General features: G+C 55.7%; 43 protein-coding genes, 1 tRNA gene and 2 pseudogenes. 29 read left to right on the top strand and 17 right to left on the bottom strand.

Annotated features, from left to right (window positions below):
- Positions 1-7 precede the first annotated feature (7 nt).
- Entirely contained in the window at positions 8-574 is a 567-nt protein-coding gene (locus ACLL9E_RS09225; RefSeq protein ID WP_411291441.1) for a F0F1 ATP synthase subunit delta, read from the bottom strand.
- Positions 575-796: 222 nt separating this feature from the next.
- Between ACLL9E_RS09225 and ACLL9E_RS09220 the strand changes: the two genes are divergently transcribed.
- From ACLL9E_RS09220 to ACLL9E_RS09210, 3 genes and pseudogenes are all read left to right on the top strand, one after another.
- A complete protein-coding gene (locus ACLL9E_RS09220) occupies positions 797-1,474 on the top strand; it encodes a dienelactone hydrolase family protein (RefSeq protein WP_411291440.1) in 678 nt (225 codons plus the stop codon).
- Between the two features lie 56 nt (positions 1,475-1,530).
- A pseudogene (locus ACLL9E_RS09215) lies at positions 1,531-2,061 on the top strand (methylated-DNA--[protein]-cysteine S-methyltransferase); the annotation flags it as partial.
- A gap of 354 nt (positions 2,062-2,415) precedes the next feature.
- Positions 2,416-3,609: an XrtA/PEP-CTERM system-associated ATPase gene (locus ACLL9E_RS09210; protein WP_411291439.1), complete on the top strand. Its 1,194-nt coding sequence runs from the start codon at positions 2,416-2,418 to the stop codon at positions 3,607-3,609.
- Between the two features lie 22 nt (positions 3,610-3,631).
- Here the strand turns inward: ACLL9E_RS09210 and truA are convergent, their stop codons facing one another.
- The gene (gene truA, locus ACLL9E_RS09205) at positions 3,632-4,372 is read right to left on the bottom strand and encodes a tRNA pseudouridine(38-40) synthase TruA (protein WP_411291438.1); all 741 of its coding nucleotides are present in this window, start codon (positions 4,370-4,372) and stop codon (positions 3,632-3,634) included.
- Entirely contained in the window at positions 4,369-5,274 is a 906-nt protein-coding gene (gene fmt, locus ACLL9E_RS09200) for a methionyl-tRNA formyltransferase (RefSeq protein WP_411291437.1), read from the bottom strand. The genes truA and fmt overlap by 4 nt, the downstream gene beginning before the upstream one ends.
- Before the next feature lie 155 nt (positions 5,275-5,429).
- Here fmt and recR point away from each other — a divergent pair, with 155 nt between their 5' ends.
- Both recR and def read left to right on the top strand, forming a co-directional pair.
- On the top strand, positions 5,430-6,026 hold the full coding sequence (recR, locus tag ACLL9E_RS09195) for a recombination mediator RecR (protein ID WP_411291436.1): 597 nt from the start codon (positions 5,430-5,432) through the stop codon (positions 6,024-6,026).
- A 31-nt stretch (positions 6,027-6,057) separates the two neighbouring features.
- Positions 6,058-6,615 carry a peptide deformylase gene (gene def, locus ACLL9E_RS09190; RefSeq protein WP_411291444.1) on the top strand — a complete coding sequence of 186 codons (558 nt, stop codon included), beginning with the start codon at positions 6,058-6,060 and terminating at the stop codon, positions 6,613-6,615.
- 53 nt (positions 6,616-6,668) lie between these two features.
- On the opposite strand, the gene ACLL9E_RS09185 is transcribed toward def, so the two are convergent.
- Entirely contained in the window at positions 6,669-7,835 is a 1,167-nt protein-coding gene (locus ACLL9E_RS09185; protein ID WP_411291435.1) for a penicillin-binding protein activator, read from the bottom strand.
- A gap of 33 nt (positions 7,836-7,868) precedes the next feature.
- On the opposite strand from ACLL9E_RS09185, the gene rsmI reads away from it, so the two are divergent.
- Genes rsmI through ACLL9E_RS09165 form a run of 4 tightly spaced genes read left to right on the top strand, consistent with a single transcriptional unit; the run spans position 7,869 to position 10,678 of the window.
- The gene (gene rsmI / locus ACLL9E_RS09180) at positions 7,869-8,699 is read left to right on the top strand and encodes a 16S rRNA (cytidine(1402)-2'-O)-methyltransferase (RefSeq protein WP_411291434.1); all 831 of its coding nucleotides are present in this window, start codon (positions 7,869-7,871) and stop codon (positions 8,697-8,699) included.
- Positions 8,696-9,046: a YraN family protein gene (locus tag ACLL9E_RS09175; RefSeq protein ID WP_411291433.1), complete on the top strand. Its 351-nt coding sequence runs from the start codon at positions 8,696-8,698 to the stop codon at positions 9,044-9,046. Before rsmI ends, ACLL9E_RS09175 begins: the two co-directional genes overlap by 4 nt.
- Positions 9,047-9,056: 10 nt before the next feature.
- The gene (gshB, locus tag ACLL9E_RS09170) at positions 9,057-10,013 is read left to right on the top strand and encodes a glutathione synthase (RefSeq protein ID WP_411291432.1); all 957 of its coding nucleotides are present in this window, start codon (positions 9,057-9,059) and stop codon (positions 10,011-10,013) included.
- Positions 10,014-10,018: 5 nt separating this feature from the next.
- Entirely contained in the window at positions 10,019-10,678 is a 660-nt protein-coding gene (locus tag ACLL9E_RS09165; protein WP_411291431.1) for a DedA family protein, read from the top strand.
- On the opposite strand, the gene ACLL9E_RS09160 is transcribed toward ACLL9E_RS09165, so the two are convergent.
- From ACLL9E_RS09160 to rph, 4 genes are read right to left on the bottom strand one after another with little or no spacing between them, the layout of a single operon-like run.
- Positions 10,635-11,522, bottom strand: coding sequence for a tyrosine recombinase XerC (locus ACLL9E_RS09160; RefSeq protein ID WP_411291430.1), 888 nt, complete (start codon positions 11,520-11,522; stop codon positions 10,635-10,637). The genes ACLL9E_RS09165 and ACLL9E_RS09160 overlap by 44 nt on opposite strands.
- 12 nt (positions 11,523-11,534) lie before the next feature.
- Complete coding sequence (gene hemW / locus ACLL9E_RS09155) at positions 11,535-12,695, bottom strand: radical SAM family heme chaperone HemW (RefSeq protein ID WP_411291429.1); 1,161 nt, start codon at positions 12,693-12,695, stop codon at positions 11,535-11,537.
- A gap of 30 nt (positions 12,696-12,725) precedes the next feature.
- Positions 12,726-13,352, bottom strand: coding sequence for an RdgB/HAM1 family non-canonical purine NTP pyrophosphatase (gene rdgB / locus ACLL9E_RS09150; RefSeq protein WP_411291428.1), 627 nt, complete (start codon positions 13,350-13,352; stop codon positions 12,726-12,728).
- A gap of 22 nt (positions 13,353-13,374) precedes the next feature.
- Entirely contained in the window at positions 13,375-14,088 is a 714-nt protein-coding gene (gene rph, locus ACLL9E_RS09145; RefSeq protein ID WP_411291427.1) for a ribonuclease PH, read from the bottom strand.
- 83 nt (positions 14,089-14,171) lie between these two features.
- Between rph and hrcA the strand changes: the two genes are divergently transcribed.
- The 3 genes from hrcA to ACLL9E_RS09130 all read left to right on the top strand — a co-directional run bounded on the left by hrcA (position 14,172) and on the right by ACLL9E_RS09130 (position 17,415).
- Entirely contained in the window at positions 14,172-15,215 is a 1,044-nt protein-coding gene (hrcA, locus tag ACLL9E_RS09140) for a heat-inducible transcriptional repressor HrcA (protein ID WP_411291426.1), read from the top strand.
- Between the two features lie 88 nt (positions 15,216-15,303).
- Positions 15,304-15,879 carry a nucleotide exchange factor GrpE gene (gene grpE, locus ACLL9E_RS09135; protein ID WP_411291425.1) on the top strand — a complete coding sequence of 192 codons (576 nt, stop codon included), beginning with the start codon at positions 15,304-15,306 and terminating at the stop codon, positions 15,877-15,879.
- A gap of 138 nt (positions 15,880-16,017) precedes the next feature.
- Entirely contained in the window at positions 16,018-17,415 is a 1,398-nt protein-coding gene (locus tag ACLL9E_RS09130) for an MATE family efflux transporter (protein WP_411291424.1), read from the top strand.
- On the opposite strand, the gene ACLL9E_RS09125 is transcribed toward ACLL9E_RS09130, so the two are convergent.
- Positions 17,404-17,868 (bottom strand): vgr related protein, encoded by a 465-nt coding sequence (locus tag ACLL9E_RS09125; protein ID WP_411291423.1) that lies wholly within the window; start codon positions 17,866-17,868, stop codon positions 17,404-17,406. The two genes, ACLL9E_RS09130 and ACLL9E_RS09125, sit on opposite strands and share 12 nt — an antisense overlap.
- 180 nt (positions 17,869-18,048) lie before the next feature.
- A complete protein-coding gene (locus ACLL9E_RS09120; protein ID WP_411291422.1) occupies positions 18,049-18,522 on the bottom strand; it encodes a copper chaperone PCu(A)C in 474 nt (157 codons plus the stop codon).
- A 223-nt stretch (positions 18,523-18,745) separates the two neighbouring features.
- Here ACLL9E_RS09120 and dnaK point away from each other — a divergent pair, with 223 nt between their 5' ends.
- The 3 genes from dnaK (at position 18,746) to ACLL9E_RS09105 (ending at position 22,767) form a co-directional block, all read left to right on the top strand.
- Positions 18,746-20,653 (top strand): molecular chaperone DnaK, encoded by a 1,908-nt coding sequence (gene dnaK / locus ACLL9E_RS09115; protein WP_411291421.1) that lies wholly within the window; start codon positions 18,746-18,748, stop codon positions 20,651-20,653.
- Between the two features lie 66 nt (positions 20,654-20,719).
- Complete coding sequence (gene dnaJ, locus ACLL9E_RS09110) at positions 20,720-21,844, top strand: molecular chaperone DnaJ (protein ID WP_411291420.1); 1,125 nt, start codon at positions 20,720-20,722, stop codon at positions 21,842-21,844.
- A gap of 59 nt (positions 21,845-21,903) precedes the next feature.
- Positions 21,904-22,767: an MBL fold metallo-hydrolase gene (locus ACLL9E_RS09105; protein WP_411291419.1), complete on the top strand. Its 864-nt coding sequence runs from the start codon at positions 21,904-21,906 to the stop codon at positions 22,765-22,767.
- A gap of 3 nt (positions 22,768-22,770) precedes the next feature.
- On the opposite strand, the gene ACLL9E_RS09100 is transcribed toward ACLL9E_RS09105, so the two are convergent.
- A complete protein-coding gene (locus ACLL9E_RS09100) occupies positions 22,771-25,107 on the bottom strand; it encodes a patatin-like protein (RefSeq protein ID WP_411291443.1) in 2,337 nt (778 codons plus the stop codon).
- A 93-nt stretch (positions 25,108-25,200) separates the two neighbouring features.
- On the opposite strand from ACLL9E_RS09100, the gene radA reads away from it, so the two are divergent.
- The 4 genes from radA to ACLL9E_RS09080 all read left to right on the top strand — a co-directional run bounded on the left by radA (position 25,201) and on the right by ACLL9E_RS09080 (position 29,444).
- Positions 25,201-26,565 carry a DNA repair protein RadA gene (gene radA / locus ACLL9E_RS09095; protein ID WP_411291418.1) on the top strand — a complete coding sequence of 455 codons (1,365 nt, stop codon included), beginning with the start codon at positions 25,201-25,203 and terminating at the stop codon, positions 26,563-26,565.
- A 136-nt stretch (positions 26,566-26,701) separates the two neighbouring features.
- Entirely contained in the window at positions 26,702-27,226 is a 525-nt protein-coding gene (locus ACLL9E_RS09090) for a CvpA family protein (protein WP_411291417.1), read from the top strand.
- Complete coding sequence (locus ACLL9E_RS09085) at positions 27,226-27,657, top strand: iron-sulfur cluster assembly scaffold protein (RefSeq protein ID WP_411291416.1); 432 nt, start codon at positions 27,226-27,228, stop codon at positions 27,655-27,657. The genes ACLL9E_RS09090 and ACLL9E_RS09085 overlap by 1 nt, the downstream gene beginning before the upstream one ends.
- Complete coding sequence (locus tag ACLL9E_RS09080; RefSeq protein WP_411291415.1) at positions 27,657-29,444, top strand: monovalent cation:proton antiporter-2 (CPA2) family protein; 1,788 nt, start codon at positions 27,657-27,659, stop codon at positions 29,442-29,444. Before ACLL9E_RS09085 ends, ACLL9E_RS09080 begins: the two co-directional genes overlap by 1 nt.
- On the opposite strand, the gene aroB is transcribed toward ACLL9E_RS09080, so the two are convergent.
- Positions 29,435-30,541: a 3-dehydroquinate synthase gene (aroB, locus tag ACLL9E_RS09075; RefSeq protein WP_411291414.1), complete on the bottom strand. Its 1,107-nt coding sequence runs from the start codon at positions 30,539-30,541 to the stop codon at positions 29,435-29,437. The genes ACLL9E_RS09080 and aroB overlap by 10 nt on opposite strands.
- Positions 30,538-31,101: a shikimate kinase gene (locus tag ACLL9E_RS09070; RefSeq protein WP_411291413.1), complete on the bottom strand. Its 564-nt coding sequence runs from the start codon at positions 31,099-31,101 to the stop codon at positions 30,538-30,540. Before ACLL9E_RS09070 ends, aroB begins: the two co-directional genes overlap by 4 nt.
- 253 nt (positions 31,102-31,354) lie before the next feature.
- On the opposite strand from ACLL9E_RS09070, the gene ACLL9E_RS09065 reads away from it, so the two are divergent.
- The 4 genes from ACLL9E_RS09065 (at position 31,355) to ACLL9E_RS09050 (ending at position 36,658) form a co-directional block, all read left to right on the top strand.
- Positions 31,355-33,160 (top strand): hypothetical protein, encoded by a 1,806-nt coding sequence (locus ACLL9E_RS09065; RefSeq protein ID WP_411291412.1) that lies wholly within the window; start codon positions 31,355-31,357, stop codon positions 33,158-33,160.
- A gap of 33 nt (positions 33,161-33,193) precedes the next feature.
- Positions 33,194-34,117, top strand: a complete 924-nt coding sequence (locus tag ACLL9E_RS09060; protein WP_411291442.1) for a tyrosine recombinase — start codon at positions 33,194-33,196, stop codon at positions 34,115-34,117.
- The gene (locus ACLL9E_RS09055) at positions 34,114-35,058 is read left to right on the top strand and encodes an acetyl-CoA carboxylase carboxyltransferase subunit alpha (RefSeq protein WP_411291411.1); all 945 of its coding nucleotides are present in this window, start codon (positions 34,114-34,116) and stop codon (positions 35,056-35,058) included. The genes ACLL9E_RS09060 and ACLL9E_RS09055 overlap by 4 nt, the downstream gene beginning before the upstream one ends.
- 100 nt (positions 35,059-35,158) lie before the next feature.
- A complete protein-coding gene (locus ACLL9E_RS09050; RefSeq protein WP_411291410.1) occupies positions 35,159-36,658 on the top strand; it encodes a M48 family metalloprotease in 1,500 nt (499 codons plus the stop codon).
- A gap of 90 nt (positions 36,659-36,748) precedes the next feature.
- Here ACLL9E_RS09050 and ACLL9E_RS09045 read toward each other — a convergent pair whose 3' ends face one another.
- The 3 genes from ACLL9E_RS09045 to ACLL9E_RS09035 all read right to left on the bottom strand — a co-directional run bounded on the left by ACLL9E_RS09045 (position 36,749) and on the right by ACLL9E_RS09035 (position 37,650).
- The gene (locus ACLL9E_RS09045; RefSeq protein WP_411291409.1) at positions 36,749-36,916 is read right to left on the bottom strand and encodes a Flp family type IVb pilin; all 168 of its coding nucleotides are present in this window, start codon (positions 36,914-36,916) and stop codon (positions 36,749-36,751) included.
- 285 nt (positions 36,917-37,201) lie between these two features.
- On the bottom strand, positions 37,202-37,369 hold the full coding sequence (locus ACLL9E_RS09040) for a Flp family type IVb pilin (protein ID WP_411291408.1): 168 nt from the start codon (positions 37,367-37,369) through the stop codon (positions 37,202-37,204).
- Positions 37,370-37,473: 104 nt separating this feature from the next.
- On the bottom strand, positions 37,474-37,650 hold the full coding sequence (locus ACLL9E_RS09035) for a Flp family type IVb pilin (protein ID WP_411291407.1): 177 nt from the start codon (positions 37,648-37,650) through the stop codon (positions 37,474-37,476).
- A gap of 84 nt (positions 37,651-37,734) precedes the next feature.
- On the opposite strand from ACLL9E_RS09035, the gene ACLL9E_RS09030 reads away from it, so the two are divergent.
- Positions 37,735-38,142, top strand: a complete 408-nt coding sequence (locus tag ACLL9E_RS09030) for a (deoxy)nucleoside triphosphate pyrophosphohydrolase (protein WP_411291406.1) — start codon at positions 37,735-37,737, stop codon at positions 38,140-38,142.
- Here ACLL9E_RS09030 and ACLL9E_RS09025 read toward each other — a convergent pair.
- Positions 38,139-39,071 carry a class I SAM-dependent methyltransferase gene (locus tag ACLL9E_RS09025; RefSeq protein ID WP_411291405.1) on the bottom strand — a complete coding sequence of 311 codons (933 nt, stop codon included), beginning with the start codon at positions 39,069-39,071 and terminating at the stop codon, positions 38,139-38,141. The two genes, ACLL9E_RS09030 and ACLL9E_RS09025, sit on opposite strands and share 4 nt — an antisense overlap.
- Between ACLL9E_RS09025 and ACLL9E_RS09020 the strand changes: the two are divergent.
- The 5 genes and pseudogenes from ACLL9E_RS09020 to ACLL9E_RS09000 form a co-directional block, all read left to right on the top strand.
- Positions 39,042-39,239, top strand: a pseudogene (locus ACLL9E_RS09020) (double zinc ribbon domain-containing protein); the annotation flags it as partial. The gene ACLL9E_RS09025 and the pseudogene ACLL9E_RS09020 overlap by 30 nt on opposite strands.
- A 63-nt stretch (positions 39,240-39,302) precedes the next feature.
- Positions 39,303-39,806, top strand: coding sequence for a ComF family protein (locus ACLL9E_RS09015; RefSeq protein WP_411291445.1), 504 nt, complete (start codon positions 39,303-39,305; stop codon positions 39,804-39,806).
- Positions 39,807-39,838: 32 nt separating this feature from the next.
- Complete coding sequence (grxC, locus tag ACLL9E_RS09010) at positions 39,839-40,108, top strand: glutaredoxin 3 (RefSeq protein WP_411291404.1); 270 nt, start codon at positions 39,839-39,841, stop codon at positions 40,106-40,108.
- The gene (locus ACLL9E_RS09005; RefSeq protein WP_411291403.1) at positions 40,108-40,596 is read left to right on the top strand and encodes a DUF1178 family protein; all 489 of its coding nucleotides are present in this window, start codon (positions 40,108-40,110) and stop codon (positions 40,594-40,596) included. The genes grxC and ACLL9E_RS09005 overlap by 1 nt, the downstream gene beginning before the upstream one ends.
- Positions 40,597-40,631: 35 nt before the next feature.
- A tRNA-Arg gene (locus tag ACLL9E_RS09000) sits at positions 40,632-40,708 on the top strand.
- The last annotated feature ends 107 nt before the right edge of the window (positions 40,709-40,815 follow it).

The raw sequence follows: 40,815 nt of genomic DNA, 5'->3' as shown, positions 1-40,815 counted from the left end.
TTGCTACTTAGCCTTTCATCGCGTTAGCGAGGGTGTTCAAACGGGTTTTGATTGAGTTGTCGATCATCTGGCTTCCGATTTTAACGGTAAGCCCGCCAAGAAGTGACGGATCAACTTTGGTCTGGATGGCGACGGCGCTGCCGACGCGCGTTTTAAGTGTGGCCAACAATGCTTTGGTCTGCGCTGCGCTCAAGGCGTGGGCGGAGGTAACTTCTGCTGTCACTTCGCCACGATGCGACGCGGCAAGCGTTGCAAAAGCGCGCGCTACTGCTCTTATCTCGTTCAGGCGACGGTTGTGCGCAAGTACGCCCAATGTTTTTGCCGTCAGGGGATCAAGCTTCATTGCCTTTGCAACAGCGGCGATCGCCTTTTTTGCGTCGTCACGGCTGAGGACAGGATTGGTCGTCAGGGACTTAAGGTCAGCCGATTCGAAAACCGCCTGCGCGATGCTGCCCATGCTGTTTTCGACGGCGTCGATTGCTTTCGCGTCGCGCGCCAGCTCGAACAATGCCGTCGCGTAACGGCCAGCAAGACTGGCTTGTATATTAGCGCTTGTGCCGCCGGAAATATCCACGCGTTTTCGTCCTTAAGATGTACGACTGATGTTTTTGCTGACATGCCCGAAAGGTTGCCCTTTCTCAAGCGTCGCCGCGCGCCTAGCAGGGGTTTTGCTGCGATGCAAGATAGGGATTGGCGCTTGGATAAACGTAATCGTCATCCTGAACTTGTTTCAGGATAACAAGCTGCCATACGTGGTATCCTGGAACAAGTTCAGGATGACGGCATGGAGAATCTTATGGGCGAAATGATTCGCATGAAAATGGCGGATGGCGCTGAAATCGGCGTTTATCACGCTGAAGCTGTCGGGACGCGTCGCGGCGGGCTGGTACTTGTGCAGGAAATTTTTGGGGTGACTGACCACATTCGGGAATTATGTGACGAATATGCCGCAGATGGATATGAAGTTCTTTCTCCCGCCATATTTGACAGGGAGCATCCGGGCTTTGAAGCTGATTATACAGGCCCCGATTACACGCGCGCCGTTGAACTTGCACGGGAACTCCATCCGTTTGTGCAATCATTGGATGATGCGCACGTATGCATCGATGCATTAAAGGACAGGGGGCCGGTTTTCATCACGGGTTATTGCTATGGCGGGTCGGTTGCGTGGGCCGTGGCCGGCATCAGCGACGATCTTGCTGCCGCGAGCTGCTATTATGGAAGTCTTGTCCCCACCTTATATGCGGATAAGCCGCCCAAATGCGCTACGATCGCGCATTTCGGGCGCTACGATGCTGGTATTCCCATGGAAGGCGTCGAAGCACTCATCGAAAAGGCACATCCGACAGCGCAGATATTTATCTATGACGCAAATCACGGCTTTAACTCAGATCGGCGAAAGGATTATCACGAACCTAGCGCTGAACTGGCTCGGGAGCGGACAATTGCACTTTTTCGCGCTTGCGGCGGATAGCCATTTTGACGCCGCTGTTAGAACAGCAAATGACCAGTGGGGAATTTCGCCGGCCCAGCGTCTGGAATGACGGCGGCGACGGGGTAACAGTTGAATGGACCGTGACCGAAACCGTACTTGGCCACATGCTGCTGGCTGTGACCGACATAGGGGTGTGCCGACTTTCATTCGATGAAAATGAGACTGCGTTAAGGTACCTGTTTCCCAAGGCCCATATTGTTGTCGGCGGCGCGTCGACAGTTGCGTTGGCGAACGCAGCGGCTCTGACCATTCGTAATCCTGTAAACATCGCGGACATACCGTTGGATGTTCGTGGCACCGCGTTTCAAATGGCCGTCTGGCAAGCGTTACTTGAGATTCCCGTTGGAGAAACGCGAAATTATGCGGAAATTGCTGCTGCGGTTGGAAAGCCAGACGCGGTCCGTGCAGCAGGCGCAGCTAATGGCGCAAATCCGGTTGCGGTGCTGATCCCATGCCACCGGGTCATTCGTTCTAATGGCGGGCTCGGAGGCTATGCTTATGGGCTTGAACGCAAGCGGAGTCTGCTTGAGCGGGAAGCCGGCAGACGTGATTTATTTTCTGTATAAGCAGATAGTTACCAAGATACACAGTTCCCTACGATTGCAAATTTTGGTCAAATACTTGCGGCCAATCATAACATTCTGTTCACCCTTTTTGGGCATATGCGAGGTCGGGGAGCGACCATCGCAAGTGTGCGTGGCGCCCAAAAGGGCCGATAATGCAGTTTTCGTTAGATATCAGTAGTATAAGATTTTTATCGTGTTCGCTTTGAACCCGACGAGATTCCTCTTCGTGGAAAACAGTCCGCGACTGATTTCGAGGTAGAAAATTCTACGTCCGTTCCCAGCCGCGCAAACGGCGAACGGACGGCATTTGCGCTGAGGCGTTTGAACAGGGAATGTTGAAGGGGTTAGATTGACATGTATGATGAATATTATGGGTTAACGGGACGTCCCTTCCAGCTTACGCCTGATCCTTTGTTTTATTTTGAAAGTGCGACACACCGCAAAGCGTTGTCCTATTTGGGCTATGGACTTGCTCAAGGCGAAGGCTTCATTATCATTACCGGCGACGTTGGAGCGGGCAAATCAACGCTTGTCAGTCACCTGATGCAAAGCATCGACCGGGCGAGGATGACGGCGGCAACGATTGTTACCAGTCGGCTTGACGCACATGATATCGTTCAAATGACCGCCGTATCATTTGGCATTGATACAAGAGGCCTCGATAAAGCAGCGTCGTTACGAAGCATCGAAAATTTCCTGCACGCCGAGGCGCGGACTGGACGTCGATGTTTGTTGGTGGTCGACGAGGCGCAAAATCTTTCCATCGATGCATTGGAAGAACTGCGGATGCTCTCCAACTATCAATTGGGTTCGTCGGCGCTGTTGCAGATATTCTTGCTTGGACAGCCCGAGTTTCGCGATCTTGTGCGCGATGCGCCTGAACTCGAACAGTTGCAGCAACGCGTCATTGCGACGCATCACCTCGACCCCATGGATGCAAATGAGGTTGAGCCCTATGTGCTACACCGTTTGGCCCGCGCCGGATGGACCGGAAACCCCAGCTTTTCGCCAGACGCTTTCCCGATGCTATTTGCAGAAACAAGCGGCGTTCCTCGCAAGTTGAACACTATCATGAACCGGGTCATGTTGATGGGTGCGGTGGAACAGGTCAATTTTATTGATGCTGCAGTTGTCTGCGCTGTGGTGGTGGATATGGCAGGGACCCCATTTGCCTATGACGCGCAATTATCCACTGGCATTGTCGAAATTGCCGAACCGCAAAAAGCCCTGGGTGGCGAAGAAACCCCCAAGGAAGACATTCCCGAAGACGTCATCGTTGCGCACACTGAAGAGCAGAGCGAAGTGCCTGATTCGGTGCTTGTGCAGATCGTTGAACCGGATACCAGTTTGCTAACGGCTCTCGAATCCCCGCCTGGTCAAGATGTTCCTGTCGAAGAAATCGATTTGGGCACACGATTGGCTGCGCTGGAGCAACGGGTGGCCGACCAAGATGACGCCCTTCGCCGCGTGCTTGCCACGATGATTGACTGGATGGACAAGGAGGGCAGCGTCGAGGCGCGTTTTCGGCAAAGCAACCGCGCAGCGTGAAACGCGCGTCTGACCGGGATATTTAAGGGTAAAGGGCCCGTACGAAATATAGTCCATCGGGCGGCGCGTTCTCCGCCAAGGCGGACCGGTCAGCGGCGGCCAGCGCGGCTTGCAAGTCCGCTGCTGTCCAACGACCAATCCCTACCGCTACGAGGCAACCGACCATCGACCGGACTTGGTGATGCAGGAAGGACAAGGCCGCCGCTTCAATAATGAGATGCTGTCCCTCCCGCCGCACATTAAGCCGGTCGAGCGTCTTGACGGGGCTGGCTGATTGGCACGCGGTTGAACGGAAAGTCGTGAAATCATGCGAGCCGACGAGGATTTGTGCTGCTGAATGCATGGCGTCGGCGTCAAGATCGGGGCCGACACGCCACACGCGGCCCCTCTCGAGCGTCAACGAGGCGCGCCGGTTTAGGATGCGATATTCATATGCGCGGCCAATGCAGCTGAAACGCGCATGCCAGTCACCGGCGACTTGTTCACATGCCAATATGGCAATCGGGTGCGGCCGCAGATGCGCGTTGATTGCCTCCATCAGGCGAAAGGGTGACAAGTCTTTTTGCACGTCGACATGCGCGCGCATACCAAGCGCATGCACGCCCGCGTCGGTGCGTCCAGCGCTGTAGACCAGTGTCTTCTCGCCGGTTGTCTTGAATATGGCTTCTTCGATTGCGCCCTGAACGGATGGACCGTGGTCTTGCCATTGCCAACCCATGTAAGGACCGCCATCAAATTCGATGGTGAGCGCAAAACGGGTCATATCAGGATCGTACCAACCGGGATTGCTTTGCCGCGCAGGAGGTCTGCTAACGGCATTGCGGGTTTGCCAGAGCGTTGGATAAGCATCGGGCGAATGGCCGTGTCCTGACATGCAATGCTCAGAGCATCGTCGATGACTTCACCTGGCGTACCATTGCCAGCAACGACCGCAGCAGACAGCACGCGATATCGTTCGCCTCCAAATTCAAACCAGGCACCTGGCGCAGGGTTAAAGGCGCGGATTTGGCGTTCGACTGCCACGGCCGACATCGCAAAATCCAGTTTCGTTTCCGCCTTGTCGACCTTCGCTGCATAAGTGACGCCCGCCTCAGGTTGCGGCACGCACGGATATGCATCGATATCAGCAAGAACCCGGACCATCAGTTCAGCGCCAAGCTCTGCCAACTCGGCAGTTAGCGTACCTGTGGTTTTGTTCGCTATTTCGGTTTCAGTGGTAGCGCGGACAGGTCCGGTATCCAACCCTGCCTCCATCTGCATGACCATGACGCCCGTGGTAATATCACCCGCCAGAATGGCTCGTTGCACTGGCGCGGCACCACGCCAGCGGGGCAGCAACGATCCGTGCACATTCAGGCAGCCATATTTAGGCGCGCTCAGAACCGCTTGGGGCAGGATTAGGCCATATGCCGCGACGATGGCGGCATCGAGACCAAGTGCGGCAAAATCGGCCTGTGCGTCCTCCTGACGCAGCGAGAGAGGCGATCGCACGTAGAGGCCAAGTTCCTCCGCACGCTGTTGCACCGCCGAGGGGGTGAGCTTCTTGCCGCGATTGGCAGGGCGGGGTGGCTGCGTGTAGACCGCGATCACTTCATGCCCGGCGGCGACCAGCGCATCGAGCGTAGGCACGGCAAATTCCGGTGTTCCCATGAAGGCAAGACGCATCAATCAATTCCCAAACCTTGTCCCCACGCCAGAAACCGTTCGTGTCGAGCCCAGTCGAGACACCAATAGTCCATGTGCGCATTCGCGGTGTCTCGACGATGCTCGACACGAACGGAACTGTTTACTTGTCGGCGTGCAGCCTTAAAGCGAGGGACATGGCATCGCAAGAAATAGACGCACTGGCACAAGCATTGTCAAAATTACCCGGCCTTGGTCCGCGATCTGCGCGTCGCGTCGTTCTGCATCTGATGAAAAAGCGCGAAAGCGTTCTCCAGCCGCTCTTGCGGGCGTTGGAGCACGTGGAGCAAAGGTTGGTGGTTTGCAGCACCTGCGGCAATATCGACACGGGAAACCCGTGCGGCATTTGCGTTGACCCAAGGCGCGACATCCGCTCCATCTGCGTCGTCGAAGATGTATCAGACCTGTGGGCGCTTGATCGGTCGCGGCTTTTTCCCGGAAAATATCACGTGCTTGGTGGCCGCCTGTCCGCACTTGACGGCGTTCGGCCTGAGGATTTGAACATCGACGGCTTGGTCGCCCGCATCGCGGTTGGCGGCATCGATGAAGTGGTACTTGCCATGAACGCCACGCTTGAGGGGCAGACAACTGCACATTATCTTGCCGAACGGCTTGAACAATTCCCAATTCGCCTCACGCAATTGGCGCACGGCGTGCCTGTGGGTGGCGAACTCGACTATCTCGATGATGGCACGCTGGCGCAAGCTTTGCGGGCGCGGCGTCCTGTCGGTTGATTTATCGCAAGACCGTCCCTATCTGCGACCCATGGCGATATTACCTATTCTTGAAGTGCCCGACCCACGGCTGAAAACCATCTCGAAACCGGTCGAGAGCTTTGGCGATGATTTGAAAGCCTTGGTCGATGATATGATCGAGACCATGTACGCAGCGCCCGGAATTGGCCTTGCCGCCATTCAAGTTGGCATCCCCAAGCGTCTGCTCGTTATTGATTTGCAAGAAGAGGAAACGGAAGGCGAGGAGCCTGTCCGCAACCCGCGCGTTTTTGTGAACCCTGAAATATTGGACCCTTCAGACGACCACAGCGTGTATAACGAGGGGTGCTTGTCGGTTCCTGACCAATATGCAGAGGTCGAACGCCCGGCTCAAATCCGCGCGCGCTGGCAGGATCTTGAAGGTAAAGTCCATGAAGAGACCATGACTGGCATGATGGCAACATGCCTTCAGCACGAGATGGATCATCTTGAGGGCATATTGTTTATCGACCATTTGTCCCGGTTGAAGCGTCAGATGGTGCTTAAGAAAATTGAGAAAGCCCGCAAATTGGGTGGCGGCCATGTTCATGGCGAGCATTGCCACCACTGATCATGGTGCGGTGTCACTCCGGCACGGGCCTGAAGGAGCGAAGGTTCGCTCTGCTACTTTGCAAACTGCGATGGTGCTGGGCTGACGGTGACAAACTTCCCAGCCTGAATCTCCTGCACCTCAAGCATGCGGTCTGACTGCCCGTTGGAGTTGAAGCGGAATGCCCCATCGACGCCGATGAACCCCTGCGGATCCATCAATTGCGATACGGGAAAACGTGTGCCGGGACGCCAGTCGCGGGCAACGCGTGCGACGAGCAACACTGAGTCATAACCAAGGCTCGACAGGCGCAACGGCGGCTTGCCAAAACGTGCGCGGTATTTTGTTGCATATTGGGTATACAGGGTGTCGGATACGCTTGCGAACCACGCCCCATACATATTCGAGCTGCCCGCCAGAGTGCCGTCAATATTCCACAAATCGGTGCCGAGTATTTTCGCGTTACGCAATCCGCTGCGGCGCAGCGCAGGAACGGTTGCAATGGCAGCGCGACCACTGTCAGCGATTAAGACAGCGTCAACGCCACCCATTTGCGCCAAGCGGCGTGCCGCTGCATCGGCCGAAGCTGTCGTCCCGTTGGATTCCTGAATGCTAACAAGCACGCCGCCGGCATTGCGCACCGCAGCCGTCAGGTTCGATTGCGCCCGTTGCCCGTAAACATTGGACGAGACGATGCCGGCAAAGCGGTTATGCCCTTGCGACTTGGCGTAACGCACCACCCGGTCGATGGACTGGTTTGGCAAGTGTCCAAGCAGAAACACATTTTGCCCGGCAACACCGACATCGTTCGAGAAGCTGATGATTGGCACACCCGCTGGCCTTGCGAACGCTGCCGCTTCGACAACATGGTCGCCGCGCAGTGGCCCAAGGATGACCTTGTTACCGTCGGCAATCGCCCGTTTGGTTGCTGCTGCCACACCAAGGCCAGTGTCGTACGTAATCATCCGGATGTTGGTGACTTTGGTATCTGCCAATGCCAATACAGTTGCATTGGCAATTGACTGCCCGACATCGGCGTCTGGTCCCGTGACGGGCAACAACAACGCGACCCGATGCATGCTGTCCATCGGGTCAGCCGTTACAACAGGAGGCGGTCCTTTGCCGCGCGGGATCGCGGCACATGCCGATAGCAGGATGACGGTTGCCAATATCAGCAGCTTTTTGATCTGGCCTGCTAAAGCTTGCGGCCGTGCGCTCGTTGCGGCAATGGTTGCGCTCATTTCGGGTTCCTTGGGAAGAAGCATATACATCGGATGGCTTTCGAATCGGGCTTATATGTCGTCGCGACCCCAATCGGCAACCTTGCAGATATGTCACAACGGGCAATCGATCTGCTGAAAGCCGCAGAAATAGTTGCTGTTGAGGACAGCCGCGTGACTGGCAAATTGTTGCATCATCTTGGCCTGAAGAAAAAAATGCGGCGCTATAACGACCATAGCGGAGAGGTGGAGCGCGAGTCCCTTGTGGCCGCAGCGCGCGGGTCCATTGTGGCTTTGGTATCGGACGCCGGAACACCGCTTATCTCTGACCCCGGATATAAGCTTGTCCGGTCAGCGCGGGAAGCCGGCGTGCCGGTGTTCACGATACCAGGTGCCAGCGCCGTCACGGCGGCGTTGTCGATCTGCGGCCTGCCTACCGACCGTTTCTTGTTTGCAGGTTTTTTGCCAAACAAGGCCAAGGCGCGCGTCGAGACGCTGGTGGAGCTTGGCCAAGTCAGGGCAACTCTGGTTTTCTACGAGGCCGGACCGCGCCTCGCCGCCACTTTGACCGCGATCGCTGAAACTTATGGCAACCGTGAAGTCGCTGTGGCGCGCGAATTGACCAAGAAGTTTGAAGAGGTTGTCACAGGAACCGCGGCTGAACTTGCCGCGCGATATGCAGAGCATGAGCCGAAAGGGGAAATTGTTCTCATTGTGGGCCCGCCCGATGATGATATGGTAACCGAGACCGGCGATGTGGATGCTGCCTTAAAGGATGCCCTCCAAACCATGTCCGCGGCCAAGGCAGCAGGGGCAATTGCCAAGCGTTTCGGCTTGGAACGCAGCGACGTTTATGCACGCGCTACCGAGTTGAAGGCCATATGAACCGCCTTGCGGCAGAAAAGCGCGGCCGTCGCGGCGAAACACTTGCCGCATGGTTCCTGCGCCTTAAGGGCTGGCGTATCGTTGGCACGCGCGTAAAAACGCCGCGCGGCGAAGTGGACCTCATCGCACGGCGGGGCAAAAGCATTGCCTTTGTCGAGGTAAAGGCCCGAACGCACACGCGCGACCTTGCCACCGCGATTGATGCCACAAGATTGCGCCGTGTGGCAGCTGCAGCCGAAATTCTGCTCCCCAAATATGGCAAAAAGTGTGAAAATATGCAGATTGACGTGATTATGGTTGCGCCATGGCGCTGGCCGAACCATTTGCCCAATGTTTGGCACGGATAAGGACAAGCGCATGGCAATAAAAATGGCAGTCCAGATGGACGCGATGGACGGAATCAACATCCACGGCGACTCAAGCTTCGCGCTGATGCTTGCCGGCCAATCGCGCGGCTATGATGTCTGGCATTATGACGTGACGACCTTGACACTGGACGCCAATGACCGACTGACGGCGTGGGCGCATCCGGTGCATGACGTGCAACGTGTTGACGGCGCGCATTACCGCTTTGGTACGCCCCGAAGGATCGATTTGGGGGCGGACATTGACGTCGTGCTGATGCGCCAGGATCCGCCTTTTCACGTCGGCTATATCACCGCTACACATTTGCTTGAGCGCATCGAACATGAGACACTCGTCGTCAACAACCCCGCCAGCGTCCGCAACGCACCCGAAAAGGTGATGGTGTTGGACTATCGGCAATATATGCCGCCGACTTTGATCACCCGCTCGGCCGACGAAGTGCGCGATTTCCAAAAGGAACACGGCGCTGTCGTGGTGAAGCCGCTGCATGGCAATGGCGGCAAGGCTATCTTCCGCATCGATGCCGATGGCACCAACCTTGGCGCCTTGTTCGAAGTGTTCAACAACACCTGGCCTGAGCCACATATGGTGCAGCCATTTCTGCCTGATGTGGCCAAGGGCGACAAGCGCATTGTCATGATTGATGGTGAGATTACTGGCGCAATCAACCGTCGTCCCGGCGAAGGAGAGTTCCGGTCAAATCTTGCGATGGGTGGTAGCGCTGAAGCAACTGAATTGACGCCACGCGAACTGGAAATCTGCGCAAAAATGGGACCCCGGTTGAAAGAACTCGGGCTGGTCTATGTCGGTATTGATGTTATTGGCGGTCAGTGGCTTACCGAAATCAACGTCACATCGCCCACCGGGATCGTCGCGATTGATCGCTTCAATGGCACGGACACACCATCGCGCATTCTCGACGCCATCGAGCGCCGGATTAAGGGTTAAGCTTCATGGAAGACTGGATTATCCGCTTGGTCGAATGGGGCCATTATTGGGGTGTTGCTTTGCTGATGCTTCTGGAAACCATATTTCCGCCGATACCGTCCGAAGTCATCATGACCGTAGCTGGCGTATCATCCGCGCGCGGTAACATGAACCTTGCGGGCACGATTGCGGCGGGAACTGCAGGCGCAATGCTCGGCAACTGGATTTGGTACTGGGTAGCTGTCAAATTTGGCGAAGCGCGAATGCAAATCTTCATTGACCGTTTTAGCCGCTGGTTGACGCTTGATTGGGAAGAAGTGGAGCGGGGCCACAGGTTGTTTCGCAAACATGGTTCAATCATTGTGCTGATCGCGCGCATGTTACCGACGTTGCGGTCACTCATTTCGATACCTGCCGGCCTGTTTGGCATGACTCTTCGGCGCTTTTTGATTTTCTCGACGATTGGAACCGCTGGTTGGACTGCTGCGCTGGCCTGCGCAGGCTATTTCTTGGGGTCTCAGTTCGAAGACGTCGAAAAATGGCTTGGGCCGTTATCGACCTTAGTGATTGCTGGTATCGTCTTGACCTATGTCTGGCGTCTTGCCCGCTGGAACGTCACGCATCCAAAAAAGGCAGCGCCTGCTATGCCCTTGGATGCGAATTCTGATACTCATCCAGAAGCATAGCGGTATCAACGGCTGTATACACCTGCGTAGACGACAGGCTGGCATGGCCCAATAATTCCTGAAGGCTGCGCAAGTCTGCACCGCCTGCCAGTAAATGCGTAGCAAAACTATGGCGCAGGGCATGCGGTGTTGTGCGGTCGGACAGGCCAAGCCGCGTGCGCGCGCCCTGAACCGCGCGGCGCACTAATGCGGGCGACAATGGTCCACCCCGCGCGCCGCGAAACAAAGGCTGGTCGGCACTGGCAGCGTAAGGGCACAATGCGAGATAGTCCTGAATGGCGGTCCTGACTTGCTCCAGCAGAGGAACAATACGCGTTTTATTCCGCTTGCCGGTTACCCGCAACGTCGCGCCAAGCGGCAGGATATCACCATGAAGGCCTGTCGCTTCGCTGACCCGCAACCCGCTGCCATATAGCAGCAAGAGCAAGGCCCAATCGCGTGCCCCGACCCAACCGTCTTTTGCATTTTCGGCGATGTCGTCGGCCAGCGCCAAAACATCGTCCGGATTAACCGGCCGGGGCAGGCTGCGTTGCACGCGCGGTCCTTTCATGGCGGGCAAGGTGGCACTTTCGCCCAAAGCAAAGCGCAAGAAATGTCGCGCGGCAGAGAGTTCGCGCGCTGTTGAACGGTTGGTGAGGCCATCGCCGCGCCGGTCCGCCAGAAATGCCCTGATATCTGCAGTTGAAATTTTATGCAGCGCTTCGCGGTCGACTTCATTGCCCCAGTGCAACTGCAAAAAGCCCGCGAGCCGCTCTGCTGTTGCCTGATAGGCGCGAACACTGTGCGGCGACATCCGACGATTGTCGGTCAGGAACGCATGATATTCGGTGAGCAAAGACGGCATGCGTCTGTGCTATCAGGCGGCGGTCTCCACCTCAACATTTACTATCTGCGGCAGGATAGCGTCGAGCAAGGGCATGCCTTGCGATGTGACGGTTACGTGGTCGCCTGTACGCTGGATAAGACCAAGCTGCGCAATCTTGTCCACCGCAGCGAGATCCAGAAGCTTGTCCGCAGCAACGCCTGTTCGCGCCGATAGCCGATCAAGGCTAATCCCCTCGTTCAAGCGCAGGCCCATCAGCAAGCTCTCCGTCGCGCGGCTCTCGGCATCAAGATGCTCTTCGCTGCTTATGCCGTGCATATTCCGCGCAACGGCAGACAGAAAATTTTCAGGTTTCTTGTGGCGTTGCGTCGCAGAGTTCAACCGACGTCCATGCGCGCCTGGTCCAATGCCGATATAATCATCATATCGCCAATAGCTGAGGTTATGCCGGCTTTCGCTTGCCGTTCGCGCATGGTTGCTGATTTCATAGGCCGGAATGGCCGCGGCTGACGTGATCTGCTGGGTAATTTCATATAATGTGGCTGCGTCGTCGGCGGCGGCGGGGATGAAGTGCCCGGTTCGCACAAGTGTTTCAAACCGCGTGCCCGGCTCAATGGTCAGCTGGTACAGCGACATATGGTCAGTGCCAAAGGACAGAGCGCGCTGAAGCTCTTGTTCCCATTGTCCTGCCGTCTGGTCGGGTCGCGCATAGATCAAATCAATGTTGATCCGGTCAAAATGGCGCTGTGCAATTTCCAGCGCATTAAGGCTTTCCGCGACCGAATGGGCGCGCCCCAGAAAGGCCAAAGCTGCGTCGTCCAGCGATTGGAGGCCAAGCGACACTCGGTTTACACCTGCGGTTGCGAGATCTGCGAACCGGGCAGCCTCCACAGAAGACGGATTTGCTTCAAGCGTTATTTCGATATCATCGGCAAATCCCCAAAGCTGCGCCGCTGTATCGATAAGCGCCGCGACCGTTGAAGGCGGCATTAGCGAAGGCGTACCGCCGCCAAAGAAGATGGATGTGAGCTTTCGATCGGGCGTCAGCTTTGCCTCATAGGCCATGTCCGCTAACAGCGCAGTGCGCCATGCAGCGTCGTCCACGCTTTCGCGCACATGGCTGTTGAAATCACAATAAGGGCATTTCGAAACGCAAAACGGCCAGTGAATGTAGAGGGCGAGGGGGTTTGGCATTTGCTGAGGTGTGTAAGCGTGCAGGCGTGCTCAAAAAACCGCAGCAACGAGCTTGCGAAACGCATCTGCCCGGTGGCTCATCGCATGCTTTTCCTCTGGATCAAGCTCGGCAAAGGTTTCGGTGCGTCCTTCGGGCACGAACACAGGATCATAGCCAAAGCCCAACGTGCCCCTCGGTGGCCAGGTCAGGCTGCCCTGAACGCGGCCTTCAAATATTTCCTCGTGTCCGTCGGGCCACGCAATGGCGAGCGTGCAGATAAAATAGGCGCTTCGATCTGCATTGGGACCAATTTGTGCGAGCTTACCTTCAACCTTGCCCATGGCCATATACCAGTTACGCCCAGCCTCGCCCTCGAACGTTTGGGATTCGGCCCAGTCAGCGGTGTAGACGCCCGGCGCGCCGCCCAATGCCGCGACGCACAAGCCACTGTCATCGGCAAGCGCGGGCAGCCCGGAACCTTGCGCCGACGCATGGGCCTTCAGCAAGGCGTTCTCAGCAAAGCTGGTGCCGGTTTCCTCCGGTTCGGCTAAACCCAGTTCGCCTGCGGAGACAGGCTCTATGCCAAAAGGCGCGAGCAATGCACGGATTTCGCGCACCTTGCCTGCGTTGTGACTGGCGATCACGAGCTTTCCGGGGAGGAGTTTGCGGTGAGTCATTATTGCTCCCTAATGCCTTCGCCTACTTAACCGCCTCGGCCTGTACGGCGAAAATGCGGTCGGTTCCCATGCGTGCCAAGCGAAGCAAACGCAACAAACCTTCTTCGTCATATGTCGCGCCCTCGGCGGTGGCTTGCACCTCGGCAATTTGGCCGCCTTCGATCAGAACGAAGTTGGCATCGGCGTCCGCGGCGGAGTCTTCGATATAATCGAGATCAAGCACTGGCGTGCCTTTGAAGATGCCACAGCTAACGGCTGCAACCCGGCCGCTGATCGGGTCTTCCTTAACTGCGCCAGACGCAAGTAGGCCGTTGACCGCGAGCCGCAATGCTACCCAGGCGCCTGAAATAGCTGCCGTACGTGTGCCGCCATCAGCCTGCAGAACATCGCAGTCGAGGGTAATCTGGTGTTCGCCCAGTTTCTTCAGATCGACGATAGTTCGTAAAGACCGGCCAATAAGCCGTTGGATTTCTTGAGTTCGCCCCGACTGCTTGCCCTTTGCTGCCTCGCGCTGACCTCTTGTGTGCGTGGCGCGTGGCAGCATCGAATATTCCGCCGTGACCCAGCCTTCACCCTTGCCGCGCAGCCATGGCGGGATACGATCTTCAACGCTTGCGGTGACCAAGACGCGGGTATCGCCGAAGCCGATGAGGCAGCTGCCTTCGGCATGTTTGGTAAAATGGGTTTCAATCGAAATGGCGCGCATTTCGTCTGGGGCACGGCCGGATGGACGCATGATCTTCTCCTGATAATGGGTTGGAGGCTGCAATAGCCTGCCCCGCTTGCTTTGCAAGTACGCGGTGCGCTACATCAGTCGGTGTGAGCCAGACACCCATCAATGAACTGAATGACCGCACGCGCATCATCTTTCGGATGGTTGTCGAGAGCTATCTCGACAATGGCGCGCCCGTTGGCTCGCGCACAATCTCCAAATTTGCTGGCTTAAACCTCTCGCCTGCGTCGATCCGCAACGTGATGCAAGATTTGGAGGAGGCTGGCTACCTTGCCTCGCCGCATACCAGCGCGGGCCGGGTACCAACCGAAAGTGGCCTTCGACTTTTCGTCGACGGTATGATGCAGGCTGCTGAACCGTCTGCCGAAGAACAGCGCGCAATTGAATCTCAAATTACGGGCGACGGGCCGATTGAGGAAGCGTTGGCAGCCGCTACATCGGTTCTGTCTGGTTTGTCGGCCTGCGCCGGAATCGTGCTGGTGCCAAAACGCGACGCTGTTTTAAAGGCTTTCAGCTTTGCGCGTCTTTCGCCTACGCAAATGCTCGCAATCATGGTTGGCTCCGATAATAGCGTTGAAAACCGGCTGGTTACAATTGACCCTTCAATTAGCGAATCCATGCTGGTGGAAGCCGCAAATTACATTTCTGCGCGCCTGTCAGGGCTCACATTGTCCGAAGCCTTAGTGCGCCTCGACAGCGAAATTCGTGCGGAAAAGGCCGAACTCGATTCTGCCAGCCAGAAACTTGTCCGTGATGGCTTGGCGATCTGGTCGCTGGACGCAAATGACCGTCCAGTGCTGATTGTCCGCGGGCAGTCAAACCTGATTGACGATGCGGCGGCCGCGGACCTCGACCGCGTTCGGCAATTGCTCGATGAACTGGAAAGCAAAGAGGAGATCGCCCGGCTGGTCGACAGCGCGCGCGAGGCGCAGTCGACGCGGATTTTTATCGGTTCGGAAAATAATCTTTTCTCGCTATCAGGATCTTCGGTGATCGCCGCGCCTTATCGCGAAGCAGGCGGAAAAGTCGTGGGCGTGGTCGGCGTTATTGGCCCAACGCGGCTGAATTACGCGCGGATCGTGCCCATGGTCGACTTCACTGCTCAAGCGCTCAGCCGTTTAATTAAGTGACGCGCGGCTTGATGAAATAAAATTGCTTTCTATATGCGCACAGCAACAAACGGCCACAGCGTCGCAACGTAAATGGGTTAATCAGGTTATGACAAAAAAGACATCAGCAACTGCCGACACGGCGGTGGAAAAAGAACTTGAAGGCGTGCCAGAGCATATGAAGGACGAAACGCCCGAAGTGACAGACACCGCAGAGGCCAAAGTGGCGGCACTTGAAGAAGTGCTCGCAACCGCAAAGCAGGAAGTTTTGTATGCACAGGCAGAAACACAAAATGTCCGCCGCCGGATGGAGAAAGAAGCCCAGGATGCGCGTGCTTATGCAGCCACCGGTTTTGCGCGCGACGTGCTTTCGGTTGCCGATAACCTGACGCGCGCTTTGGAAGCCATTCCGGCCGAAATGCGTGAAAGCGAAGCCATGAAACCGCTCGTCATTGGTCTCGAAGCGACCGGCCGCGAACTGGAGAGCGTGTTTGCCAAAAACGGCATCACCCGCATCGCCTCTATGGGCATGCCGCTTGATCCCAACCAGCATCAGGCCATGGTTGAAATCCCAAGCACCGATGCCGCCGCCGGCACAATCATAGCCGAAATGCAGGCAGGGTACATGATCAAGGACCGGTTGCTGCGCCCTGCTTTGGTTGGGGTGGCGAAGGCGGCGGAGTAAGCTGCCAGCCACAGAAGCCAATCCGCGTCATTGCTGCCTTCGCGGGAGTGACTATATCTGGGCAGTAATGTGCCTTTTGCGGCATCAATAGTTTCGGGGGTGGTCTCGGCGCGGCCTCTCCGCTATCCAGCGCCCCCGATGACCGCAACGGCAATCACGATGGACCGTCAGTCCCCTTGGCGCGATGAGCTTCGCGCGACATTGGTGCTTGCGTGGCCAATGATTTTGTCGAACCTGACGATGATGCTCATTGGCGTGACTGATGTCATCTTGCTTGGTTGGCTTGGCCCGCGTGAATTGGCGGCAGGTGCATTGGGGCATAATCTTGCTATCTTCTGCGCCATTTTCTGCATGGGGTTGGTGACCGCAACGGCGCCAATGATGGCCTCTGAAAAAGGCCGGATGGCACATTCGGTGCGCGATATCAGGCGGACATTCCGGCAGGGCCTTTGGGTCTGCTGTTCGGTCATGGTGCCCGTCTGGGCGTTTTTATGGAATGCAGAAGCGATTCTGCTCGCGACGGGTCAGCAACCAGATTTGGCCGCGAACGCTGCGATTTTTGTCCGCAGCTATATGTGGTCAATTCTGCCTTTTCTGGGTTTTTTGGTGCTGCGCAACTTCGTCGCAGCACTGGAAAAGCCCGTCTGGGCCACCGTGGTTGCCTGCGGTGCGGTCATCTTGAATGCCGTCGTCAACTACGGCCTGATCCTTGGCCATTACGGGTTGCCGCAGCTTGGCCTGTTGGGTGCAGGTATCGGCAGCACGATAACGAACGTCGTCCAATTCACTGTGATGGCGCTCGTGGTCAGCTTTCATCCGAAATTTCGGCGTTATCATTTGTTCGGCCGCTTCTGGCGTCCCGACTGGCGACGCTATCGCGAAATCTGGCGGCTCGGCTTGCCAATTGGCGTGACAATGGGATTTGAAGGCGGCGTGTTTGCGGTTGCCATTTTGCTTATGGGTCTAATCAACGAAGCCTCCGTTGCAGCGCACGCTGTAGCGATCCAGATAGCTTCGTTGACCTTCATGGTTCCCATGGGGCTTGGGCAGGCGGCAACAGTTAGGGTCGGCCTTGCTTATGGTCGCGGTGATGCCACAAGCATTGGCCGAGCCGGGTGGACTGCATTTGTGCTTGGGACAGGTTTCATGGCGGTAATGGCCTTGGGGATTTATCTGTTTCCAGAGGCTTTGATCGGTATCTTCGTTACCCCAGTCGATGCCGAAACGACCCGGGTTTTCAACCTCGCCGTTAGCTTTCTCATGGTTGCCGCGATTTTTCAAATTGTCGACGGCGCGCAAGTGGTCGGCGCTGGAATGTTGCGCGGGTTGCACGATACCAAAGTACCAATGTATTTTGCCGCTTTCGGCTATTGGATCGTTGGCATCGGGATAGGAGCCTGGCTTGCCTTTAAGGCAGGTTGGGATGGCGTCGGCGTCTGGACGGGCCTTGCCACCGGCTTGGCTGTAGTGTCGGTTCTCATGCTGTTTCGCTGGTCGATGCGGGCGCGGCTTGGCCTGCTGCCTTTAGAACGGTAGGACACCGTCATATTGCGACAGCGGCGGCGCCCCTGCGACCTTCGCCCCGTTACGCAAAAGAAAAATATGACGGACAATTTCGCCTTGTTGTTCCAACCCATATTGGGCCAACTTCCATCCGGGCTTCAGGCTGTAATCATATCGGCAAAAGGGATGACGGCGCAGGGGCAGAAATATGCCTTTTTGGTGCTGCCACACATGTACCAGTTCATGAATGAAAAGGCCCTGCAAAACTAGGTCGCGGTCACAAAAATCATCACAAAATAGGTCGCTTTTGGGGTGAAACCACAAATGGCCGTTTGGTGCCATGGTGACGCGCCGTGGTTGAAACCACCAATATTTGCGGTTGTGAATCCGGATGCTGTGATAATTAATCGCGGACCCGAATACAGATTCGGCAAGCGCGCGTTCACGGACGGTTAGGGGTCTTCCAGATTTATGTGGGCCTAACATGATTGTCTTTCACAGGTCTATCCTATCATTCGTCGTCCTGAACTTGTTTCAGGACAACGCATCAATGCCGCCTGTTATCCTGAAACAAGTTCAGGATGACGAAATTAGAAGATAACATTGCGCACGTTCAAAACGACAAGAAGTGGTCGGCAAGCCGTAGCCGGTATTCCATGGCACGAATTACCCATCAATCGCCTTTTTCTCGTCCGGGTCGCTGCCGTCAATTTCCTGAACGCGTGCCTTCACCAATATCCGCACATTGTTTGAAAACAGGAATTCGGTTTCAATAATGCCAAGCCTGCGGGGGATGATATTCACGCCCCACATCATTACGTGCTTGCCGCCTTTTTTGAAGGCGATTTTCTCGCCGGAAGGGACGAGCAGGCGGTCCAGGGGTGCCATTGTTACCGCGCCGGTTTTGGCGTCAACGGTGACATCATGCATTTCGGCGCGGATGGCCGACGGTGAGCTTACCCGCAGCAAGTAGACATCTTCGGGGCCACCATACACGTTAAAATGGAAGGCCGACGGGTTGCTGTCAACCGGCGACAAGGTCAACACGGCTTCTTTCACCTTCAGCTGCGGCGTTGGTCCGCAGCCGACGATAAGGAGCGCTGCTGCTACCGCGCTTGATATGCATATCCGTCGGTTCATAATGTCCTCACATTGCCGCCGCTTATTGTCCAATAGCGGGACCATCCAATACAGAAATACCACTTACTTTTTGTCTATCTACGTGCGCCAAAGTCTTGTGCCAAGAGAATTGGCACCTATATCGCCGCTACAACGTCGTGTCGCGACAAACGCCAGTGCCTGATAGGGCTGGCGCGTGACAGGGCAAGTATAGGTTCAATTTAAAATTTCGGGGTAAGTTTTTATGGCTAAAGTTATTGGTATCGACTTGGGCACGACAAACAGCTGCGTTGCGGTTATGGACGGCGGCAAGCCCAAGGTCATTGAGAATGCAGAAGGCGCGCGGACCACGCCGTCAATTGTGGCCTTTGCTAAAGACGGCGAGCGGCTCATCGGTCAACCTGCAAAGCGCCAAGCGGTTACAAATCCAGAAAGCACAATTTACGCGGTAAAGCGCCTCATCGGTCGCCGCTTTGATGACCCTATGACCAAGAAGGACATGGGCCTCGTCCCCTATGGCATCGTCAAGGGCAAGACCGGCGATGCGTGGGTTAAGGCAGGCGGCGAAGAATATTCGCCATCGCAAATTTCGGCATTCATCCTGCAAAAGATGAAAGAGACGGCCGAAGCCTATTTGGGCGAAACGGTCACCCAAGCGGTCATCACCGTTCCAGCCTATTTCAATGACGCGCAGCGTCAGGCAACGAAGGATGCCGGCCAGATTGCCGGACTTGAAGTGTTGCGGATCATCAACGAGCCGACTGCTGCCGCATTGGCATACGGCATGGATAAGGACGAAAATAAAACCATCGCGGTCTATGACCTTGGCGGCGGTACGTTTGACATCTCGATCCTCGAAGTTGGCGACGGCGTGTTCGAAGTGAAATCGACCAACGGCGACACATTCCTTGGCGGTGAAGACTTCGACAGCGTTCTGGTCGAACATCTGGCAGCCGATTTCAACAAGGCCGAAGGCATTGACCTGACCAAGGACAAACTGGCGCTGCAACGTTTGAAGGAAGCCGCTGAGAAGGCAAAGATTGAACTGTCGTCGACGCAGACGACTGAAGTCAATTTGCCGTTCATTACTGCGGATCAAAATGGTCCGAAGCACTTGGTGAAAACGATTACGCGCGCCGACCTTGAAAAACTGGTCGACGATTTGATCAAGCGTACGCTTGAGCCCTGCAAAAAGGCTTTGGCCGATGCCGGACTTAAATCTGATGCCATTGATGAAGTGGTGATGGTCGGCGGTATGACCCGCATGCCAAAGGTACGCGACGTTGTGAAAAACTTCTTTGGCAAGGAACCCCATACGGGCGTCAATCCGGATGAAGTTGTCGCCATGGGCGCAGCCATCCAGGCGGGCGTGTTGCAGGGCGACGTCAAGGACGTGCTGTTGCTTGACGTGACGCCATTGTCATTGGGTATCGAAACACTGGGCGGCGTGTTCACGCGCATGATTGACCGCAACACGACCATTCCAACGAAGAAGAGCCAGGTCTATTCGACCGCTGAAGACAACCAGAACGCCGTGACTATTCGCGTATTCCAAGGTGAGCGCGAGATGGCTGCGGATAACAAGCTGCTCGGCAATTTCGACCTTGTTGGTATTCCGCCAGCACCGCGCGGCGTTCCGCAGGTTGAGGTCACATTCGACATCGATGCCAACGGCCTCGTTAGCGTGACCGCCAAGGACAAAGGCACTGGCAAGGAACAGCAGATCAAGATTCAGGCATCAGGCGGTTTGTCAGATGCGGATATTGACCAGATGGTCCGTGATGCCGAAGCCTTTGCCGAAGAAGACAAGAAGCGTCGTGAGGCGGCCGAGGCAAAGAACAACGCTGAAAGCCTTGTCCACACCACCGAGAAGCAGCTTGAAGAGCATGGCAGCAAAATTGATGCGGCTTTGAAGGGCGAAATTGAAGCGGCGGTAGCTGAAACCAAGACTGCGATCGAAGGCGGCGATGCCGAAGCCATGAAGGAAAAGGCAACTGCCTTGGCCCAGGTTGCGATGAAGCTTGGCGAAGCGATCTACAAGGAAGAGCAGGCTGCCGGAGCATCGGCAGGTGCAGCATCGGAAGAAGCGCCAGCCGACGACAATGTTGTCGATGCCGAATTCTCCGAAGTCGAAGACGACAAGAAAGACTGATGTTAAAAATTTCCGACCGTCGCAACCGAAACGCAGCGACGGTCGGGAAGCCGGGGGTACTCAGTCATGAATCTCGACATTGATTATTATGAATTATTGGAAGTCGAGCGGACAGCGGACGAAAAGACGCTGAAAACTGCTTATCGCCGGATCGCGATGGAATGCCATCCCGACCGAAATCCCGGCTGCGAAAAATCCGAGGCCAAGTTCAAGGCGATTAGCCAGGCCTATGATGTTCTGAAAGATCCGCAAAAGCGCGCGGCGTACGACCGTTTTGGCAAGGCTGCGTTTGAAAATGGCGGCATGGGCGGGGGCGGTCAGGGCGGCGCTGGCTTTGGAGATTTCTCCGATATCTTCGAAAGCTTTTTCGGTGACGCCTTTGGTGGACGCCAGCGTGGACCTGCACGCGGTGCCGACTTGCGTTATGATCTCGAAATATCGCTCGACGAGGCGTTCCACGGCAAGGACGCCGAAATTACCATCGACGTCGCAACAGCTTGTGGCACATGTGCAGGCAGTGGCGCGACGCCGGGATCAGGCAAGCGTCGTTGCAACCTGTGCGCAGGTCACGGCAAGGTGCGCGCACAGCAAGGCTTCTTCGTTGTAGAACGCACCTGTCCGACCTGCCATGGCCGGGGCGAAGTTATTGAAGACCCATGCCGTGTGTGTGGCGGCGAAGGCCGGGTTGATGAACGCAAGACCATTGCCGTCAACATCCCGCCGGGTGTAGACGAAGGCACGCGTATTCGCGTTGCCGGCAAAGGTGAGGCTGGACCTTATGGGGCGGCTGCGGGTGATCTGTACATCTTCATTCATCTGTCGCGGCACAAAGTTTTCGAGCGCGATGGCACAACATTGTTTTGCCGTGCCCCTGTAAGCTTCACCACAGCCGCGCTGGGAGGCGAAATCCGTATCCCGGGTCTTGATGGGGCGGAGCATATGATTGTCGTTCCAGAGGGCATACAGTCGGGCAAACAGCTTCGTCAGCGCGGGGCCGGGATGCCGGTCCTGCAAGGGCGCGGCCGGGGTGACATGGTCATTCAGATCGATGTGGAAACGCCGTCAAAGCTATCAGCACGTCAAAAGGAAATTCTCCGCGAGTTCCGTGAAACCGAAACAGGTGAAGAATGTCCTCAGTCGACCGGATTTTTCGATAAGCTCAAGGGCATTTGGGAAGGCATCACCGATTAAACGGGTCGCTGGCCAAGCGCGGTTTTAGTATTAATAACTTGTGTCAAAGGAGTTTCTTTATGCGTCATTTATTGGCATCGGCTGCGCTTATTGTTTCCGGTCCTGTGCTTGCTCAGGATCTTTCCAAAGTTGAAATCAAGTCCGAACAGGTCGCGCCGGGCGTGGCTGTGCTGTTTGGCGCTGGCGGCAACATTGGTGTTTCCTACGGCGAAGATGGTACGATCCTGATCGATGACCAGTTCGCCCCGCTGACCGAGAAAATTCAGACCGCCGTTTCCACGCTTGGCGCTCAACCGGTCAAGTTTTTGGTCAACACCCACTGGCATTATGACCATACCGGCGGGAATGAAAATCTTGGTAAGGCGGGCGCGGTAATAATGGCGCACGATAATGTGCGCGTGCGTATGGCAGCGGGTCAGGGCGATCAAAAGCCCAGCGCAAAGGTGGCGCTTCCGGTGGTGACTTACGCAGATGGTCTTAAGCTGCATCTGAATGGCGAAGAAGTGCGCGTTATTCACATGCCGGCGGGCCACACCGATGGTGACTCAATCGTCCATTGGACCAAGTCAAACGTCATTCATATGGGTGACCTGTTCTTTCTGCGCATGAGCTTCCCATTTGTCGACGCAAGCAGTGGCGGCGATGTCCGCGGCGTTATTGCAGCCGCAGATAAAGTACTCGCAATTGCGGATGATCAGACCAAGATTATTCCGGGCCATGGTGCAATGGCCTCAAAGGCGGATTTGCAGCAATATCGCAACATGGTGTCCGAAATTGTTGCCAAGATTGAAACCGGCATCAAGGCTGGCAAAACGCTTGAGCAAATCAAGGCAGACCGGCCAGCGGACGGTTATGGCGTAAAAGCGGATGGTTTCATTACCGCCGATCGTTTTGTCGAAACTGTTTTTAATATGGTGAAATAAGCGTCAGATTTTGCGCTGATCGATCTCGGTGCGAAGCGAATTTATGAGGGGCTGGATATGCGTGAGCCTATCCTGCTCCTCGTCCAATATGGCGTTAAACGCGAGCCGTTTATAACTCTCCACCCGGTCATAACCAAATTCATGCCCCGGCGGCATCGACGACACTATAATGTCGATGAGCCGCTCCGCACCGTGCAGGCGCCCCCATAGATAATCATTCTCGCGGTAGGAACGGCTGAAGAACGCCCCGAAATTGTTAAATTCGATGCCCTTTAATGTCGTGGCCGCGCCACCCTTGCGGATTGAATCACAGTCTTCGGGCGAAATGCGATCCACTTTCACAGGGTCGAATTCGTCAAATCCCTCATCCTGTAACAAGGGCAATGTGGCGATGTCATAAAGCGGATAGCCAAGATACCCAAGCAGCATGGCCCGCCGTGCCTCCAAGGGCAGGGTGAGCAGCGCCTGGCAGAGGATCTTGTCCACTTGGCCATCGGTGCGAACCAGATCGCGCTGAGCGGCAAGATGGTCCATGAGACCGGCTGGATTACTGACGCCTTGCTTTGCAGCCAGGGCGAAGTCAGCCCCTAAAACTTCGGCTGTTTCAAGGTCCAGAAACAGGGCGAGGCATTTGTAAATCGCATCGCGCATCTGCGTTATGGTTTCGCCGGGCACATCAAAAATATTTTCGACTTGTTCGGTCAAATGTCGCGCGAGGAACCGCAGCCGCCGAATGCGAAAACGCAAGTCATGTGCTCTGAAAAACGCTGCCTGACGCGCTTTTTCCTTTCCATTTTGCTGCGTCAAATTGTCGAGGCCGCGCGCAAGGATTTCGGTCCAAAGCGCAGCGCGAAGGTCGCGGAAAAATTCGCGCGATACTTCTGGCAGGCTTCGCCGGGCAGTTGCGATAATGTCGTCAACGACGCCTGCAATCTTCAGGTGGCTGTAAGCGCGGTAGCTAAATCCGGCGGCCACTATCGCTTTTTCTTGGGCGGATTGCTGCCATTTTTGCATCCGGCTGGCAGTCGGCTGGCTCAGAAACCATGTCTTGCCAAGCATCGTTTCGACCGTGGTTTCAACCTCGTTACGCAAGCTGTCGATGACGCGCCGCATCCGCTCAATCCGCTCCGAACGGCCGGTAATCTTTTCAAGACTGTCGCGGATCGGCTGTTCGCGCGGAATATTCGACGTCGCGCCCAATATGGTTGCGAAAAACCCTGGCGGTTTACGCGGCATATCAGCGCTGCCGTCTGCATTGCGCCTGCCAAAACGGAAACTTGGTCGGCCTGGCTTGGGGTCTATGTAGACAAAGCGCCGGTCGACTTCGCGGCGAGCCGGGCGGTTACGCAAGGCTGCGATCGCTTGGTTAAATGGTGCATTGGCCAGGACTGAGCCGTCGATGAGCATGACGTCTTCGGCCGCACCTACGGCAAATTGCTGCGGCAAAATGCGTTTCAAAAATGCATTGCGCCCAAGCCAAGGTATCGCTTCGCGTTGAAGCAACCGGTCGAGTTCCCGGACCGAAAATGGCGGAAATGCCCCCGGAAAGCTGGCCGTTGCGCGCGCCGCGAATATCAGCTCCGCAATTTCGGCAAGGTCGGTGCGTCCGCGTGTTGAAAAATCCACCGTCAGGCGATGTTCGGATTCGGTGACTTCTTCCGGGCTATTGAGGCGGAGCACCTGATCATGCCCGTTGAAGTCGGTCACCGTTACAAACAAATCCAGCGGCTGGTTCGTTGGTAAAAGAGGCGGCTGGGGCTTGCTTGCCGCCATCGCATTCAGCGCGTCGAGCAACAGTTTGGAAAACACATTGCCGCCAAAGGGCGGCGCAAACCAGCGGGCGCGCACAAAACGTGACAGCTTTGTCGCGACTTCTTCCTGCGCTTCCTTTGCAACCGTGCGCTCGACCGCCCCGCCGCGTCGCCGCAATATCATCCAAGCAATTGGTGTTGCCCAAAATTTGGAGAAGCGCGAAAGTGGGCGGGCGTCGGGATCAAGCAGGACATCGACATCCGCCATCTCCAGCCACATATCAGTCAACGGCTCAAGCGATTGGCCGGTGACGATCGCTTGCGACAAAAAAATGCCATTTATTCCGCCCGCGCTGGACCCAGCAATGATGTCAGTTAGCACGCGGAGCTTAATGCCACTGACTCGTGACATTTCCGCAAGCAGGTCGTGATATACTGCTTCGCTGCTGCGATTTGGCGGGGTGCCGTCGTGGAAGGCGCGGCTGGAGCGCAATATGTGCCAGATCTCGCGCGTGACCCCATGCATGTAAATGGCGAGGCTGACCCCGCCATAGCAAATGAGCGCCAGCCTGAGTTCTTTTTCCCGCATCATCAGGGTGTGGCATTACGCCACCGCACACGCAAGCCGCGATATCTGCTTATTATTTCTTGAGTTCTTGATATGTTCTGCTAACTCTCGTTTATGGCAAAAGCGAAGCGTAAATATGTCTGTCAGGCCTGCGGATCGGAATCAAATCGCTGGCAAGGGCAGTGCGACGATTGCGGCGAATGGAACACGTTGGCCGAAGAAGCCAGCGCCACAGTGTTTGAACTGAAGCATCATTTGCATTCCGGAGGCCGTGCGGTTGAGCTGTCTGGATTGAACTCCGACATCAAGCTTCCGGATCGTGCCTCGACGGGCATATCCGAATTTGACCGTGCGTTGGGCGGTGGTCTTGTACCGGGGTCTGCCACTTTGCTTGGCGGGGATCCTGGTATCGGGAAATCGACTTTATTGTTGCAGGCAGCAGCCAATCTGGCACGGCGCGGCCTGTCAGTAGCCTACATTTCGGGCGAGGAGGCGGTCGATCAAGTGCGGCTGCGTGCCCGCAGGCTTGGGCTTGGCGACGCGCCGGTGCAATTGGCCGCTGCGACGTCAGTGCGCGACATATTGACCACGATGGGGCAGGGCGCGCCGCCTGCATTGCTGGTCATCGATTCAATCCAGACCATGCACAGCGATCTGATTGAGGGCGCACCGGGCACCGTCAGCCAGGTGCGGGCGTCGGCGCAGGAGCTTATTCGTTTTGCCAAGGAACGCGGCACTGCGCTGATGCTCGTGGGTCACGTCACGAAAGATGGCACGATTGCTGGTCCACGCGTGCTTGAGCATATGGTGGACACCGTTTTGTCATTCGAAGGCGAGCGCAGCCACCAATATCGAATTTTGCGTGCGTCCAAAAACCGCTTTGGCGGTACCGATGAGATCGGTGTGTTTGCAATGGTTGAAGATGGGCTGACCGAGGTTGGTAACCCAAGCGCGCTGTTCCTGACCGACCGTGCCGAGCAGGTGACCGGAGCGACGGTGTTCCCGGCGCTTGAAGGAACCCGCCCCGTGCTCGTCGAAATTCAGGCACTGACGGTTCGGCTGTCCAGCGGAGCAACACCGCGCCGCGCCGTCGTCGGATGGGACAGCGGCCGGCTTGCGATGATATTGGCGGTGCTCGAGGCGCGGTGCGGCTTAAGCTTCTCGACGGCTGAGGTATATCTCAACATTGCTGGCGGATATCGCATTTCCGACCCCGCAGCCGATCTAGCCGTGGCGGCTGCATTAGTTTCGGCGTTGGCCGAGCGACCTTTGCCATCCGATGCTGTTTTATTCGGCGAAGTTGCCTTGTCCGGCGAGGTCCGCCCGGTAGCACATGGCGCCTTGCGGTTGAAAGAGTCGGCAAAGCTGGGATTTAGCCGGGCGCTGGTACCACCTTCGGTCAAAGGGCAGGCGGGTATTTCAACGCAGGAATTCCGCACGCTTGCCAATCTCGTTGACCATATGCTGGGACGGCCCTAAATCCACTTTGAGACAGCGTCAGCGGATGAGAGCTTGAAAAAGCACCCTGACACGGCGAATCCGGCAGTGCATTGGAATTCTGCGCGTTCCCAATGCTATGGAGACGCGCTTGGGGTAATTGGGGCAGCAAGAACAGATGACCGCACTTGATATTATTGTCCTGTTCCTGCTTGGCGGCGGTGCCGTAGCAGGTTTTTTGCGCGGCTTTGTGCAAGAAGCGCTCTCAATGGTCGCGTGGGTGCTGATTATCGTTGCTGTTTGGGTGCTGCATGCACCGGCAACGGCTGCCTTGGCAGAGGCTATAGGGTCCGAGTCCGGCGCTGCTGTTCTTGCATTTTTATCAATAGTCATCGTAATTTTTGCGCTTGGGAAATGGATTTCAAAATCACTTGGAGCCAAATCGCGTAAATCGGTGCTTGGGCCCATCGACCGGGTGCTTGGCTTTGGCTTTGGCATGGTTAAGGGGTTGATTATTGCGACCCTGATATTCTTGCTTATTGTCATGGGGTATGACGTCGTTTTCGGTGCGGATGAGGGAAGGCCTGAATGGATGACGACATCGCGGACCTATCCCTTGTTGAATGCCAGCGGCGATGCCATGTCGGAATTCGTTCGTGCGCAACGTGCGGCAAGCAAAGATGCTGCGGAAACGGCGGACTGATGGACTCTGCGCTTTACAACCGGGACATTTTGCGGCTGGCATCGGCGCTCGTCGCCAACCACAGGCTTCAGGACGCAGATGGCACTGCTGAGGTGCGATCTCCCCTATGCGGTAGCAGAATTCAGGCGGATATTGTCACCGACGAAAATGGCCGGATAAAGCAACTTGCGCTGCGCGCCAACGCATGCGCGCTTGGACAGGCTTCTGCCGCTATTCTACAAGACAATGCGGTTGGCCTTGCTTTGTCAGAGATGAAGGCATTGCGGGAAAGCGTCGCAATGGCGCTCAAGCGCGAAGGTGAGATGCCGTCCTGCTGGCCTGAATTGGGCTTGCTGTCGGCAGCGTGCGACTACCCGTCGCGCCACGCGGCGATTTTGCTGCCTTATGATGCAATCCTTGCTGCCACCAAATTTGTAAAAGCGGAAATGTGATGGAAGAAGCGTCGCACCACCTCGTTGCAGATGTGATGCTTGGCGGAGTGGTGCTTCTGGGCGCAGCGCTTGTTGCCGTGCTCATCTTCCGAAAGCTGGGTCTGGGTGCCGTCTTGGGCTATCTGGTCGCGGGCATCGTCATCGGTCCCGACGGGCTTGGCCTGATTGGCGCGCCCGAGACAATTTTGGCGTATTCCGAAATTGGTATCATTCTGCTGTTGTTCCTCGTTGGACTTGAATTGTCACCCAGCAGGCTATGGCTGTTACGGCGGGACATCCTGTTATTTGGCCCATTGCAGGTTATCCTGTGCGGATTCGGCATGTTCGCCGTGATCCGTTTAGCCGTACCTAATTTTAGCTGGGAGGCTGCGTTGGTGCTTGGCCTGCCGCTGGCCTTGTCATCCACCGCGCAGGTGCTGCCTTTGCTGCAATCACGCGGCCGCATAAAAACAGATTATGGCGAAAAAAGTTTTTCGATCCTTCTGTTTCAGGACATTTCCATTGTTCCTTTGCTCACCATCGTAGCCGCATTGTCGCGCGCACCAGCGGAGGAAGGCGCGATAAGCGGTTGGTACCTCGCACTGTATGCGGTCGTGGCGATTGTCGGTCTGGTGCTGGCCGGGCGCTATTTATTGTCGCCATTGTTGCGGCTCGTCGGCAAGATTTCCGAGCGCGAATTGTTTATTGTGACGGGGCTATTCACGGTCTGCCTTAGTGCGGCGGTGATGCAGGCGATTGGCGTATCACCTGCGCTGGGCGCATTTGTGGCGGGCGTTATGCTAGCGGAATCACCTTATCGGCATGAGCTGGAGGCGGATATTGACCCCTTTCGTTCAATCTTGCTTGGTCTGTTTTTCTTGGCCGTCGGGATGCTTCTCGACGTCGATGTCATTCTGGCCCAGCCGTTGTTAGTCGCAGGGTTAGCACTTGCACTTGTCATCGTAAAAATCGCGGTCATTTACGCGCTTGGCCGGGTGTTTGGATTAAAGAACAATCCGTCGATCATCATGGCGATGCTTTTGAGCCAGGGCGGCGAATTTGCTTTCGTGCTGTTCGCTGCGGCGCAGGGTGCTCTGCTCATTGAACCCGAAGCAGCGAGCCTGTTCGGCGCGGTGGTGACGTTGTCGATGGCTTCAACCCCATTCCTCATGATCCTTGCGGGCAAGCTTGCCGCGCGCAAGGGCAAGGATGATGTGCAGCTTGATGACCCGGAACTGGCTTCGCAAGCCAATGTGATCATTGTGGGGCATGGCCGGTTTGGGCAGCAGGTATCGCAGATCATGCAAGCAGCAGGGCGCTCGGTCACGCTTATTGACATTAACCCGCAGACTATCGACCGAAGCGGCGATTTTGGCTTTAAAGTGTTTTACGGCGACGGAACACGCGTCGATTTGTTGCAGCGTGCGGGCGGCGAAGATGCGCAGGCGATATTTTTCTGCATCGATGACCGCTACATGACCGCAGAGTCGCTGATGCCCGTGCGCGAGACATTTCCGCGAACAAAATTGTTCGTCCGGGCCTTTGACCGTCAACAGGCGCTAAAATTGATGGAGGATGACGGCATAAGCATCATGCGTGAGGTGTTTGAGTCTTCGATCCGCATGTCGGCGGATGCGCTTAAATTCTTCGGAACTGATCGCGCGGCCATTCACGACATCATAGCAGAATTTCGGCGTCGTGATCGCAACAGATTAAATGCGCAATTCACCAGCGGCGATATGCACGCCGGAAAACGGCATAGTTTCGGCGGCGATGATTCAGATGACTTCCTGATTGCTCAGGATTGAGCTTCGCGGTCGAGAAACGTGGCGACATCGTCTAGCGATACATCTTTTGACAGGAAGGTTTCGCCGATTCCCCGGGCCAGCAGAAAGGGCAAGGTGCCCGCACTCATCTTTTTGTCATGCCGCATGTAATCGACCAATGTCGCTCCATCTGCCGTGACACCAGCTTCTGATAGCGTTGTCGGCAAGCCGGCTTGCTTCAACAGCCGTGACACCCTGTGGGCTTCGTTGGCTTCACAAATACCAAGCCTGACCGAGTAACGCAGCGCCAGCGCTATCCCTGCTGCTACCGCTTCGCCATGAAACAGTCTGTCCGAAAAACCCGTGTCCGCTTCCAGCGCATGGCCAAAGGTATGACCAAGATTTAGCAACGCTCTTGTGCCCGTCCGTTCGGTTTCATCAGCCGCCACAATCCGCGCCTTTGATTGCACCGCGCGTATGATGGCTTCGGCACGGATATCAGGGTCACCAGCAAAAAAGCGGTCGAGATTGTCCTCACAATATTTGAAAAAGCCGGCGTCGTCGATCACGCCATATTTTACGACTTCGGCAAAGCCTGCGGCAAGCTGACGTGTTGGCAGCGTTTCCAAAAGATCGGGATCAATGAGCACCATTGCGGGTTGATGAAACGCACCCACCAGATTTTTGCCTGCCGCGCTGTTGATTGCGGTTTTGCCCCCAACGCTGCTGTCCACTTGGGCAAGCAAGGTCGTGGGAATTTGCACAAAGGCGCAACCGCGTTTGACAATATGGGCTGCAAAGCCAGTGATATCCCCGACCACACCGCCGCCAAGCGCGATGATATGATCATTTCTCTCGATATGATGTTCAAGCAACCAGTCAGTGAGCCGTTCGAGTTGAGACCAGCTTTTGCCTGCCTCGCCCGCGGGCAGGGTGAAGGCAGCACAAGCAACGCCAACGTCACGAAGGGCAGCTTCGAACTTAGGCAAAACGAAATGCGCGACATGTTCGTCAGTGACCACCAAGAGGCGACCTTCGCGCGCATATGGCTCAAGATATCGCCCTGCATCGGCCAGCAGACCTGCCCGGACATGGATGTCATAGGGGGCGTTGGACAGGTCAACGGATATCACAGTCATGCGGCGAGTGCCTTCAAAATGTTTTCGACAGTTCGCACATGTGGCGACGTATCGCTTCGGATATGGAGGTTTGCCGCGGCATATAATGGGTTTCTGACTTTGCCAAGTTCGGTCAGGACCTCAATTGGGTCTTTTCCTTTCAACAGCGGACGGTGGTTTCGCCGTGAAACCCGGTCTGCCAGAACCTTGATATCTGCGTCCAGCCAGATTGAGGTTGCCTTCTCCAGTATAAGCGCGCGGGTCGACGGGTTTACGAACGCGCCGCCGCCGGTGGCGATGACCTTAGGTGACCCGTCAATGAGCCGCGCAATCACGCGCCTTTCGCCGTCGCGGAAATATTCCTCACCAAATTTTTCGAATATTTCTGCAATCGAAAGGCCCGCCGCTTTTTCAATTTCTTCATCCGCATCCACAAAGTCTGAGCCAAGCCGGGCCGCAAGCCGCTTACCGATGCTGGTTTTGCCGACACCCATCATTCCAACGAGCACCACGGGCCGGTCAATGACCAAAGCAGAATGCCTGCCGTCTCCCGGCGTTTGTGGTTGGTGCTGTGAAGCCATTACCTCGTTGCCTATATATCGCCTTAGCCTAAGCCGAAAGCGGTTTGCCGCATTGCCGGATTTCTGCGCTATTGCAGCCTATTACGATATCTGGCCGAAGCGATAATGGCGAATTACGTCTTTTGCGGTTACTATCTGTTGCTGCAAAGGGCATAGGCTTGCTATTCTGGCGATATCGGTTGCCGCTCTTGCGGCAGCTGGCATTGGAACTTACGGCATTGCAGCGCGCAAATATGAGAATAGGTTCGCATCATTGACTGACAAAATTACAAAAAGCGGTCTCTTGGTCGCTAGCGCCCTGGTCTTGATATTATCCTTGCCAGCACTTGGCCAGCAAGGCCCGGAATCCCTGCTTCCTGAGGGATTTGGCGACCCGCCCCCTCCGCCGCCAACGACCCCGGGCAGACCGGATCCTGCGGCGCCCGGAACGCCGGGCGTATCATCCCCGCCATCGGCTGGGGCTGAAAGCGGATCTGTAGCTGACACAGATGGCGCAGCGGACGAGGAGGAAGACGAAGAAGAAGAGCAAGAATTGGTTATCCGTTATGATGTCCCTCCGGCGGCGCGACGGTCGCTGGATGCTATCGGGATAATGTCTGAGGCAGCGGGCGGCTTTCCTGCCGACTCCTTCGGATCGCTTGACGGTGTGTTTGTTAAAAACGTCGTTGAACGCACGTCCGGGCCAATTGCGTCGCGTTGGGGCACCATCATGGCGCGGCGGCTACTTGCGAGTCGTACGAACACACCAGACGGTGTGAATGGCGCTGATTGGACGGCAGAGCGCGCTTGGTTGCTTTTGCGGATGGGCGATTCGGTGGTTGCGCGCGGCATGGTGCAGCAAGTCGATGGTGGCAACTACACAAAGCGCCTGCATGAGGTCGCGATGCAGGCATATCTTGCCAATGGCGATCTTGCGGGAATGTGTCCGTTGACCGAAAGTGGCGTGCGCATGGTCAATAATGGCCGCTGGAAAATGTCGCGTGCTATCTGTGCGTCCTTGGCGGGAGAACAAGGCAGCGCAACGGCGTTCATCAATCAGGGCCGGTATCAGGGTTGGGTTCGCGGGGTCGATTATTTACTCGCTGAAAAGGCTGTTGGCGCAGGCATTAACGGACGCCGCTCGGTCAAGATCGAATGGGAGGGGGTCGAGGGAATGAACCCTTGGCGCTTCGGCCTTGCCGCCGCTGTGGGCCTTGAGCCACCTCAAACACTTTTTGCAGACACAGGCCGTCAGGTCGATGGCTGGCGCGCACAATTACCGATGTTTGGCCCGGCTATACGTGCCCAATATGCACCGGGTGCGGCCGCGCTTGGCATATTATCGAACCGCGATATGGTTGACCTATATGCGCAGGTCCTTGAAGACCCGGATGCTCCCGACGCGGTTCGGTCGCGGGCGGAGACGCTTGGCAATGCCTACACCGCATCAGGGGCAAACGCCAAGGTTGCAGCCATGACGTCGTTATGGACTGCCGCAGCCGCGGGCGCTGATTATCAGGCGGCGTTGGTAATGACCGCGCGAGCTGCGGCTTTGGTCCAACCCAACGCTGACCATGTGGCGGCAGCGGACGGGTTGATTGCATCGATGCTGACGGCAGGCCTGGATCGGTCCGCTGCGCGCTGGATCAATATAGTGCCAGATGGTTCGGTGGGTTGGGCGTTGCTAACCTTAAGCGCCCCGGGCCAGGTTGCAGCTGCCGAAAACAGCAGTCTTGATGAGTTTTACGGCAATGATGACAGCGCAAAAGCCCATAAATCCGCGCTGTTACTTGCTGGACTGTCCGGGCTCGGCCGAATTGACGCCGACGCACGAACTGCATTTGGGACTGATCTCAAGGTTAATATTGCGCAGAAAACAGCGTGGTCAACGGCCATTACAGCAGCAGCTGAGCGTGGCGAACAAGGCACGGTTGCGCTTATGGCAGTCGCGGGCATGCAGGCCCCATCATGGTCGCTTGTGCCTGCTTTTCATCTCTATCACATCGTTCGTTCGCTGCGTCGGGTGGGACTCGAAGCCGAGGCTCGAATGATCGCCGCTGAGGCTGTGACCTTTGGGTGACTTTCCAGATATCGTGTCTGCTCGCCGGACATGATGTCGCCAGACCGTGACCTGATCGACCGTTTTCTCGAAATGTTGGCAGCCGAGCAGGGGGTCGCCGCCAACACGATTTCGGCGTACAACAGCGACCTGACGTCTGCCTCCATTCTGGTGCAGAGCAGGCTGGCACATGCAGGGCCAGATCATCTGATAGCTTTGTCGCGCAATTGGAGGGGGCTCGCCAACAGCTCAGTTGCGCGCAAGTCGTCCGTGCTTCGGCGGTTTTTCGGGTTTTTGCATGAAGAGGGCTTTCGCGCAGATAACCCCTCTGCAGCGCTTCCAAAGCCAGTACAGGCGCGCACATTGCCGAAAATTCTTGATACTGATGAGGTCGATCTTCTGTTCAAAACAATAGAGGCGAAGCTGGAGAAGGCCGAACCTGCGCCCAATGATTTTCGCGCATCGGCCTTGATCGAGATGCTTTATGGTTCGGGACTTCGGGCGACCGAGTTGGTGGCGTTGCCGCGCAACGCGGTTGTTTCGGATAAACCATTCATCATTGTCAATGGAAAGGGCGATAAGGATCGGTTGGTGCCCATTTCAAATCGGGCACGGCAAGCCGTGAGCATTTGGCTGGCTTTTGTTCCGGAAAAGTCGCGCTTTCTATTTCCGTCGCGTGCCGGCCATATCAGCCGCATTCGGCTGTTTCAGATTATCAAGGAACTGGCCGCAGTGTCCGGCCTCGATCCGGCAAAAGTCAGTCCGCACGTCCTTCGCCATGCCTTTGCCACGCATTTGTTGGCAGGGGGCGCAAATTTACGGGCGCTTCAGTCGATGCTGGGTCATGCCGACATCGCAACCACGCAGATTTACACGCATGTCGACAGCAGCCGGCTTGTCGAGCTGGTCAATCGTCGGCACCCATTGGCTACGCGCACGTTGACCCGCCGCACCTCAGGCTCTAACCGGCAGGCATGATGGTATATCTTGACTTCGAAAAGCCGATTGCTGCGCTGGAAGCGCGCATCTTGGAATTGCAAGATGCAGCGCGTGACAGTGACGTCGATGTGGGTGCCGAGTTGGCAAAGCTGCGCGACAAGGCTGACAAGCAACTTGCGGATACTTACGCCAACCTGACGGCTTGGCAAAAGACACAAGTCGCGCGCCACCCGGAACGGCCGCATTTCAAACATTTCGTAGCAGCGATGTTCGAAGACTTCATACCATTGGCTGGTGATCGCGCCTTTGGCGACGATCAGGCGATTATTGGCGGATTGGCCCGCCTAAACGGACGCCGGGTCATGGTGATCGGCCACGAAAAGGGCGACGATACACAAAGCCGCCTGCGCCACAATTTCGGCATGGGAAAGCCGGAGGGCTATCGCAAAGCCATTCGCCTCATGGAGCTTGCGGACCGCTTTGGTATAGCCGTCGTCAGCCTGGTTGACACATCGGGCGCTTTTCCAGGTATTCAAGCCGAAGAGCGCGGACAGGCCGAAGCGATTGCCCGCTCAACGGAAAAATGCCTGTCACTTGGCGTGCCCATGATCGCCTGCATTGTGGGTGAGGGCGGTTCGGGTGGTGCCGTGGCACTTGCGGCTGCGGACCGTGTGCTCATGTTTCAATATGCGGTCTATTCGGTGATTTCACCCGAAGGATGTGCGTCGATACTTTGGCGCACTGGCGACAAGGCGGCTGAAGCGGCTCAGGCCATGAAGATGACTGCCGATGACCTGAAAGCGCTGCGTATCATTGACCGGATCGTCAAGGAGCCTGTGGGTGGCGCGCATCGTGACCACATGATGGCCGCAGCGTCGCTTGGAAAAGCCATTGATGAGGAACTTGAAGCGTTGTCGGCCTTCACATCCAAGGAACTGCGTCAGCAACGCCGGACCAAGTTTTTGTCCATGGGCGCGTAAAGCATTCAGGCGGAATAAATGCGCGGTGACGCATCGCTTTTCCCTACAGCCGGAAACATTATGTAACGTAATGCGTTTTCCGTGTTTAAGGAGGAATTATATGCGCTTTTCTAAAACGTTGCTGGCGGCGGGTTCTGCTTTAATCGCAATGGCCGCAATTGGCGGCATCGCTCCTGTCGATGCCCAGTCGCGAACCAAAGCTCCGGCCGTTCCGAAGGCGTTTACTGCGAAAGAAAAGGCAGAAGGCGCAAAGTTCAATGCAGAGATTTTAAAAGAATTTGGCGGGCCAATGCAAAGCCCACAAACCCCGTACGTCGTGCGTGTAGGCAAGAATATTGCGATGCAATCAGGGCTTGGGAACGCGCAAAGCGATTTTAACGTGACGCTGCTCAACTCCTCGGTAAACAATGCCTTCGCCTTGCCCGGTGGCTATGTGTACATCACGCGCCAGCTCGTTGCCTTGAGCAACAGCGAAGCCGAAATGGCAGGCGTATTAGGGCACGAGGTCGGCCATACCGCTGCGCGTCATAGCGAAAAGCGCAAAAACAATTCGACGCTAGCTGGCTTATTGGGCGTGGGCGGAAGCATATTGGGCTCGGTCCTCGGAAACGCGGGCGGATTGCTCGGCGCAGTGGGCGGCGGGTTACAGCAATATGCAGGTCCGCTGGCGCAGGTGTTTACCCTTAAATACTCGCGTACGCAGGAAGAAGAAGCGGACGATTACGGCATTCGCTACCTTAGCAAAGCGGGATATGATCCAAGCGCGTTAGCTTCGATGCTCAATTCCCTTGCGTTACAGACCAGCGTGGATACCCGCGTTGCCGGATTAACCGACGGACGAGTGCCCGAATGGGCAAGTACGCACCCTGATCCGGCACGCCGTGTTGCGCGTGCTGCGTCGCGCTCAAAAAGCTACCCTGTAAGTACGTTCCGCAACGCCGATGCGCATCTGGCTGCGATCGATGGCATGCTCTATGGTGACGACCCTGCGCAGGGTGTGGTTGAAGGACAAGAGTTTATTCACCCGCAACTCAAGATGCGATTCACCGCACCAAATGGTTTCGGTATTCAAAATGGCAGCGATGCTATTTCCATTAACGGAAACAGCGGCAAAGCGATTTTTACTGCCGGTGCCTTTGACGGCAATCGGGAAGCCTATATGGCCAATGCGCTAAAGGCCGTATCAGGCCAGAATGCGACGATACCGATCCAGGAAATACGGCGCACAACCGTCAACAATATTCCGGCCTTTTATACAAATGCAGTCGTAAATACGCAGCAAGGACAGCGTGTTATCAGTGTGTTTGCCTATGAATGGGCACAAGGCACCGCCTATCACTTCGTAACCATCACTGCCGGTAATGCGAATCCATTTGATCAGATGTTTTCAAGCATGGCCCGTTTGACAAATGCGCAAGCAGCTGCGGTAAAGCCGCGGAAACTACGCGTTATAACAGCAGGACCGCGCGATACGATTAATTCGCTTGCAGGTCGCATGGCGTATTCATCATTACAAACCGAACGATTTATGGCGCTTAATGGGTTGTCATCCAACGCCGCTGTTCGTCCGGGCCAGAAACTGAAAATTGTAACTTACTAAATGAAAAGGGCGGGGACCATTGGTCTCCGCCCTTGCTCTACGGCCAGCAACTCTCAATAATATGCCGACTATGATGATATTAGCTGTCTGTTAGCTTGTTACTATATTTGTGCTGATCTTATCAAAAGTGCCAGACAGGTTGGTGCCGAGGCTTGTCATAGCAGTGATTGCTGCGACGGCAATCAACGCGGCGATGAGGCCATATTCAATTGCAGTTGCACCCTCTTCGCTGTTGCGGATTTTCTTAATATTCTTCATCTCAGGTCTCCAGTTACTTGACTAAAATTTCTGGACCGTGTTTGCGAAGCAAAGTAGGGTGCTTATGAATTAGAAAAATGTAATTTTCGTTAATTATCAAAGACATTGAACCACATCAGCGGTGTGCAACCGCGACTGCCAAGCGGCGTAACCACCAGCTAAACCTGCGGCATATGATAAAGTTGGGATGTATTTGCCTAATAAAAAAGGGCAGGAACCGAAGTTCCCGCCCTTGCTTCGCCGATAACCTATGCAGTCTTTCGGCTATCGTTATTACAAACCGTCTTACGTTGTTTTGACGGAATTGCTGACCTTGTTGAAGGTGCCCGACAAGTTGGTACCGAGGCTGGTCATTGCGGTAATTGCTGCAACAGCAATCAAAGCGGCAATCAAGCCATATTCAATTGCAGTCGCGCCGTCTTCGTTCTTGAAGATTTTCTTAAAAGATTTCATGTTCGGTCTCCAGTTTCTTTGTTCATTCACCCTGGCGGTTTAATTGATAAAAACCGTCAAAATTACAATAAGTCGATATTTTTAATATTTCGTTAAATTGCCTTTTAACTTGTACTAGAAGTAACTTTAGTCGTGACGTCATTCCACGTTTGAGTGGTACTAGTGGCTACGCTGCTAAGAGAACTAAGCATCGCAAGAACGATTAATGATACTATCAACCCATATTCTACTGCCGTCGCGCCCTGTTCGCATTTTTCAATACGGCGAATTAGTTCCAACATTTCTGGTCCCTTTTCATTCCTAGGTTGCGAGCACGATGAAAATCACACACAGAAGTTAACAAAACCTTGCATCGTGAAGAGAATATGGAAAAAAGTCCGACAACATTATTTGTGGTTGCCGCCGCATTAACCAACGAGAGCGGCGAGATTCTCCTGCAAAAGCGTCCCGATGACTCGCAAATGGGGGGGCTCTGGGAATTTCCCGGCGGCAAGGTTGATGAGGGCGAATCACCCGAAATTGCTCTTGTCAGGGAGCTAAACGAGGAACTTGGCATCACTCTTGATGTGCAAGACCTGGTCGCAGAGACATTTGCCAGCGCACCACTGGTTGACCGAAATCTTGTTCTTTTGCTATACAGATGCGTCCGCTGGACAGGAAATCCTATTGCCTTATTTGCGTCAGATCTCCGATGGGTAATGCCAAAGGATATGGAGACCTTGCCAATGCCGCCTGCAGATTACCCTTTGGTTCGCAAGCTTCAGCTATTTTAGTCTGGTTGGTCCTTTGACAGGAAGTCAGCGAGCGAAACTTGCGCGCTTCCTCGTTTCGCAGGGCGAGGTTGGTTTTCCGACGGAGCCCATCCGCTTAAATATAGATGCGCGAAGCGCTCTGTGACCGTTCCGGCAGCGGCGGCGCGAACTCCAAATGCCGCGTCCAGTCGCTCCGCAATATCCCTGCCCAGATATGGCCGTGGTCCAGTGAGTGCATTTCCAATACCTGCATCGCGTAAGTCCGAGACAATTGATCGCCAATCGCGGTAGCTGATATCTAAAAGGTCCTGATCGGCTACGGGCAAGGCGAAACCAGCGCGGACGAGCAGGTCAGCTGCGCTGCGCAAATCGATCTGTGGATGCATGTGCGGGGTTACACGCGCGGCATCTGCCTCCAGAAATATGGACTTCAGCGTACCCAGTGAGCCGGCACCAAACATATGACCAAGAAAAAGCCCGTCTGGTCTTAAGATATGTCGAATCTGAATAAGCGCGCCGGGAAGATCGTTGACGCTATCTAACGTCCCGGCGGCAATGATCAGGTCAAAGCTGCCGGATGCAAATGTCAATTTGTCCTCTTCCAAAGATGCAGGTGCACTTCTTTCGGCTTCGCCGTGGCTAAGCGCCACGATTGTGCGTGATACCGCCGGCGGCAGAATTTGCTGATGCCATCGACCGATAGGCCCGATAATCAGCGCATGCTCAAAATTGCGGGTCACCGCCGACAGCCGCTCTGCAATGTCTTGTGCAATATGATTCCACAGAAACATGTCGCCTCTTCGCCGCGCGGCGCGCTCACGCATCGCACGGCGACGGCGGCGGTCAAATATTTCGGGTGGATTGAGTTCGCTGTCCATTTGCGCCTTGTGCAGGCCGATGCTTTGTCCGACAAGCCCGATATGGCATGGGGCAGCCGCATTTTTCATCATATATTGGGCTGGGTACTGCCAGAACGCTGCCCCTGCTGCGGCACGATCACGTCAGCGGGCGGCCCCTTCTGCCTTTCCTGTTGGCAAAAACTTGAGTTCTTAGGGCCGCCTTGGTGTCGCCAGTGCGCGACGCCATTTGAATTTGACCGCGGTGACGATGCATCTTGCGCATCCTGCCTTAAATCGCCGCCGAGGCATGATGGCATCCGCGCTGCTGTAAGATATGACGACGTGTCGGCGGACGTTGCCCTTCGTTTAAAATATGGCGGTAAAATTGGTTTGGCCGCCATAATCGCGCAGCAGCTTTTGCGACATTTGCCAGAGGACCGTGACAACGTCATTATCACGCCTGTGCCCTTGCATTGGACGCGGATCTGGTCGCGCAGTTTCAATCAGTCAGCCTTGATTGGCAAAGAACTGTCGGCCTTGAGCGGTATCACGTTTGTGCCTGATATGCTGATCAGAACGAAACGCACACCAAGCATGCGTGGTCTTGATCTGAAACGGCGCAAAAAAGCCGTAGGCAGCGCATTTGCGCTTAATCCCAAGTGGCACAGTGCCCTTGCCGGGCGCCGGATAATCTTAATCGACGACGTCTTGACGACGGGCGCAACCAGCGACGGATGCCTGTCGGTGCTTAAACGTCATAAAGCAAGCTGGGTGCAGATTTTCTGCTGGGCGCGTGCATTACGCGGCCGCGTGCAGGACAGTCCACTTATGTCACTGGACTCTTGACTTGCGCGTCGGTGAGCACCATTTTCAATTGTATGACTGCAACTGTTGAAATCTACACCAAATTCGGATGCCCATATTGCGTTCGGGCCAAGCAACTTCTGGATAGCAAAGGCGTTCGTTACACCGAATATGATGTGTCGACGGGCGGCGCAAAGCGCGCAGAGATGGTTGCGCGTTCCCCCGGCGCGCGGACGGTGCCGCAAATTTTTATCAACGATCTAGCGATTGGCGGTTCAGACGACTTGCGCGCGATCGACAGTTCGGGAAAACTCGACAATATGCTGGGCATTAGCTCAACATAATGATTGCGTTTGATCTGCACTGCGGCAACGGACATCAGTTCGAAGGCTGGTTCGGGTCATCGTCAGACTTCGATGCGCAAACTTCAAACGGGATGCTTGCCTGCCCCCTTTGTGATGACAAAATCGTCAAAAAGGCTCTTTCGGTGCCAAACGTGCCGCGAAAAGGCAATCAGCGGTCAACAACTCTGCCCGCTATTTCCACCGTTGAGTCTCATCCAGTCGCCGACTTGCCGCCCGCTGAGATCCTGCCCCCAAAAATGGCGGAGCTGGTGCAAAAGCTTGCACGCGCGCAGACAGAATTGCTCGATAACTCCCAATGGGTGGGCGGCAAATTTGCCGAAACCGCGCGTGCCATGCATTATGGCGAAGAACAGGATCGTCAGATCCATGGCGAAACCAGCAGTGACGAAGCAAAGGCGTTGCTTGATGAAGGTATCGCCGTTGCTCCTTTATTGTTTCCCGTTGTCCCGCCATCCTCAAAAAATTGACCACCAGATTGTTGGCAGCTATGGCATCTGTTGATGCACCCATAGCTCAGCAGGATAGAGCATCAGATTCCTAATCTGGGGGCCACTGGTTCGAATCCAGTTGGGTGCACCATTTACTTACAGAAGTACGTACCGCTGGTGGATTAGCGTTATCGCTAAGCAAAGCGTTCGGCAGCGCCGCCTTTGGGCCGTGAATTACAATCTTTTGTCGTGACATGG

Source organism: Sphingorhabdus sp. (assembly GCF_046596595.1).
Taxonomy (GTDB): domain Bacteria; phylum Pseudomonadota; class Alphaproteobacteria; order Sphingomonadales; family Sphingomonadaceae; genus Sphingorhabdus_B.
The sequence above is the reverse complement of the archived record's forward strand: the minus strand, read 5'-3'. Positions and strand labels throughout refer to the sequence as shown.

Bases quoted from the DNA above. Each gene is read 5' to 3' on its own strand.
- ACLL9E_RS09220 (WP_411291440.1), top strand. From the start codon at position 797: ATGGGCGAAATGATTCGCATGAAAATGGCGGATGGCGCTGAAATCGGC.
- ACLL9E_RS09210 (WP_411291439.1), top strand. From the start codon at position 2,416: ATGTATGATGAATATTATGGGTTAACGGGACGTCCCTTCCAGCTTACG.
- truA (WP_411291438.1), bottom strand. From the start codon at position 4,372: ATGACCCGTTTTGCGCTCACCATCGAATTTGATGGCGGTCCTTACATG.
- fmt (WP_411291437.1), bottom strand. From the start codon at position 5,274: ATGCGTCTTGCCTTCATGGGAACACCGGAATTTGCCGTGCCTACGCTC.
- recR (WP_411291436.1), top strand. From the start codon at position 5,430: ATGGCATCGCAAGAAATAGACGCACTGGCACAAGCATTGTCAAAATTA.
- def (WP_411291444.1), top strand. From the start codon at position 6,058: ATGGCGATATTACCTATTCTTGAAGTGCCCGACCCACGGCTGAAAACC.
- ACLL9E_RS09185 (WP_411291435.1), bottom strand. From the start codon at position 7,835: ATGAGCGCAACCATTGCCGCAACGAGCGCACGGCCGCAAGCTTTAGCA.
- rsmI (WP_411291434.1), top strand. From the start codon at position 7,869: ATGGCTTTCGAATCGGGCTTATATGTCGTCGCGACCCCAATCGGCAAC.
- ACLL9E_RS09175 (WP_411291433.1), top strand. From the start codon at position 8,696: ATGAACCGCCTTGCGGCAGAAAAGCGCGGCCGTCGCGGCGAAACACTT.
- gshB (WP_411291432.1), top strand. From the start codon at position 9,057: ATGGCAATAAAAATGGCAGTCCAGATGGACGCGATGGACGGAATCAAC.
- ACLL9E_RS09165 (WP_411291431.1), top strand. From the start codon at position 10,019: ATGGAAGACTGGATTATCCGCTTGGTCGAATGGGGCCATTATTGGGGT.
- ACLL9E_RS09160 (WP_411291430.1), bottom strand. From the start codon at position 11,522: ATGCCGTCTTTGCTCACCGAATATCATGCGTTCCTGACCGACAATCGT.
- hemW (WP_411291429.1), bottom strand. From the start codon at position 12,695: ATGCCAAACCCCCTCGCCCTCTACATTCACTGGCCGTTTTGCGTTTCG.
- rdgB (WP_411291428.1), bottom strand. From the start codon at position 13,352: ATGACTCACCGCAAACTCCTCCCCGGAAAGCTCGTGATCGCCAGTCAC.
- rph (WP_411291427.1), bottom strand. From the start codon at position 14,088: ATGCGTCCATCCGGCCGTGCCCCAGACGAAATGCGCGCCATTTCGATT.
- grpE (WP_411291425.1), top strand. From the start codon at position 15,304: ATGACAAAAAAGACATCAGCAACTGCCGACACGGCGGTGGAAAAAGAA.
- ACLL9E_RS09130 (WP_411291424.1), top strand. From the start codon at position 16,018: ATGACCGCAACGGCAATCACGATGGACCGTCAGTCCCCTTGGCGCGAT.
- ACLL9E_RS09125 (WP_411291423.1), bottom strand. From the start codon at position 17,868: ATGTTAGGCCCACATAAATCTGGAAGACCCCTAACCGTCCGTGAACGC.
- ACLL9E_RS09120 (WP_411291422.1), bottom strand. From the start codon at position 18,522: ATGAACCGACGGATATGCATATCAAGCGCGGTAGCAGCAGCGCTCCTT.
- dnaK (WP_411291421.1), top strand. From the start codon at position 18,746: ATGGCTAAAGTTATTGGTATCGACTTGGGCACGACAAACAGCTGCGTT.
- dnaJ (WP_411291420.1), top strand. From the start codon at position 20,720: ATGAATCTCGACATTGATTATTATGAATTATTGGAAGTCGAGCGGACA.
- ACLL9E_RS09105 (WP_411291419.1), top strand. From the start codon at position 21,904: ATGCGTCATTTATTGGCATCGGCTGCGCTTATTGTTTCCGGTCCTGTG.
- ACLL9E_RS09100 (WP_411291443.1), bottom strand. From the start codon at position 25,107: ATGCGGGAAAAAGAACTCAGGCTGGCGCTCATTTGCTATGGCGGGGTC.
- radA (WP_411291418.1), top strand. From the start codon at position 25,201: ATGGCAAAAGCGAAGCGTAAATATGTCTGTCAGGCCTGCGGATCGGAA.
- ACLL9E_RS09090 (WP_411291417.1), top strand. From the start codon at position 26,702: ATGACCGCACTTGATATTATTGTCCTGTTCCTGCTTGGCGGCGGTGCC.
- ACLL9E_RS09085 (WP_411291416.1), top strand. From the start codon at position 27,226: ATGGACTCTGCGCTTTACAACCGGGACATTTTGCGGCTGGCATCGGCG.
- ACLL9E_RS09080 (WP_411291415.1), top strand. From the start codon at position 27,657: ATGGAAGAAGCGTCGCACCACCTCGTTGCAGATGTGATGCTTGGCGGA.
- aroB (WP_411291414.1), bottom strand. From the start codon at position 30,541: ATGACTGTGATATCCGTTGACCTGTCCAACGCCCCCTATGACATCCAT.
- ACLL9E_RS09070 (WP_411291413.1), bottom strand. From the start codon at position 31,101: ATGGCTTCACAGCACCAACCACAAACGCCGGGAGACGGCAGGCATTCT.
- ACLL9E_RS09060 (WP_411291442.1), top strand. From the start codon at position 33,194: ATGTCGCCAGACCGTGACCTGATCGACCGTTTTCTCGAAATGTTGGCA.
- ACLL9E_RS09055 (WP_411291411.1), top strand. From the start codon at position 34,114: ATGATGGTATATCTTGACTTCGAAAAGCCGATTGCTGCGCTGGAAGCG.
- ACLL9E_RS09050 (WP_411291410.1), top strand. From the start codon at position 35,159: ATGCGCTTTTCTAAAACGTTGCTGGCGGCGGGTTCTGCTTTAATCGCA.
- ACLL9E_RS09045 (WP_411291409.1), bottom strand. From the start codon at position 36,916: ATGAAGAATATTAAGAAAATCCGCAACAGCGAAGAGGGTGCAACTGCA.
- ACLL9E_RS09040 (WP_411291408.1), bottom strand. From the start codon at position 37,369: ATGAAATCTTTTAAGAAAATCTTCAAGAACGAAGACGGCGCGACTGCA.
- ACLL9E_RS09035 (WP_411291407.1), bottom strand. From the start codon at position 37,650: ATGTTGGAACTAATTCGCCGTATTGAAAAATGCGAACAGGGCGCGACG.
- ACLL9E_RS09030 (WP_411291406.1), top strand. From the start codon at position 37,735: ATGGAAAAAAGTCCGACAACATTATTTGTGGTTGCCGCCGCATTAACC.
- ACLL9E_RS09025 (WP_411291405.1), bottom strand. From the start codon at position 39,071: ATGATGAAAAATGCGGCTGCCCCATGCCATATCGGGCTTGTCGGACAA.
- grxC (WP_411291404.1), top strand. From the start codon at position 39,839: ATGACTGCAACTGTTGAAATCTACACCAAATTCGGATGCCCATATTGC.
- ACLL9E_RS09005 (WP_411291403.1), top strand. From the start codon at position 40,108: ATGATTGCGTTTGATCTGCACTGCGGCAACGGACATCAGTTCGAAGGC.